The organism is Mycobacterium kansasii ATCC 12478 (assembly GCF_000157895.3).
GTDB lineage: Bacteria > Actinomycetota > Actinomycetes > Mycobacteriales > Mycobacteriaceae > Mycobacterium > Mycobacterium kansasii.
Genome location: NC_022663.1, coordinates 514,581 through 572,251, shown reverse-complemented (window position 1 = coordinate 572,251; position 57,671 = coordinate 514,581). Strand labels below are relative to the sequence as shown.

Sequence of the window (57,671 nt, the reverse complement as noted above, 5' to 3'; positions counted from 1 at the left end):
CACCTCATGTGCAGGCGACAAGCGCCTCCGTTTGTGCCGCGACCACCACGGGACTGGCGGCTATCGCCGCTGTCAGCATGGAAAACCACTGTGGTGCAGCACAAGCCACGGAGAAGGTGACATTCCTGTGGGACAGCCGATCTGCGCGGACTGCTATGACTACATCGGGCACGTGCTGTTCACCTGGAACATGCCAGAACTGTGGCGACGCTTCACCATCACCCTGCGACGCACGCTGCGCCGCGAGCTACGCGCCTTGGGCGCCGACCCGGATGCGGTGCAGGTCAGCTTCATCAAAGTCGTCGAGCTGCAAGCCCGGCTCGTTCCACATATTCATGCCCTGATCCGTCTCGACCCGAGCGACAGCGATAACTGCGGTGGTCCAGAGTGGCAAGCGCCCCTCTCGGCCACTGAACTGGCCACCATCATCCAACAGGCGGCTCGAACCGTAGCCATGACAGTCAGGGACCCATCCTCAGATAGCGCGACACGGGTGATCAGGTTCGGCAAACAAGTCGACACCCAACCCATCGAGAACCGGCACGTTGGCACGGACAGCCCTGCTGTGCAGGAGGATTCATCACACGGCCGAGTGGTGCCAGGCCGCGGCGTAGCTCGTTACCTCGCGAAATACGTCACCAAATCGTTAGCTGACGTCGGGATCAGCGCACGACGCATCTGCACCGAGGCCATCGCCGACCTGGATGTGTCCGATCACGTCCGGGCGATCCTGACCACCATCAGCCAACTCGCCGATAGGGGACTGGCCGGTGTCGGCCGGTGGCTGCACACCCTGGGCTACCGGGGCCACATAACCAGCAAATCCCGCAGCTATTCCACCACGATGACCGCGCTGCGCGAACGTCGCGCCACGTGGACACGTGAACAACGTCTGAAAAGCATTGCGCACCAGGATTTCGTCAACCTCACCGATGGCGATGGTCCGATCGTGTTTGAGTTTGACCGTGGCGGCCTCACCAGTCTCGGCGACCGTACCCTCGTGAACTCCGCGGCCCTCCGACGCATGGAAATCCGCCGGATCGGACGAGATGGAAGTCCGTGGCCTAACACGCAACCAACGATGGGATTCGCCAGGGGGAAGCGATGGCTGACGGATCCCGAACAGCACACGCCCGGTCTGAGCGTGACGCTCGAATCGATGCGCCGACGATGTCAGAGGGGGGTGTTGAAATTGTCGTGCCCAACCACTATCAACTTCCGCACGAGGCCAACAGCGCGCTGATACACGTGATAATAGCTGTGCGGGACCGGATGCTCGAATCAGGGAGGGGAGTGGAGTGAGCCTGAGGTTCGCCTTCTATGGCCGAGTGAGCACGGAGGACGCTCAAGACCCGGAGGCGAGCCGCAGCTGGCAGAAGCGGCGTGCCATAGACCTGATCGCTCCGCACGGCGGAGTCCTTGCCGCTGACTACTTCGATGTGGGACAGAGCCGTTCGTTGCCATGGAAGCGCAGGCCGGAGGCATCACGTCTCCTTGCTGATGTCGCTTGTCCGGACCATAACTTTGATGCCGTGGTGATCGGGGAACCCGCCCGTGCGTTCTACGGGCCGCAGTTCGCGCTCACATTCCCTATCCTGACGCACTACGGCGTTGGCCTATGGGTACCCGAGGTCGGCGGTGCAGTCGATCCCGGCTCTGAGGCACACGACCTGGTGATGACTTTGTTCGGCGGCATGAGCAAGGGAGAGCGCGCGCGAATCCAGGTGCGCGTCCGTACGGCGATGTCAGCACTCGCGCAGGACACGTCGAGATACCTCGGTGGTCGACCACCCTACGGTTACCGGCTCGTCGATGCCGGCCCGCACCCAAACCCTGCCAAGGCAAATCTTGGGCAGCGGCTTCACCGCCTCGAACCTGACCCCGCGACGTCGCCGGTCATCGAGCGGATCTACCGCATGTACGCCGACGGAGCGGGCCTGCGCTACATTGCGCAACAGCTCACCGACGATGGCGTGCCGTCACCGAGCCAGTACGACCCGGCGCGGAATCGTCATCGTGACCCGCGAGGCTGGTCCCATTCGGCGATCCGCGCGATACTCGACAACCCGGCGTACCGCGGTATCCGTGTTTGGGGCAAGCAGGAGAAATACGAGGTCCTGGTCAGCCCCGACGATGTCGCGGCGGGGTACGAGACTCGTATGCGGTGGCGTGATCAGGCCGACTGGATCGCACCAGACCGCCGCACGCATGAAGCGCTGATTCCCGATGAACTGGTGGAGGCTGTTCGTCGTCGGACGCAGGCACGGCGTGGTCCCGGTCTCGTGTGCAGCAGAGAATCGACCGTGCCGTATGCGCTGCGCGGGCTCCTGTTCTGTGCCGCGTGTGGACGGCGGATGCAGGGCGCCGCTCGCGTCGGGAAACGAACGACCCGCATCCTCTACCGTTGTGAGCTGGGTAAGTCGCGTTCTATACCTGTGGACCTGAGTGATCATCCGCGCACCGTCTATCTCCGTGAAGACGAGGTGACTGCGCGACTTGACGAATGGATCGCCACCCTGGCCGATCCGGAAGACCTGGCACGCGGGCAGGACGTGGACCCGGTAGCCGGTACTGGCTACGCCGCCCTGCAGCGCCAGCTTCGCGAAGTGAATGCCAAGATCGCCGCCTTGGTTACCGCTGTCGAGTCTGGCGTGGCTGTGGAGGACTTGACCGCCGCATTACGTCGCCGCACCGCCGAGCGCGACGAGCTGAAGGCCCGTCTTGAGCAAGCGGAGCGGCCCCGCGTCATGTCTGCCGCACAGATGAGCGAATTGGTCGAGGAACTGGGTGGGCTGTCAGCCGTGCTCGGTGCGGCGACCGGGGCGGAACGCGCCGAGGTGTACGCGAGTCTGGGGCTCCGCCTTGATTACGATCCGCAGCTGCGGGAGGTGAAGGCGACGGCCGACCTGAGTCGTGTCGCCGGACGTGTCCGAGGGGGGACTTGAACCCCCACGCCCATTAGTAGGGCACTAGCACCTCAAGCTAGCGCGTCTGCCATTCCGCCACTCGGACAAAACCACTCGCATGAGTTGGCAGCTAAGGCTATCCGATCGGCTCGCCTCAGCCCAACCGGGCTCGCGCCTCCAGCCGGAGGATCCGGATGGGCGGGGCACCTCAGAGGCGGCCGGGAGTGCCCGAGAGTGGTAGGAAAGGTGACTGTGACAGGTGTGGGCGACGACGTTGCCGAGGTGGTCAGCAGGTTGATCCGGTTCGACACCACCAACACCGGCGAACCGGAAACCACCAAAGGCGAGGCCGAGTGCGCGCACTGGGTGGCCGAACAGCTCGCCGAGGCCGGCTACCAGCCGGAATATGTGGAATCCGGTGCGCCCGGCCGCGGCAACGTGTTCGCCCGGCTGGCCGGCGCCAAAGGCCAAGCCGGTTCCCGGGGTGCGTTGCTCATCCACGGGCATCTGGACGTGGTGCCGGCCGAACCGGCCGATTGGAGCGTGCACCCGTTTTCCGGCGCGATCGAAGACGGTTATGTGTGGGGTCGCGGCGCGGTCGACATGAAGGACATGATCGGCATGATGATCGTGGTCGCCCGGCATTTCCGGCGCGCCGGCATCGTGCCGCCGCGGGACCTGGTCTTCGCGTTCGTCGCCGACGAGGAGCACGGCGGCAAGTATGGTGCGCAGTGGCTGGTGGACAACCGCCCCGATCTGTTCGACGGTGTCAGCGAGGCGATCGGTGAAGTCGGCGGGTTTTCGCTGACCGTGCCGAGCCGCGACGGCGGCGACCGCCGCCTGTATCTGATCGAGACGGCCGAGAAGGGCATCCAGTGGATGCGCCTGACGGCACGGGGCCGCGCCGGGCACGGCTCGATGGTGCACGACCACAATGCGGTCACTGCCGTCGCCGAAGCCGTCGCCCGGCTGGGCCGGCACCAATTCCCGCTGGTGTGCACCGACACCGTCGCCGAGTTCCTGGCCGCCGTCAGCGAGGAGACCGGCCTCACCTTCGACACCAACTCGCCGGACCTGGACGGGGCGATCGACAAACTCGGCCCGATGGCCCGCATGCTCAAGGCGGTCCTGCACGACACCGCCAACCCGACCATGCTCAAGGCCGGATACAAGGCCAACGTCGTCCCCGCGACCGCGGAGGCGGTGGTGGACTGCCGCGTGCTGCCCGGCCGGCAGGCGGCGTTCGAAGCCGAGGTGGACGAGCTGATCGGGCCGGACGTCACCCGGGAATGGATCCGGGACCTGCCGTCGTATGAGACCAGCTTCGACGGCGACCTGGTCGACGCCATGAACGCTGCGGTGCTGGCGGTCGATCCCGACGCCCGCATTGTGCCGTACATGCTTTCCGGCGGTACCGACGCAAAGGCCTTCGCGCGGTTAGGCATTCGCTGTTTCGGCTTCAGCCCACTGCGGCTGCCGCCGGACCTGGATTTCACCTCGCTGTTCCACGGTGTCGACGAACGGGTACCCGTGGATGCGCTGAAGTTCGGCACTGAGGTGCTGACACATTTCTTGACCCACTGCTGATGTTGAGTGAGCCGACAACCCGAAAGGACCGAGCATGACAACACCGCCCGACCCGTACGCCGCACTACCCGAGCTGCCGTCCTTCAGCCTGACCTCGGACTCGGTGACCAACGGCCAGCCACTGCGCACCGCACAGGTCAGCGGGATCATGGGCGCGGGCGGACAGGACGCCAGCCCACAACTGAGCTGGTCGGGTTTTCCGAAGGAGACCCGCAGCTTCGCGGTCACCGTCTATGACCCCGACGCCCCGACGCTGTCCGGGTTCTGGCACTGGGCAGTGGCCAACCTGCCGGCCGAGGTGACCGAGCTGCCCGAAGACGCCGGCGCCGGCAAAGAGCTGCCCGGCGGCGCACTGACACTGGTCAACGACGCCGGTATGCGCCGCTATGTCGGCGCCGCGCCGCCGCCCGGGCACGGTGTGCACCGCTACTACGTGGCGGTGCATGCGGTGGACGTCGAGAAACTGGACTTGAGCGAAGACGCCAGCCCGGCGTTTCTCGGCTTCAACCTGTTCCAGCACGCGATCGCACGGGCGGTCATCTACGGCACCTACCAACAGACCTGAGAATTAAGGCAGGGACGTCGCGGTCCGTCCCCGCCCTCGGCTCCGAATGACACATGTGCCCCCACATCGTCGCGCCGCGCGTGCCTGTGTTCTCGTCCTGCCGGGCGGCAAGGTCCGCAGCGACGGCGCATCCAGGTGGTGGCAGCTGGCCAACCTGAGGATGATGTTCCTCACCCGGGCGTTGCGGCGTCGGCTGGGGCGCGACGTGCACGTGCGACGCGTTCAATACCGCGTGCGCGGCTGGAACAGTCCGCGCTTGGATGCCGTTCGCGACGGCTTGGCGGCGCTCGACGATGTGCGACAGCGGCTTGCACCCCAACACGTGGTGTTGGTAGGCCACTCGATGGGCGGCCGCGTTGCCGCGCAGCTGTCCGGTCGAGGCGACGTCGGGGCAGTGGTGGCCCTGGCGCCGTGGTGGATAGGCGGTGACGGCGACGTGATCCCTGCGCGGACCCGGCTCCTGGTCCTGCACGGCACCGCCGACACGTGGACCGACCCGGGCAGTTCGTGTACTCAGGCCACTCGAGCACGCCGCCGCGGGGTGGATGCCCAGTGGGTGGGAATCCACGGGGCAGGTCATTACATGGTGCGCTATTGGAGTGAGTGGCATTGGCGCACAACGGATTTCGTTGCCGACTATCTGTCGGACGGGCGGCGCTACAGCCCGGGCAAGCAGAACGGGAAATAGCAGGGGCTACCCGGAGGCTGAGCCTTCATGACCAGATCGACCAGCTTGACAACGGCCATGCTCAGCATCGCTTGCACCTCCGGCTGCTGATCCGCAGGCAGATTACGGGTACCCCGGTCCACGACGGTGACCTGCTGCTGTAACTGGGCTACGCGCTGCTGCGGCGTGAGGCTGTCCCAACTATCGTCCAGGTCGGAGATTTGCTGCAGCAGCTCTTGCACCTCCGACCTGGGGTCGGGTTCCATACGGGGGGCCGGCTGCAGCGGACGGACGCCGCTCGCCTGTGGTTTCGCCGTTAGCTCGGCGTGCGCCGGGCTTGCTGTCAGCAGCATGCCGGCCATCAGGCCGGCTGCCGCTATCGCTGTGATTTTCATGAATGTTCGTTTCTGTCGGCTAGGCATCGCTGTTGCCGGAAATAACACCTCGGTGGCGTTGCTACCGATCCCAACTTTCGACGATGCCGCCGGGCCAGGAGGTTGGACCACGAAGTGAGTCCTGTTGTGCTCACTTGCGCCCGTCGAGCTGAATGGCGAGACGGGCTTCGCGGACGTACCGCGGAGGCGCATCTGCGTGACCCGTGCCGGTAAATCGTCGCGTCTGCTTGTCACGGGAGCAACAATGTTGAGGTGCCCGTCCGGCACTCGGCCGGGCCCGAATAGCGTCGCCGAGAGCGCTTGGAGCATCGCATGGCAGATTCCGCTGACCGAGTCACCGTCGTGGTAGCCGACGATCACCCGGTAATGCGCCAAGGGGTCGTGCGCGCCCTCAAGTCCAGCGGGCGGGTGGAAGTCGTCGCCCAGGTGGCCGACGGCCGCGCGGCGCTGGATGCCATCCGGCAACTGCGGCCTGCGGTCGCACTTCTCGACTACAAGATGCCCGAGCTGGATGGTCTCGAGGTCACCCACGCGATAGCCCGCGACAGACTGCCCACCCGCGTGGTGCTGCTGAGCGCGTTTGATGACAGTCCCGTCGTATACAAGGCTCTGGCCGAGGGCGCCTCGGGATTCTTGACCAAGGAATCCGACAGCGACGAGATCGTGAACGCCGTGGTCAGATGCGCCGAAGGAGCCTCGTACCTGCCGGCCGGGATAGCCGGCGGGCTGGCTGGTGAGGTGACACGGCGGGGCCGGGGAGCGACGACCTTGCTGACCGAGCGTGAGGCCCAGGTGATCACGATGATGGCCGACGGGCTCTCGGTTCCGCAGATCGCGTCGCGACTTCACTTGGCGCGCAGCACGATCAAGACGCACGTGCACAGCCTTTACGAAAAACTTGGCGTTTCTGATCGGGGAGCGGCCGTCGCCGAGGCGATGCGGCGTCGACTGCTCGAATAGCCATCGGCGTCGGGGCCCGCGGCATGGGCGGGGTCTTGGCCTTCGGGTCGCTGGCGAAGGCGAGACGGCTGAGCGTCACCGCTCGGGCTGGCGTTCAGCACCGTTGAGACTGCCGATCGGTTCCGTGCGGTACCGTCGCCGGGCCGCTGGTCGCCGCCGGGCGTCGAAGCGGCACTTCCACGCGCAGGCGCGCGCCGACGGGTTCCTCGAGGATGGTCAACGTGCCGCCGGCGGCTTGGACCCGCGCCCGGTGTGAGGCAAGACCGATGTGTCCCTGAGCGAGACGACGCGCTGCGACGTCACCGGTTATCCCGATTCCGTCATCGGCCACGTCGATGCGGGCGACCTCGCCGTCGACTGTCAGTTTCACAGTCGCCGAGCTGGCCTGCGAATGACGGGCCACGTTGGACACCAATTCGCGGATCACCCCGAACAGGATCGGGTCGATCGCATTCGGCTCGGGGTAATCGATCTCCGTCGTGATCGCCATGCCCGAGCGGGCTGCCGTGACGGCGACCAGTTTCTCCACCGCGGCCGCCAGGCCGACCTGGTCGAGTAGCGCCGGGTGTAGCTCGAAGGTCGCCTCGCGCAGCAGCCGGGAAGCGTCCTGCAGGCTGGCCAGTGCCTGTTCGAGGGGTGCATCCGGGGACCTCTTGAGGAATCCGGCGATGTCGCGGCGGGCCGCGAGCACGTCCTGCAAGGGTCCGTCATGGATGAACTCCGAAATCTGCCGGCGCTCGGCCTGCGAGGCGTTCATGGTCTCGGCAAGTAGCGCTTCGCGCGAGGTCGTGAGTTCGGCCAGTTCGTCGATGTTGCGCAACCGGAAAATCACCACCAACAAGGCTGTGCCGCAAATGAATCCGTACACCAGCACTATCACCGCGGTCTCCCACGGGCCAATCCGGCGCATGATCATGGGATCTTGAAGAACCGATGCGGTAAAGACCGCGAAGGCGCAGGCCAGTACGACGCCGGCGCGCCGCAGCGACAACTCGACAGCCACCATGCGCGGCAGCAGCGCCATCACCAACAGCGGAATAAATCCGCCGGGTGAGAGCAGTTTGAAACCGAACACCGCGGCGACGTCCGTCAGCGCGAGGGTCAACAGGGCCCGGTCGTCGTTGAGCAGCTGACTCGTGCCGGCATAGGTCAGCAGCAGCGCGCCGATCGTCACGACGGCATAGACGCCCAGCAGCACGGCCTGCTCGGGCAATCGAGCCGGATCGGTGACGCTCGGCATTGCGCTGAACATGATGACGGCGACGCCGACGCGGAGTATCGACCCGCCCTGCAATGAGCGCAACCGTTGTTTGCGCAGAACCTTCTCGATATCTGTGTTGTTCATCGGCGACCTGGGCTTAATCGTTCGGATCGTTGGGGCCGTTAGCGCTTTACCTTATTGCCGGATGCTGCGGATCGGATAGCGTCCATGCCGCGAATGCATTGGGTGACCGGATGCGTGCCGACTACGCCCGCTGAGGCGGCACCCGTCGCCCTTGGCTCCGCGGGTCCAGCCCCCGCCGTTACGGCACAAAGATGTCGTTGAAAACTCCCGAGAGGTTGATGCCAACATTTCCGATGCCCGAGTCGAATGCGGCCTGTGTCAGATCCACGGTGCTCGTGTTGAAAAAGCCGGACATGGTGTTGCCCAGGTTCGCAAAACCCGATACCAGCCCGCCGTAGTTGAGGTAGCCCGAGTTTCCGGTTCCCCCGGCGTTGCCCAGGCCTGACGAGTCCGCGACAGCGTTTGCCAGCCCCGACACCGCCCCGGGTGCGGAATTGAAAAGTCCCGAGGCGCCGCCCCCGCCGGAGTTGAAGAAGCCCGACGACGGGTCGGTGGTCGAATTGAAGAACCCCGGACTCTGCTGGTAAGCGAAGCCGAAGGTGTAGGGACCCAGCGTTCCGCTGCCGGGCAGATCAAATGTTTGGGTGATGGTGTCGTCTATGGCGGTTGGCGTGAGCAACGTGTACGGACCGAGTGCCCAACCGCCCACGCTGCCGTCGTACACGGTTGTGGTGATGGTGGTGCAGTACCCCAGGAAGCAGATGGTCTGCTGCAGTTGGACCTTTATGGGGATGCTGGAAATGTGGAACTCCTCTTGGGTAATTTCGTTGACGTTGCCGCTAATCGGTATCTCGATGGGCGCAGTCACGTCGTAGTGCCACGGGATTTCGGGAATGGTCGACGAGTAGGAAATGGTAATCAAGCCCTGGTAATCGCCCCGCCACAAGAAGCCGTTGCTGTAGTTGCCCGAAATGAAGGCGCCGGTGTCGACGTTGCCCGAGTTCGCAATGCCCGTGTTGGAGTTGCCGATGTTGGCCAGGCCGGTGTTGTAGCTGCCCGGGTTGAACAGGCCGGTGTTGGCGTTGCCCGGGTTGAAGCTGCCGGTGTTGTTGGCGCCGGTGTTGTAGCTGCCGGTGTTGATGCTGCCCGCGTTGGCGATGCCGGTGTTGGCTAGGCCGGCGTTGAACCAGCCGGTGTTGGTGCTGCCCGTGTTGCCGATGCCGGTGTTGTAGCTGCCGGAGTTGCCGATGCCCCAGTTGCCGGTGCCGGAGTTGGCGATGCCGACGTTGTCGGCGCCGGAGTTGAACAGGCCGATGTTGCCGCTGCCGGAGTTCAGCGCGCCGAACCCGACCTGGCCGTCGCCACTGAGCCCGATGCCGATGTTGCCGTTGCCGGTGTTGCCGAAGCCGATGTTGCCGTCGCCGGTGTTGCCCGCGCCGACGTTGTGGTTGCCGGTGTTGGCGAGACCGACGTTGTGGACGGCGGGCGTTAGCGAGGGGCCGGTGTTGGCGAACCCGATATTGGCGCTGCCGATATTGCCGCTGCCGAGGTTGGTACCGCCGAGGTTGCCGCTGCCGACGTTGAGGTCGCCGACATTTCCGCTGCCCAGGTTGTAGCCGCCGATGTTGGCGCTGCCCAGATTGACGTCGCCGATGTTGGCGAAGCCCACGTTCCCGGCGCCAATGTTTGCCAGGCCCGCGTTGAAGGCCGTCGCGGTGGGGCCGTCACGAAGCACCCCGGCGAGGTCGGTGCCGATGCTGGCAATACCGGAGACATTGGCCGGCGATTCGAGGCCCACGGTGCCGGTGTTGTACAGGCCGGAGATGGTGTTGCCGAAGTTAGCCACGCCCGACTGCAGTGACCCGTAGTTGAGGTAGCCCGAGTTTCCCGCGATTGCGTTCGAGACGTTCCATAGGCCGGAATTGTTGGCGCCGAAGTTGGCGAAGCCCGATGCGCTGCCGGCTCCGGCGTTGAAGAAGCCCGACGACGGGCTGGTGGTCGAGTTTCCGAACCCGGGCGCCGCGGGCACGTCGACGATCGGGATGCTGATGGGGCCCAGACCGCCGGTGCCAGTGATGTTGATCACCGTCGTGCCGTCGGGGTTACCCACGTTGAGCGCCACCGCCGGTTGGTCGCCGAAGCTAATCACGATGGGGTCTCCGGTCTGCGCACCGTAGACACTGACGGGGCCGATGGAGCCGACGACTTTGCCGCCGATGCCGTCGTCCAAGCCGCTGAACGAGACCTTGGGAATGGTGACCGCATTGATCTCGATGTCGGTGATGCTGATGGTGATCGGTACGTCGACGGGGATCGCAACATTGAAGAATGCGGGGATTTCGGGAACGGTGATCGCGTAGTAAGCGCCGATCAGGCCCTGGCTGTCGCCGCGCCACCACCAGCCGTTGTCCATGTTGCCGGTGTTGAAGGCGCCGGTGTTGATGTTGCCGGTGTTGGCGAGGCCGGTGTTGTAGCTGCCGGGGTTGAACAGGCCGGTGTTGGTGTTGCCGGGGTTGAAGCTGCCGGTGTTGGTGGCGCCGGTGTTGTAGCTGCCGGTGTTGTAGTTGCCGGTGTTGGCGATGCCGGTGTTGGCCAGGCCGGTGTTGAACCAGCCGGTGTTGGTGTTGCCGGCGTTGGCCAGGCCGGTGTTGTGGTTGCCGGAGTTGGCGATGCCCCAGTTGCCGGTGCCGGAGTTGGCGATGCCCCAGTTGCCGGTGCCGGAGTTGGCGATGCCGACGTTGTCGGTGCCGGAGTTGAACAGGCCGGTGTTGCCGCTGCCGGAGTTCAGCGCGCCGAACCCGGTCTGGCCGTCGCCGCTGAGCCCGATGCCGATGTTGCCGTTGCCGGTGTTGCCGAAGCCGATGTTGCCGTCGCCGGTGTTGCCCGCGCCAATGTTATGGCTGCCGGTGTTGCCGAGGCCGAGATTGCCGTCACCGTTGTGGGCGAAGCCGATATTGCCGTTGCCGATATTGCCGCTACCGAGGTTGGTGCTGCCGAGGTTGCCGCTGCCGACGTTGAGGTCACCGACGTTGCCGCCACCCAGGTTGATGTTGCCGGTGTTGCCGAAGCCCATGTTGAGTTGGCCCGCATTTGCCATGCCCAGATTGAGGACGCGCCCGGCCGGGATCGTGCTGTTGTGGAACACGCCGGCCAGGTTGGTGCCGGTGTTGGCGTAGCCGGAGAGGTTGCCCGGCGCCGTGAGCCCCTGGGTGCTGGTGTTGTAGACACCTGAGACGGTGTTGCCCCAATTGGCCAGGCCCGATTCAAGGGAGCCGACGTTGCGGTAACCCGAGACGCCCGCGCCGCCGAGGTTTCGCAAGCCCGACGTGTCGGCGCCGGCGTTGCCGAAGCCCGATGCGCTGCCGGTGCCGGAGTTGAAGAACCCCGACGACGGGCTGGCTGTCGAGTTTCCGAAACCCGGGGCCGCCGGGATGTCGATGAACGTGATATCGATGGGGCCCAGGGCGCTGGTGATGGTGATGGGTATCGACGTGTCGGGCCCGCCGATGAGGGCGTCGACCGCGAGCCCATTACCGCTGAGGGCCGGAATGGATATGGTGCCGAAGGTGATGCTGAGATAGGACGAGCCCAGGACGCTGACGGTAATCGGTTGAATGGCGAACGGGTTGACGAGAATATTCGCCGCATCCAAGTTTATCGGAATATTGATCGGAATATCTATACCCATATTCAGGACCGGGAATTCGGGGATATAGATCCCGGCGTGGAAGCCATATAGACCCTGGTAATCGCCACGCCAGAAAAAGCCGTTGCTGTAATTGCCGGCGATGAAGGCGCCGGTGTCGACATTGCCGGTGTTGGCCAGGCCGGTGTTGTAGTCGCCGGTGTTCGCCACACCGGTGTTGTAGTCGCCGGTATTCGCCAGGCCGGTGTTGGTGCTGCCGGTGTTGTAGCTGCCGGTGTTGTAGCTGCCGGGGTTCGCGATACCCGTGTTGGTGCTGCCGGTGTTGTAGGCGCCCGAGTTGTCGGCGCCGGCGTTGGCAATGCCGGTGTTGCCGGTGCCCGGATTCCAAAGACCGGTGTCGTGGCGGCCGGCGTTGGCGACGCCGGTGTTGGCGGTGCCGGAATTCCCGATGCCGATGTTGCCGGTGCCCGAGTTTGCGATGCCGATGTTTCCGTTTCCGGAGTTCAACAGGCCGACATTTCCGGTGCCGGAGTTGAACAAGCCGATGTTGTCGCTGCCCGAGTTCAGCGCGCCGATCCCGACCTTGCCATTGCCGGTGAGCCCGATGCCGATGTTGTTGCTGCCGGTGTTCGCAAAGCCGATATTGAGGTCGCCGGTGTTCGCGAAGCCGGCATTTCCGTCGCCCGCGTTCGCAACGCCCAGGTTGTGATCGCCCACGTTGGCCGGGCCCACGTTGTCGTTGCCCAGATTTCCGGAGCCGAAATTGTCCAGCCCATGGCTGCCGAAGCCGACATTGAAGCTGCCGATGTTTGCGCCACCGACGTTGTGGGTGCCGACGTTTCCGCTGCCCACGTTGAGGTTGCCGACGTTTCCGCTGCCCACGTTGAGGCTGCCGTCGTTGGCGAACCCAAGGTTGGAGACGGCGGAATTGCCGAAGAAACCCGCGACGTCGGAGCCGACATTGGCGACGCCGGAGACATTGGCCGGTGTCCCGAGGTCCAGGGTGCTGGTATTGAGCAAACCCGACACGGTGTTGCCAAAGTTCGCCATGCCCGAGACCAGGTCGCCCACATTCTTGTAGCCCGAGATCCCCGAGTTTCCGGAGGCGTTGAAGAAGCCGGAGTTGTTGGGGCCGACGTTGGCCAATCCCGACGAGCTGCCGGCACCGGAGTTGAAGAACCCCGACGACGGGAGCACGGTCGAGTTCCCGAAGCCCGGCGCTGGCGGAATGTCGATGACCGGAATCGCGATGGGGCCGATGCCGCCGGTACCGGTGATGTCGATCGCGGTGGTCGGACCGCCGATGGTGGTCGCTAATGGCGGCAGGGAGACGACGATATCCGAGACCGTGAGGGGGCCAACGCTGATGGCCTGGGTGGTTCCGGCATCCAGCACGGTGATGTCGGCGGTGTACTTGGGAATGGTGAAACCCTCAATGGTCAGGATGCCGAATGTCGCGCTGATCGGAATATCGATGGGGATTTCCACGTCAAGGTTCACCGGAATGGCGGTGTCGGGAATATAGATCGTGTAGTTGTAGCCGAGCAGGCCCTGGTAATCGCCCCGCCAGAGGATGCCGTTGTCGTAACTTCCGGAATTGAACAAGCCGGTGTCGACATTGCCCGAGTTGGCCAATCCCGTGTTGTAGCTACCGGTGTTCGAGTAACCCGTGTTGTAGGAGCCCGGGTTGAAGCCGGCGGTGTTGAAGCTGCCGGCGTTGAAGCTGCCCGAATTGTAGTCGCCCGTGTTGCCGATACCCGAGTTGACGTTGCCCGCATTCCAGAGCCCCGTATTGACCATTCCGGAATTGCCGAAGCCTGTGTTGGTGCTGCCGCTGTTACCGATGCCCCAGTTCCCGGTGCCCGAGTTGGCGATGCCGACGTTTCCGGTGCCGGAGTTGAACAGGCCGGCATTGTCGGTGCCGGAGTTGAACAAGCCGGTGTTGCCGCTGCCCGAGTTCAGCGCGCCGATCCCGACTTTGCCGTTGCCGGTGAGCCCGATGCCGATGTTGTTGCTGCCGGTGTTGGCAAGACCGATATTGCCGTCGCCGGTGTTGGCAAGGCCGATATTGGCGTTGCCGGCGTTCGCGAAACCGCGGTTGTCGTCGCCGAAGTTTGCCGGGCCGAAGTTGTCGTTGCCGAGGTTTGCGGAGCCGATGTTATGCAGGCCGTGGCTGCCGAAACCGACGTTGACGTTGCCGATATTTGCGCCTCCGACGTTGTGGTTGCCGACGTTGGCGCTGCCGACGTTGAGGTCCCCGACGTTTCCGCTGCCGAGGTTGTAGTCGCCGATGTTTCCGAAGCCCACGTTCAACGTACCGACGTTGCCGAACCCCACGTTGAAGGTCGACATCGCGGCCGCGCTGTCGCGGTAGAGCCCGGAGAGGTTGGCGCCGATATTGGCCACGCCCGAGACATTTGCCGGCGTCGCGAGGTCCAGGGTGCTCGTGTTCAGCAAGCCCGACACCGTGTTGCCCAGGTTCGCCATGCCCGATACCAGGTCGCCGACGTTCTTGTAACCCGAGCTGCCCGAGGAGGCGTTGAGCAAACCCGAGTTGTCGGCGCCGAAGTTGGCGAAGCCCGATGCGGTGCCCGTGCCGGCATTGAAGAACCCCGACGACGGGCTGGTGGTCGAGTTGCCGAATCCCGGGGCGCCGCCGATGTCGATGATCGTCCAGTCGGCGGGGCCGAGGCTGGCGGACACGGGGATGACGATCGCCGTCGAACCGTCGGGACTCCCGATCTGGATTGCCGGCGCGGGGCCGGTGGCCGAAATCGGCGGAATGGTCAGCGAATTGACCGTGCCCTGCAAGACCGGGATGGGACCGAGTGTGACGGTGGTGCCGAACGGGATGTCGTCGATCGTTATCCCGTGGTAGACGGTGGTGGTGAAACTCGCCTTGATGGGGATGTCGATCGGAATGGTTGCGACCACGTTCAGCGGGATTTCGGGAACGGTGATCGCGTAGTAAGCGCCGATCAGGCCCTGGCTGTCGCCGCGCCACCACCAGCCGTTGTCCATGTTGCCGGTGTTGAAGGCGCCGGTGTTGATGTTGCCGGTGTTGGCGAGGCCGGTGTTGTAGCTGCCGGGGTTGAACAGGCCGGTGTTGGTGTTGCCGGGGTTGAAGCTGCCGGTGTTGGTGGCGCCGGTGTTGTAGCTGCCGGTGTTGTAGTTGCCGGTGTTGGCGATGCCGGTGTTGGCCAGGCCGGTGTTGAACCAGCCGGTGTTGGTGTTGCCGGCGTTGGCCAGGCCGGTGTTGTGGTTGCCGGAGTTGGCGATGCCCCAGTTGCCGGTGCCGGAGTTGGCGATGCCGACGTTGTCGGTGCCGGAGTTGAACAGGCCGGTGTTGCCGCTGCCGGAGTTCAGCGCGCCGAACCCGGTCTGGCCGTCGCCGCTGAGCCCGATGCCGATGTTGCCGTTGCCGGTGTTGCCGAAGCCGATGTTGCCGTCGCCGGTGTTGCCCGCGCCGATGTTGTGGCTGCCGGTGTTGCCGAGGCCGAGATTGCCGTCACCGTTGTGGGCGAAGCCGATATTGCCGTTGCCGATATTGCCGCTACCGAGGTTGGTGCTGCCGAGGTTGCCGCTGCCCAGGTTCAGGTTGCCGACGTTGCCGCTGCCCAGGTTGTAGTCCCCGGTATTGCCGAAGCCGACGTTCAACGCTCCGATGTTTGCCAGGCCTGCGTTGAACACCGTCCCGGTCGCGCTGTCGCGCAGCACACCGGCCAGATTGGTGCCGGTGTTGGCGTAGCCGGAAAGGTTGCCCGGTGCTGTGAGCCCTTGGGTGCCGGTGTTATAGACGCCCGAGATGGTGTTGCCCCAATTGGCCAGGCCCGATTCCAGGGAGCCGACATTGCGGTAACCCGAGACGCCCCCGCTGCCGACCGACAGGTTGCGGAACCCCGACGTGTCGGCGCCGGCGTTGCCGAAGCCCGATGCGCTGCCGGTGCCGGAGTTGAAGAACCCCGACGACGGGCTGGCTGTCGAGTTTCCGAAACCCGGGGCCGCCGGGATGTCGATGATCTGGATCGTCCCGCCCTGTAAGGCGCCGATGACCGTGGCATCGATGGACGTAGCCGGCCCGCCGATGTCGATGGTCACCGTGGGACCGGTCACCGTGGATGACGAGATGCTGACAGGTCCCAGATAGAAGTCGCCGTCGAGGAAGTATGTCTTGGGATAGGTGTAGCCCGGGATGGTGTATTCCTGGCCGCCGACGACCATTGTTTGATTGATGGGATTAACGGACTCGACGTCGATGGGGACGGTGGGAATATCGATGGCCAGATGGGCGCTGATCTGGCCCTGGTTGTCGCCGGTAACGAATAAGCCGTTACTGTAGTTTCCGGTGTTGAAAGCGCCGGTGTCGACATTTCCCGAGTTGAAGTAGCCGGTGTCGTAATTGCCGGGATTGAATCCGCCCGTATTGTGCTGACCCGTGTTGTAGCTGCCGGTATTGGTGCTGCCCGCGTTGACGAAACCGGTGTTATAGCTGCCCGCGTTGCTCACACCCGTGTTGGTGCTGCCCGCGTTGACGACACCCGTGTTCAAGCTGCCGCTGTTGTCGATGCCGGTATTTCCGGTGCCGGTGTTCCCGATGCCCCAATTTCCGGTGCCCGAGTTTCCGATGCCGATATTGCCGGTGCCCGAGTTGAACAGGCCGATATTGCCGGTGCCCGAGTTGAACAAACCGATGTTGGCGCTGCCCGAGTTGAGCGCACCGAACCCGACTTCGCCGTTTCCGGACAGCCCGACTCCGATGTTGTTGCTTCCGGTATTGGCAAAACCGACATTGAAGTCGCCGGCGTTGGCGAAGCCAATATTGGAGCTACCGGCGTTCCAGAAGCCCCGATTGTGGGCGCCGATGTTTCCCGGGCCGATGTTGTAGTCGCCCAGATTTCCGGAGCCGAAGTTGTCGATACCGATGCTTGCGAAGCCGAGATTGCCGTCGCCGATGTTGCCGTTGCCGATGTTGGTGCTACCAATGTTGCCGCTGCCGAGGTTGGTGTCGCCGACATTTCCCCTGCCGATGTTGCTGTTGCCGACGTTGCCGCTGCCGAAGTTGGAGTCGCCGATGTTGGCGTTGCCGATGTTCGCGCCCCCGTGGTTGGCGAAGCCGAGGTTCAGCGACGACGGGCCGCCGCGCAAGCCCGACAGGTCGCTGCCGGTGTTGAGGACACCGGAGACAACGGCCGGCACGGCGACATCCAGCAGGCTTTCGTTGAACACGCCTGAGACAGTGTTGCCCGAGTTCACCACGCCCGATTCCAGCGCGCCGGTGTTGTAATAGCCCGAGATCCCGACGTCCGATGCGTTGAAGAAGCCCGAATTGTTGGCGCCGGAATTGGCGATACCCGATGCGCTACCGGAACCGGTGTTGAAAAAGCCCGACGACGGCATGTCGGTGGAGTTGCCGAAACCCGGAGCCATCAGGCCCTGATAATTTCCTCGCCACAACAGGCCGTTGCTGTAATCGCCCGAGATCAATGCGCCGGTGTCGGCGTTGCCAGTATTCGCCACACCGGTGTTGTAGTTGCCCCTGTTCAACAAGCCGGTGTTGTAGCTGCCGCCGTTGTACCCGCCTGTATTGGTGCTACCCGGGTTGTAGCTACCCGTGTTGTAGTTGCCTGCGTTCGCGACACCGGTATTGGCTACACCCGAGTTGAACACGCCGGTGTTTGCTTCACCCGAGTTGCCGATGCCGGTGTTGTAGCTGTTGCCCGAGTTGCCAATGCCCCAGTTTCCGGTGCCCGAGTTTCCGATGCCGACGTTTCCGGTGCCCGAGTTGAACAGGCCGACGTTGCCGGTGCCCGAGTTCAGCCCGCCGAGACCGGCCCGGCCGTCCCCGGTCAGCCCGATACCGATATTTCCGTCGCCGGTGTTGCCGAAGCCGATGTTTGCGTTACCCGTGTTGCCGAAGCCGATGTTGGTGCTGCCCGTATTGCCCCACCCGATATTGCGGCTGGCCGCGGTCAGCGATGGACCGGTGTTGCCGAACCCGAGGTTGGTGCTGCCGACATTTCCGCTGCCGATATTGGCGCTGCCGATGTTTGCCGAACCGATATTGAAGCTGCCGATGTTCCCATTGCCGACGTTTCCGCTGCCCGCATTGGCGAATCCCAGGTTCAAGCCCGCCCTACCGAGCGGGTCGACGACGGCCTGGGCCGGGCCGGCGAAGCTCGTACCGGCCAACCCCGCTCCGGCCCCTGGTCCGGGCAGGCCCGCCAGCGCCTGCAGCGTCGAGGGAAATGGGGTCAGCACCGCGGCGACCGCCGACGCCTCGGCGTGGTAGCCGAACATTGCGGCTACATCCTGGGCCCACATCTGCTCATACTCGGCCTCGGCGGCTGCGATCGCCGGGGCGCTTTGGCCCAACACGTTCCAGGCCACGAGCCGTAGCAGCCGGGCCCTGTTGACCGAGATGATGGCCGGATGCACCGTCGCCGCTCGCGCAGCCTCGAACGCGGCCGCCGCTAACCGGGCTTGAGAGGCTGCCTGCTCGGCCTGCACTGCCGCCGCGTTCAACCAGCCCACATAGGTCGCGGCCGCGTCGGCCATCGCCGCCGACGCCGGGCCCTGCCACGCCGAACCGGCCAGCGCGGAGGTCTGCGATGCGAATGCGAATGCCGATGAGCCCAGCTCGGCGGCTAACCCTTGCCAGGCCGCCGCTGTCGCCAGCATCGGCGCCGATCCCGCGCCGGCAAACATCCGCGCGGAATTGTGCTCCGGCGGTAGCCCCGCGAAATCCATCACATCTCCTTAAGCCGAAGCAGATGGCGGCGCCGCACCGGCGGGTGGTCTGGTGGTATCTCTGCGGGCCGGTGGTGTCTTGGCCGAGATTGGTCAGCGGCGTCGGGCGGTATCACCGCAATTCATAGTGAATATCGGGCAATCTGCAACTGGCCCCTCGTTCGACCGCCGCCTGGTGCGGTGCTGATTACGGCGTCGCGTCCGGACTGGTACGTGTCTTGAACAATGCAGCGCCACAATATGTTTCGATGATCGGCGCCGTCTCGTCGAATCCCTTGCCGGGAGTCGCGGCTGCGCTGTCCTCCCCCAATAGGGGGAGAAAATTTCAACCCCCGAATCCGCCTTTCGGCCGAGGGCACTGCGGCCCGAATCGGGCGATGGTGATCGGTGGAGTACTGGCTCGGTGGCCAAAGGCGCTCGGACAAAGGGGATCGAAGTGATGTCGTTCGTGTTGGCTAGCCCGGAGGTATTGGCCGCGGCAGCGGCTGACGTGGTACGGATCGGTTCGGTGCTGCGTTCAGCAAATGCGGCGGCGGCGACCCCGACGATCGCGGTGTCGGCCCCGGGTGCCGATGAAGTCTCGGCGGCGGTGGCGTCGCTGTTTGCCGGGCATGGCCAGGCCTACCAGCGCCTGAGCGCTCACCTGACGGCGTATCACGACCAGTTCGTGCGGACCCTCCAGTCGAGTGCGGACGCCTATGCCGGTGCCGAAGCCGCCAACGCGGCGCCTTTGCAAAGCGCGGGGCAGGGTCTGCTCAACCTGATCAATGCGCCCACCGAGGCGTTGCTGGGACGTCCGTTGGTCGGTAACGGCGCCGACGGGGCCAGCGGGCCGGTGGGGCAGCCGGGCCAGTCGGGCGGGATCTTGTACGGCGATGGCGGAAACGGTGGTAACAGCGGCGCTCCCGGAGCGGCGGGGGGCGCCGGCGGGTCGGCCGGGCTGATCGGCAACGGCGGCGCGGGCGGCACTGGCGGGGCCGGGGCCTTGGGTGGAAATGGCGGCAACGGCGGTCTGATTTATGGCAATGGCGGGCCCGGTGGAGGCGGCGGAACCGGTGCTGTTGGTGGTGCCGGTGGTGCCGCACTGCTGCTGGGTAACGGCGGAGCGGGAGGGGCCGGCGGAGCTGGTGGCGCAGGAGGCGCCGGCGGTAACGCTCTGCTACTGGGTAGTGGTGGTGATGGCGGTGCGGGCGGCGCGGCTGCTGCTGGCATCAACGGCGGCAATGCCGGGCGCGGAGGCGATGGCGGCTACGCCGGTCTATGGGGTAACGGCGGCAATGGCGGGCATGGCGGAGCGGGTGCAACCGGGATGAACGGAGCCAATCCCAGCGCCAATGGCGCTGCGGCGTCCGGTGGAACTGCCGGCACGTCTGTGAGCGTCACCAACCCTACAGATGCCTGGGCCACCGGTACGGACGGCGGAACGGGGGGCATCGGTGGTACCGGCTGGGCGGGTGGCACTGGTGGCCAAGGTGGCAACGCTCATGCCAGCAGCACCGACACCCACGGCGGCCAAAACAGCGTCAGCGCCCAAGGCGGCAACGGTGGTCAAGGAGGCATCGCAGGGGCCGGCGGAGCCGGCGGAGCCGGCGGGGCCGGCGGAGCCGCGACCGCCACGAGCAGCAACACCAACAACCTGCCTAACACCGTCGAAGCCACCGGCGGCAAAGGCGGTAATGGAGCCGCCGGCGGAGCGCCAGGCGGCGCGGGAGGCAGCGGCGGACCCGGCGGCAACGCAACTTCCAGCACCCAATCGGTCGATATCAACAGGGCCATCGGCGGCAGAGGCGGCAACGGCGGTGACGGCGCGATCGGCGCTACCGGTGGCACGGGCGGAGCTGGCGGCACCGGCGGCAACGGAGGTCACGGCGGGCTGTTGGTCGGCAACGGCGGCAGCGGCGGCGCCGGCGGGACAGGCGGCACCGGCGGGGTCGGCGACTTCGGCGGCGTCGGCGGTAACGGTGGCAGCGGGGGCACGAGCAATACCGCGACTGCCGGTAATGGCGGCGACGCCGGCGACGGCGGAACCGGCGGAATCGGCGGGACCGGCGGGATCGGGGGCAGCGGCGGTAACGGCGGCGCCGGCGGGCTACTCGCCGGCAGTGGAGGCGTTGGCGGTGCCGGAGGGGTCGGCGGCGACGGAGGCGGCGGCGGCACGGGCGGCAACGGAGGCGACGGCGGCGCAAGCGGTGGCACTGGTGGTCAGGTCGGCCTCAGGGGTGATGGAGGCGCTGGCGGCACGGGCGGTGCCTCGGGCATGGGCGGAAGCGGCGGCAGCGGCGGAACAGGTGGTGTCCTGAGCGGTGCCGCGGGCAGCGGCGGCGCAGTCGGTGAAAGCGGCACCGCGGGCGGTGAAGGAATGCGCGGCATGCCGGGCGCTGGCCGGGTGGCATAGCGCGGAGGTCTGCGATGCGAATGCGAATGCCGATGAGCCCAGCTCGGCGGCTAACCCTTGCCAGGCCGCCGCTGTCGCCAGCATCGGCGCCGATCCCGCGCCGGCAAACATCCGCGCGGAATTGTGCTCCGGCGGTAGCCCCGCGAAATCCATCACATCTCCTTAAGCCGAAGCAGATGGCGGCGCCGCACCGGCGGGTGGTCTGGTGGTATCTCTGCGGGCCGGTGGTGTCTTGGCCGAGATTGGTCAGCGGCGCCGGGCGGTATCACCGCAATTCATAGTGAATATCGGGCAATCTGCAACTGGCCCCTCGTTCGACCGCCGCCTGGTGCGGTGCTGATTACGGCGTCGCGTCCGGACTGGTACGTGTCTTGAACAATGCAGCGCCACAATATGTTTCGATGATCGGCGCCGTCTCGTCGAATCCCTTGCCGGGAGTCGCGGCTGCGCTGTCCTCCCCCAATAGGGGGAGAAAATTTCAACCCCCGAATCCGCCTTTCGGCCGAGGGCACTGCGGCCCGAATCGGGCGATGGTGATCGGTGGAGTACTGGCTCGGTGGCCAAAGGCGCTCGGACAAAGGGGATCGAAGTGATGTCGTTCGTGTTGGCTAGCCCGGAGGTATTGGCCGCGGCAGCGGCTGACGTGGTACGGATCGGTTCGGTGCTGCGTTCAGCAAATGCGGCGGCGGCGACCCCGACGATCGCGGTGTCGGCCCCGGGTGCCGATGAAGTCTCGGCGGCGGTGGCGTCGCTGTTTGCCGGGCATGGCCAGGCCTACCAGCGCCTGAGCGCTCACCTGACGGCGTATCACGACCAGTTCGTGCGGACCCTCCAGTCGAGTGCGGACGCCTATGCCGGTGCCGAAGCCGCCAACGCGGCGCCTTTGCAAAGCGCGGGGCAGGGTCTGCTCAACCTGATCAATGCGCCCACCGAGGCGTTGCTGGGACGTCCGTTGGTCGGTAACGGCGCCGACGGGGCCAGCGGGCCGGTGGGGCAGCCGGGCCAGTCGGGCGGGATCTTGTACGGCGATGGCGGAAACGGTGGTAACAGCGGCGCTCCCGGAGCGGCGGGGGGCGCCGGCGGGTCGGCCGGGCTGATCGGCAACGGCGGCGCGGGCGGCACTGGCGGGGCCGGGGCGGCCGGTGGGACGGGTGGTCGTGGCGGGTGGTGGGCCGGTTCGGGGGGTGCCGGCGGACTCGGCGGTGTGGGCGGCGGTGACGGCGGCCACGGCGGCTATGCCCCGCTATTCGGAAACGGCGGCCAGGGCGGCGCCGGCGGCAGCGACGCCGGCGGGAACGGCGGCCACGGCGGTACCGGCGGTCGCGGCGGCGTGGTGTTCGGTTCCGGCGGGTCGGGCGGCGCCGGTGGGGCGGGCGGCGTGGCCGGTGGCGCCGGCGGCGACGGGGGGAACGCGGCGTTGATCGGCCTCGGTGGTGCCGGTGGTGCCGGCGGCGACGGCACCAGCGGTATGGCCGGGGTGGCCGGTGGCGCGGGGGGTGCCGGCGGTACCGGCGGAAACGGTGGCGTCTTCGGGTTCGGCGGTCACGGCGGTGCCGGCGGCGACGGCGGCGCCGGTGGCGCGGGCGAGGCGGCTCTCGCCGGTCAGCAGGGCGGCATGGGCGCCAGCGGTGGTGCCGCCGGTGCGGGCGGGGCCGGAGGTCGCGCGATCATCGGACTCGCCGGCGACGGTGGCCACGGTGGCTCCGGCGGTGCCGGCGGTATCGGCGGGGCGGGCGGCAACGCCGTTACCTTGGGCGCTCAAGGCGGACAAGGCGGCACCGGGGGCACCGGCGGAGCAGCCGGCGCGGGTGGTGCGGCCGGAGGATTCGGCGGCAGCGCGGGCAGCACCGGCAAAGGCGGTGTCGGCGGCCACGGCGGCACCGGCGGCACCGGAGGCGCCGGCCAAGCCGGCGCCAGCGACCCGAGCGCGCCCACCGCCGGCCTGCAGGGTGGTCAAGGCGGCGACGGCGGTCTAGGCGGCGCCGGCGGTGCGGGTGTTGGCGGGGTCGGCGGCGGCGCCGGCGGGCAGGGCGGTGTTGGCGGAGCGGGCGGCCACGGCGGTGCCGGCGGCGCCAATACCGGAAGCAGCGCCGGCAGCGGCGCCGCAGGTGGCCAAGGCGGTACCGGCGGTGCTGCCGGGGCCGGTGGCTCCGGGACCGACGGCGGGGCGGCCGGGGCGACCGGCACCGGTGGACAAGGCGGCACCGGCGGCACCGGTGGCCGCGGGGCCAGCGGTCTGGCCGGCACCTCCGGCGTCTCGCCCACCGGCGGTGGCCAGGGCGGCCAAGGCGGCGACGGTGGCCAAGGCGGCGCCGGCGGTGCGGGCATTGGCGGGATCGGGGGAGGTGCCGGCGGCCAGGGTGGCGTCGGGGGGCACGGCGGCGCCGGCGGCACCGGCGGCGCCAATACCGGCAACAGCGGCGGCAGCGGGGCTGATGGCGGCCAGGGCGGCATCGGTGGCGCGGCGGGGGCAGCCGGTTCCGGGACCGACGGCGGGGCGGCCGGCGCGGCCGGCACCGGCGGGCAGGGCGGCGCCGGTGGTACCGGTGGTGCCGGCGGCACCGGCGCACCCGCCGCGACCCGCTCCGACACCGGCGCCGCAGGCGGTCACGGCGGCAACGGTGGTGCCGGTGGCCAGGGCGGCGCGGGTAACGGAGGTATCAACGGCTCCGGGGGAGCCGGTGGCGACGGCGGCCACGGGGGCCAGGGCGGCACCGGTTACGCCGACGACGGAACCAACGGCGCCACCGCCGGCGGTACGGGTGGTACCGGTGGCACGGGCGGGACCGGCGGTGCGGCCGGCACGGGTGGCGCCGGCGGCAGCGCCGGTGCGGCCGGCGACGGCGGCGACGGCGGCCGGGGTGGTCAGGGCGGCGTCAGCACCACCCTCGGCGACACCGCCGGTCAAGGGGGCCAGGGCGGTCAAGGCGGCCAGGGTGGCCAGGGCGCGCTCGGTCCGGCGTCGGGCGTCGGCCACACCGGCGGCCAGGGTGGCCAGGGCGGCCAAGGCGGCCAGGGCGGTAACGCCGCCAACGGCGCCAACAACGGCGCCGGCGGCCGGGGCGGTGACGGCGGCGCCGGTGGCACCGGCGGGTCGGGCTACCACGACGACGGCGCCGACAACGCCGGCACCGGCGGCACCGGCGGGGCAGGGGGACAAGGGGGTGCCGGCGGCACGACGGGCACCGGCGGCCTCCCGGGACAGAATGTCGGCCAGGGCGGCCACGGCGGCGCCGGCGGCCAAGGAGGTCAGGGAGGGGCCACCACCATCGGTGGTCACACCGCCGGCGACGGCGGGCAGGGCGGACAGGGTGGCCAAGGCGGCGACGGGGCCAATGGCGTGCGGCCCAACGTCGCCAACACCGGCGGCCTGGGCGGTCAAGGCGGTGCCGGCGGCCAGGGCGGCGACGGCGGCAGCGCCGTCGCCGGAGCGACCAATGGCAGCGGCGGCCACGGCGGTCAGGGCGGTCGCGGCGGCACCGGAGGCGCCGGCTACAACGACGACGGTGGCTACGACGCCACCGACGGCGGTGCCGGAGGTACCGGCGGCCAGGGCGGCGCCGGGGGTGCAGCGGGTATGGGCGGCACCGGTGGCGCGGCGGGCGCCGCGGGCACCGGTGGCACCGGCGGCAGCGGCGGTGACGGCGGCGCCGGCAAGGCGGCCAGAGCCAGCGGGTCGCCCTTCGACGGTGGCTGGGGCGCGGCGGGCGGCGCCGGCGGACAAGGCGGCGCCGGGGGCGCGGGAGTGGGCGGAGTCGGTGGCGGCCAAGGCGGGCAGGGCGGCGTCGGTGGACACGGTGGCGCCGGTGGCGCCGGCGGCAACAACACCGGAACCAGCAGCGGTACCGGCGGCGCGGGCGGTCAAGGAGGTACCGGTGGCGCCGCGGGTGCCGGCGGTGCCGGTGCCGACGGCGGCGCGGCCGGCGCGAACGGCACTGCCGGGGACGGCGGGGACGGGGGTGCCGGTGGCAAGGGTGGCGCCGGTCAATCCGGCGCGTCGGGTACCTCGCCTACCGACGGCAGTCCGGGTGGCCAGGGCGGCGCGGGCGGTCAGGGCGGCGCCGGCGGTGCAGGTATCGCCGGGGTCGGCGGCGGCCAAGGTGGCCAGGGCGGCGCCGGCGGCCAAGGGGGCGTCGGCGGTGCCGGCGGCACCAACACCGGAACCAGCGGCGGCGACGGCGCCAACGGCGGCCAGGGCGGCGTCGGCGGGGCGGCCGGCGCGGGCGGCTCTGCCACCGACGGCGGCGCCATCGGCGCGAACGGTGCCGGCGGCAAGGGCGGAGCCGGCGGCGCCGGCGGCAACGGCGGAGGCGGCCAAGCCGGCACCTCCGGCGCCTCGCCTACCGCCGGTGGCCAGGGCGGCACCGGCGGCACCGGTGGTCGGGGCGGTGACGGCGGTGCGGGCATCGGCGGGGTCGGCGGCGGCCAAGGTGGCCAGGGCGGCGCCGGCGGCCAAGGGGGCGTCGGCGGCACCGGCGGCACCGACACCGGGACCAGTGGCGGTGACGGCGCCGACGGCGGTAAAGGCGGAACCGGAGGCCTCTCCGGCAGCGGCGGCTCCGGGACCGATGGCGGTCTGAACGGTGCGGACGGCATCGGCGGCAAGGGCGGCACCGGGGGTGCCGGCGGCAACGGCGGCACCGGTCAGGCCGGCACATCGGGCAGCGTTCCGACCGTCGGCGAGACGGGCGGTAGGGGTGGCGCCGGCGGGCAGGGCGGTGACGGCGGCGCGGCTCCCGGCAACATCTTCGGCGGCCAAGGTGGTCAGGGCGGCGTCGGCGGCCAAGGCGGCGCCGGTGGCGCCGGCGGCACGAACACCGGAGCCAGCGGTGGCTCTGGGGCCGACGGTGGTCAAGGCGGCGCGGGCGGCGCCGCGGGCGCCGGCGGCGTTGGGAGCGGTAACGGCGCGCACGGGGCGATCGGCACCGGCGGCAGGGGCGGCACCGGCGGCGCCGGTGGCAACGGCGGCACCGGTCAGGCCGGCACGTCCGGCAGCGTTCCTACCGCCGGTGGCCAGGGCGGTGGCGGCGGCGCCGGCGGCCAGGGCGGTGCCGGCGGTGCGGGCATCGGCGGGGTCGGCGGTGGTCAAGGAGGCCAAGGCGGGCTCGGTGGCAACGGCGGCACCGGTGGCGCCGGTGGCACGAACACCGGTACCGGGATCGACGCAGCGGGCGCCAATGGTGGCAAAGGCGGCACCGGCGGAGCCGCCGGAGCTGCCGGCTCCGGAACCGATGGCGGGGCGGCCGGGGCGATCGGCGCCGGCGGCAAAGGCGGCGCCGGCGGCACCGGCGGTAACGGGGGCAGCGGCCAAGCCGGCAGCTCCGGCACCACCCCGACCGCCGGCGGTCAGGGCGGCCGTGGCGGCGCCGGCGGCCAGGGCGGTGACGGCGGTGCGGGCATCGGGGGAGTCGGCGGCGGTCAAGGTGGCCAGGGCGGCATCGGCGGCCAAGGCGGTACCGGCGGGGCGGGCGGCAACAACACCGGGACGGGGCTCAACGCCGCCGGCGCCGACGGCGGCAAGGGCGGCACGGGTGGCGTCGCCGGAGCTGCGGGCTCCGGAACCGATGGCGGCGCCGCCGGTGCGGTCGGCACGGGCGGCAAAGGCGGAACCGGCGGGGCGGGCGGCGCGGGCGGCGCCGGCCAGGCCGGCACGTCCAGCCCCTCGCCGACCGCCGGTGGCCAGGGCGGCGCCGGCGGCCGAGGCGGTCAGGGCGGTGACGGCGGCGCGGGCATCATCGGCGGCATCGGCGGCGGCCAAGGCGGCACCGGGGGCGCCGGTGGCCAAGGCGGCACCGGTGGCGCCGGCGGCAACAACACCAGCAGCAGTACCGCCAACGGAGCAGCCGGTGGCCGGGGCGGTAGTGGCGGAACCGCCGGAACCGGAGGGGTCGGCGGAGACGGCGGCGGCACCGGCGGCATCGGCGGGCAAGGCGGGGCCGGCGGCACCGGCGGCACCGGCGGCTCCGGCAGCGTCAGCGGAACCGGCGGTGGCGGCGGTGCCGGCGGCACCGCGGGCACCGGCGGGGTCGGCGGGGCCGGCGCCTCCAACGGCATCGGCAACGCCGGCAACGGCGGCACCGGTGGGACGGGCGGCACTGGCGGCACCGGCGGCCACGGTGGGTTCGGAAACGGCACCAAGAACAGCGCGGGCGCAGGCGGCAAGGGCGGCGACGCCGCTGTCGGCGGCGTCGGCGGAGTCGGCGGCAATGCAGTGATCGGCGTCGGCGGTACCGGCGGCACTGGTGGCACCGGCGGCAATGGTGGCACCGGCGGTGACGGCGGTGGCGGATTCGGAAGCGTCGGCACCAGTGGCGGCGGCGGAAGCGCGGGCGCGGCGCCGCTGGGTTCCACGGGCGGGGCGGGTGGCGGTGGCGGCTCCGCCGGCACCGGCGGGGCCGGTGCTCCCGCCCGATCACCCTTCTAGTCGCCACTGGCAGCGGCTGAAACGGCGCCGGGCCATCGCTGTTAGCCGCGCCAGGGGCGGCCGGGCCTAACCGGGCGGTTTCCCGGCCTTCCGAGCAGCCGAGCCCACGGCGTCAGCCAGCGAGGCGAACCCGCCGTCATGCAGCCGGCGGGCGATGCCGTCGTGAATGTGCTTGGCCCACAAGCCACCGCCGTAGATGAACCCGGTATAGCCCTGCAGCAGTGTCGCGCCGGCAGTGATGCGTTCCCATGCATCGTCGACGGTCTCGATACCGCCCACGCTGATCAACACCAGGCGATCACCGACCCGGTGTTGAAGCCGCCGCAACACCTGGACAGCGCGCGCTGCCACCGGCGGTCCGGAAATGCCGCCGGCGCCCAGCTCGTCGACCCCGGGGGTCGCCAGGCCGTCTCGTGACACCGTGGTGTTGGTCGCGACGATCCCGGCAAGACCCAACTCGACCGCCAGGTCCGCAATGTCGTCGATGTCGGAGTCGGAGAGATCCGGCGCGATCTTGACCAGCACTGGGGTCGAGGTTTCGGCCAGCACGGCGGTCAGGATGGGCCGAAGTGACTCCACCGCCTGCAAATCCCGCAGCCCGGGTGTGTTCGGCGAACTGACGTTGACCACAAGGTAGGCGGCCAGCGGACCGACCAGCCGGGCACTGGCCCGGTAGTCGTCAACCGCTTCGCCGGCCGGCGTCGCCTTGCTCTTGCCGATGTTGACCCCGATCGGCACCCGGGGTCGGTGCCGGGTGAGCCGAATCGCGAGCGCCCCGGCGCCGTGGTTGTTGAATCCCATTCGGTTGAGCAGGGCGCGGTCGGCGGGCAGCCGGAACATGCGCGGCGGCGGGTTTCCGGGTTGTGGACGCGCGGTGACGGTGCCCACCTCGGCATAGCCGAATCCCAACGCGCCCCAGGTGTCCAGCCCGGTGCCGTCCTTGTCGAACCCCGCGGCCAGCCCCAGCGGTCCGGGAAAGCGCACCCCGAACACGGTGCTGGCCAGCACCGGATCGGTCGGGCCCAGCCATCGGCTCAGCATCCGGCGTGCCGGCGCGACGGCGGTGACGGCACGCAGCAGGGCGAACACGAATGTGTGGGCACGCTCGGGCGGGAGGAGGAATAGCAGCCGCCGCACCAGGCTGTATATCCAGCCCTGGCGCCAGTCGCCGGCCGTCACGGTTCCGGCTGGTCGGACGACGCGTTGTCCAGGCGAGACTTCTTGCGGCGCAACAACACCCGTCTGCTGCCGTCTGTGTAGAGCCGCACCCGTGTCAGCTCCCAGCCACGGTACTCGGCCTCGATGGACAACCGGGTGGACGCGCTGAGCCTGGTCACTTCCGGTGGCAGGCGCAATGGCGCCCACTCATATTCGTCCGACATATCGGTATCCCAACCCACGGGCAGCCGGCTCCGTCTCGACGCGGGCCGGCCCGTCACGCGATACCCGCCGCATGCTCGATGACCTGGACCCCGGCACCCGACCCCGACACCACGTACAAGGTGCCCGACGCATCGTCGAAGGCCAGCGAGTTGGGTTGCTGCACGGTTGGGTAACGCACCTTTTCCACGGGTATTCCGGTGCTGAGATCGTAACCAATGACGACGTTGGATGCGGTTTGGGATACCCAGGCCAGTTCGCGGGAGCCGGCCAGCCCATACGGGGCCTGCGGCACGGGGTAGGCCTGGCGCAGGATCAGCGGGTCGACGCCGTATACCAGCAGTTGGCCGCCGCGAGTGTCGGCCACCAGCACCCGGCCCAGCGGATCGGCGGCCAGGGTAGTGGCGCCCTCTCCGGCGCGCAGTGCCTGCCGGGCGCGACCGTCGGCGCCGATCGTCGTCACCGACGTCTGCCCGCGGTCCAGGACGACGGTGGTATTTCCCTGTGTCACAAGGGAATCGACGCGTGCGAAGATCTTGATGCGGTTGGCTGTCCGGGCAGTGCCGGAGCTCTCGGAATCCAGGATGTACACGGCGCCGTCGGCGCTGCCCAGCACCAGCTTGCCGTCGGCGCGCCGGGCGATCGCGGTGAAGTCGGTGCCCGCGGCGTCGGCGACGCTGACCTGTGCGATGCGGCCGGCGGACAGGTCGACCACGAGGTAACCACCCCGGGCGGCCAGGTAGGCGGTGCCGTGGTCGTCGCAGGTCAACGCGGTCGCGGGTCCGGGCAGGGTGATCACGCGCGATGGAGTCTGCGCATCATCGAACACGGTGATGCCCGATGGCGCCGACGGATCGGCGTCCGGGGTAAGAACCACCAGCCGGCGTGCGCCGTTGTCGTACAGCGCCGCCTGCGGATGGCCGCTCAACGGCCGGATCACCCCCGCCGGCGCCTGGGAAACCGGCGGAGACACGGCGGGCTGCGCGGGCTGGATCGTGGGCGGCGCGGTGTGCAGCGGGTTCGACGAACAAGCCGTCACCAATGTCAGCAAAGCGGCAGCGGCACAAAGGCAGCGTTGAACTGCTTGCTTAGTAGCTGTCAGCAACTGCCCGGTCCTCCGAACGTCGAGCATGGGTCCCACAACTCAAGGAATTTCGCCTATCCAAGTCGCGTCCGATCTCGTCATGTTGCCCACGAAAAGTGGTACTGGAGAGGTATTGTCGCGGCATGACCGTCACCGCTGACCGGCATGTTGCAAACAAACAGTTTGCTATCGAAGACATGTCGACGGGCATCTTCGCCAGCGGCTATGGACAGGTCGGCGACGGACGTAGTTTTTCCTTCCACATCGAACACCGGTCACTTGTCGTCGAAATCTACCGGCCGCGCCTGACCGCGCCGGTCCCGCAGGCCGAAGACGTCGTCGCGCGGTCGGTGCGCAGTCTGGTCGACATCGATGTCACCGACGAGCGCAGCCTGGCCGCCGCGGTGCGCGATTCGGTCGCCCAAGCGGTACCTGTTTCGCGCTAGTCGCACCCGATACCCGTGTGCCGTACCAGGTACGGTCGTCGTCGTGTCTGCGGTTGCGGCGATGTCCTGGTGGCAAGTCATTTCATTGGCGGTGGTGCAGGGTTTGACCGAGTTCCTGCCGGTGTCATCCTCGGGGCATCTGGCAATCATGTCGCGAATCTTCTTCAGCGACGACGCCGGCGCCTCGTTCACCGCGGTCACCCAGCTGGGCACCGAAGCCGCAGTCCTGGTGTACTTCGCCCGCGATATCGTGCGGATCCTGCGCGCTTGGGTGGACGGGCTGGTGGTCAAGTCGCATCGCAACGCCGACTATCGGCTGGGCTGGTACGTCATCATCGGGACCATCCCGATCTGCATTCTGGGCTTGTTCTTCAAAGACGAAATTCGTTCCGGGGTCCGCAACCTGTGGGTGGTGGCGACGGCCATGGTGGTCTTTTCGGGGGTGATCGCGCTCGCCGAATACCTGGGTCGGCAGGGCCGTCAGGTCGAGCAGCTGAACTGGCGCGACGCTGTGGTGGTCGGCATCGCCCAGACGCTGGCGCTGGTCCCCGGCGTCTCGCGGTCCGGGTCGACCATCAGTGCGGGCCTGTTTCTGGGGCTCGACCGCGAGTTAGCCGCCCGATTCGGCTTCCTGCTGGCCATCCCTGCGGTGTTCGCCTCCGGGCTGTTCTCCTTGCCTGATGCCTTCCACCCGGTGACCGAGGGCATGAGCGCCACCGGGCCGCAGCTGCTGGTGGCCACCCTGATCGCGTTCGTGGTGGGCCTGTCGGCGGTGGCCTGGTTCCTGCATTTCCTGTTGCGGCACAACATGTATTGGTTCGTGGGTTATCGGATCGTGGTCGGCGTGGGAGTGCTCGTGTTATTGGCAACCGGGACGGTGTCCGCGACATGACCGTCATCCTGTTGCGCCACGGCCGTTCCACCTCGAACACCGCCGGCATCCTGGCCGGTCGCTCCGAGGGCGTCGGCCTTGACGACAAGGGGCGGGAGCAGGCGACCGGGCTGATCGACCGGTTCGGTGACTTACCGGTCCGGGCGGTGGTGGCGTCGCCGCTGCTGCGGTGCCGCGCCACCGTCGAACCGCTGGCTGACGCGCTGTGTCTGGAACCGCTCGTCGATGACCGGCTCGCCGAGGTCGACTACGGCGACTGGACCGGCCGCAAGATCGCCGAGCTGACCAACGAGCCGTTGTGGCGGGTGGTTCAGGCGCATCCCAGCGCGGCGGTGTTTCCCGGCGGCGAAGGTTTGGCGCAGGTGCAGGCCCGCGCGGTGACCGCGGTGCGCGAGCACGACCGGCGGCTGGCCTTGGAATATGGGGGCGACGTGTTATGGCTGGCCTGCACCCACGGCGACGTCATCAAGGCGGTGATCGCCGATGCCTACGGGATGCATCTGGACAGCTTTCAACGGATCACCGCCGACCCCGCCTCGGCAAGTGTGATCCGCTACACCGAGTTGCGGCCCTTCGTGCTGCACGTCAACCACACCGGGGCGCGGTTGTCGGCGGGGCTGCGTGCGGCACCTCCGCCCAAGGCGGAGCCTGGCGGCGAGCAGCCGGCGGCGCCGGACGCTGAGGTGCCTTCCGGCGATGCGGTGGTCGGCGGGTCTACCGATTAGCCCGGCCGGCCTGCGCCGGCCCGGTCGATCGGGCGGCGTCTGCACGGTATTTTGGAGGTGCCATGGCGCGCGCAATTCACGTATTCCGCACACCCGACCGCTTCGTCGCCGGGACCGTTGGCCAGCCCGGAAACCGCACGTTTTACATTCAGGCGGCTCATGACGACCGCGTGGTGTCGGTGGTCCTGGAGAAGCAGCAAGTCGCGGTGCTTGCCGAACGCATCGGCGCGCTGTTGCTGGAGGTGAACCGCCGGTTCGGCACGCCGGTGCCCCCGGAGCCCGCCGAGGTTGAGGACCTCAACCCGTTGATCATGCCCGTGGACGCCGAATTTCGGGTCGGGACGATGGGACTCGGCTGGGATTCGGAGGCGCAGACGGTGGTCGTCGAGCTGTTGGCCGTCACCGACGCGGAGTTCGACGCGTCCGTGGTACTCGACGACACCGACGAGGGCCCCGACGCGGTACGGGTGTTCCTGACACCGGAGTCGGCGCGGCAGTTTGCTACCAGGTCCAACCGGGTCATCTCGGCGGGCCGACCGCCATGCCCGCTGTGTCAGGAACCGCTGGATCCGCAGGGACATATCTGTGCGCGGACCAACGGCTACCGGCGCGACCTGTTGTTCGGGTCTGACGATGAACCCGAGCAATGACGAATGTGAGGTATTGCGCCACGGCGAGCTGACCGTTCTGGGACGCATCCGCTCGGCGAGCAACGCGACATTTCTGTGCGAGTCGACGCTGGGCGGCAAGACCGTCCACTGCGTCTACAAGCCGGTGGCAGGCGAGCAACCGCTGTGGGATTTTCCCGACGGGACGTTGGCCGGTCGGGAACTCAGCGCCTATCTGGTGTCGGCATCGTTGGGCTGGAACATCGTGCCCTACACCGTAATTCGTGACGGACCGGCGGGGCCGGGCATGTTGCAGCTGTGGGTGCGGCAACCTGGTGATTCCCTGGACGCCGAGGCGCGTCCCGGACCGGATTTGGTGGACCTGTTTCCGACGGGCAAGGCGCGGCCGGGTTATCTGCCCGTGCTGCGCGCCTATGACTACGCCGGCGACGAGGTCGTTTTGATGCACGCCGACGACGACCAGTTGCGGCGGATGGCGGTGTTCGATGTCCTGGTCAACAACGCCGACCGTAAGGGCGGCCACATCCTGTGTGGCATCGACGGCCGGGTGTATGGCGTCGACCATGGCGTGTGCATGCATGTCCAGGACAAGCTGCGCACCGTGCTGTGGGGGTGGGCGGGCAAGCCAATCGACGAACCAACGCTCGAGCCCATTGCCAGGCTTGCCGATGACCTGCGCGGGTCGCTCGCCGATGAGCTGCGCGACCACGTCACCAGCGCCGAAATCGCCGCGCTGCGGCGGCGGGTGCGCGCCCTGCTGGACAATCCGGTGATGCCCGGACCTAACCGGCATCGTCCGATTCCGTGGCCGGCGTTCTAGCGGGTCTCTTGCCCAGGGTTTTCGGGCGCTCGTCCGCGATGCGCACCGGATAGCCGCCGAACAGCATCTGTTTGCGGGGTCGGCGCCGGCCGGGGCGGCCGTCGGGGTGAAAGCGTGCTCGCCCCATCGGGATGCGTGAAATTATCGCGTACCGAATCGCCGGATTTTCGGCTGGTCGCCGAGCTGGGCCTCCCGCACGCCGCGGTCGCCGAGTCCTCCGGGCGGCCGTGTGACGACGCGAGTGTGGGCTGACCACCGTCATCGGGGATTGGCCCATATGCCGCTGAACCGCGGGGGTGAAGGGGTGTATTCGGCAGGGCGCTCAGGGTTTCGGTGTCAGCGCCCAGTCTGTGCGGGGACCTCGGTGCGCCGGGGATCGGTGATCCGGCAGCGCGCGCGGTGGGCTCGCCGATGAGCTCGTGGTCGACGACGTGTTCGGCTGACTGATTCGGTGCGTCCGGTCCCGTTTGCCGGGCATACGCCTAGCTCCGCGATACTGAATCGGTGAGTCCTGCTGCGGATGACCTGACTGACGCGCAGCTAGCTGCCGATCTTGCGGCTGAAGCCGGGGAGTTGTTGCTGGCGCTGCGCGACGAGGTCGGCTTCGACCACCCGTGGGCCCTCGGCGATGCCGGCGACGCCCGGGCCAACTCACTGTTGGTGCGGCGGCTACGAGCTGCACGGCCCGGTGATGCGGTGCTCAGCGAGGAAGCCCACGACGATTTGGTCCGGCTGAAGTGCGACCGGGTGTGGATCATCGACCCGTTGGACGGTACTCGCGAGTTCTCGACCCGAGGCCGCGACGACTGGGCGGTTCATGTCGCCTTGTGGCAGCGCACTACCAATGGCAGACCGCAGATCACCGACGCGGCGGTTTCACTGCCGGCCCGCGGGAACATCGTGTACCGCAGCGACACCGTCACTGCCGACGCCGCGCCCACCGGCATTCCAGACGTCATCAGAGTCGCCGTCAGCGCTAACCGACCGCCGGCGATCCTGCACTACATCCAGCAGACGGTGGATATCGAATTGGTGCGGATCGGCTCGGCGGGAGCCAAGGCGATGGCCGTGATCGACGGCTACGCCGACGCCTACCTGCACGCCGGAGGCCAATGGGAATGGGATTCTGCGGCGCCGGCCGGAGTGGTGCTCGCTGCGGGAATGCACGCGTCACGCTTGGACGGCTCGCCGTTGCAGTACAACCAACTCGACCCCTACTTGCCCGACTTCTTGATGTGCCGAAAGGAGCTGGCACCCGTCCTGCTTGGTGCTATGCGGCGAACGTGGCGGTAGGCCGTCGAACAGTTGTCGTTTCTCGTGGCGTCGAGTGTGAGCTCGTGGCGTCGAGTGTGAGCTGGTGGCGTCGAATGTGCGTGCAGGGCGGTCGACACGCAAGATCGGTCGCCATAGCTGCACAATCAAAGCCCGACGTTCACACTCGTTGCAGCCAAGGCCGCTGTGCTGACCGCGACATCGTCGGGCCCAAACTGGTCGCCCCCCAAGCCCCCCAAGCCCACCCGGCCCAACATCCAAGCCGCGGCTCGTGACAACGCCGCTACGCGCCCGCATCGTCGGCTGGCCACTCCGAGCGCCCCGCTGCGCGGGCCGCTCGTAACGTTTGAGTCGCCGGGCTGGGTCTGATTGCCCGGCTCCTCAACGGCCCGCTGCGCGGGCCGCTCGTAACGTTTGAGTCGCCGGGCTTAAAGTCGAGGGCATGCGATCGTGGTCTTCTGCCCCGGTTCCGAACCTGCCGGGGCGCGGGCCGGAGCTGCGACTATACGACACCGCCGATCGTCAGGTGCGCCCAGTGACACCCGGACCCAAGGCGACCATGTACGTCTGCGGGATCACCCCCTACGACGCCACGCATCTGGGCCACGCCGCAACATATCTTGCGTTCGACCTGATCCATCGGCTGTGGCTGGACCTGGGCCATGACGTGCAGTACGTGCAGAATGTCACCGACGTCGACGATCCGTTATTCGAGCGCGCCGACCGCGACGGCGTTGACTGGCGCGAGCTCGCTGACCGCGAGGTCAAGCTGTTCCGCGCCGACATGGAGGCGTTGCGGGTGCTGCCGCCCCACGATTACGTCGCCGCCACCGAGGCTGTAGCCGAAATGGTCGAGCTCATCGAAAAAATGTTGGCGTCCGGAGCCGCGTACACGGTCGACCCGGAAATAGGGGACTACCCCGACATCTACTACCGGGCCGACGCCACCGTGCAGTTCGGCTACGAATCCGGTTGTGACCGCGACACGATGCTGACCCTGTTCGAGCAGCGCGGCGGCGACCCGAGCCGGCCCGGCAAGACGGATCAACTCGACGCCTTACTGTGGCGCGCCGCCCGCGCCGGCGAACCCAGTTGGCCGTCGCCATTCGGGCCCGGCCGACCCGGCTGGCACGTCGAATGCGCCGCTATCGCCCTCAGCCGCATCAACAGCGGGCTGGATATCCAGGGCGGCGGCAGCGACCTGATCTTTCCGCACCACGAGTTCACCGCCGCCCACGCCGAATGCGTCACCGGTGAGCGTCGATTCGCCAGACACTATGTGCACGCCGGGATGATCGGCTGGGACGGCCACAAGATGTCCAAGAGTCGCGGAAACCTGGTGCTGGTGTCGACGCTGCGCGCGCAGGGCGTCGAACCGTCGGCGGTGCGGCTGGGTCTGCTGGCCGGGCATTACCGCGAAGACCGCTTCTGGACGCACCAGGTGCTCGACGAGGCCGCAGGCCGGCTACAACGCTGGCGCACCGCCACCGCACTGCCCGCCGGTCCGGACGCCGCCGACGTCATCGCACGGGTGCGCCGCTACCTGGCCGACGACCTCGACACGCCCAAAGCGATTGCGGCACTTGATGGTTGGGCTACCGACGCCCTCGAATACGGTGGCCACGACGAGAGCGCGCCGACATCGGTGGCGACCGCCATCGACGCCCTGTTAGGAGTGGACCTCTAGGCCCGCAATGGTACGTTTTCGGCCATGACATCGGTGCAGGACAAGGTCGTCTTCATCACTGGCGGTGCTCGCGGAATCGGGGCCGAGGTCGCCCGCCGGCTGCACAACAAGGGCGCCAAACTGGTGCTCACGGATATCGGCACAGCGGAGCTGACCACCATTGCCGCCGAACTGGGCGGCGACGGTCGGGTGCTGACCGTCGTGGCCGACGTCCGCGATCTGTCCGCGATGCAGGCCGCGGCCGATCTGGCGATCGAAAAGTTCGGCGGCATCGACGTCGTCATCGCCAACGCCGGAATAGCCAGCTACGGGTCTGTGCTCCAGGTCGATCCGGAGGCATTCAAGCGAGTACTGGACGTCAATGTGCTCGGCGTTTTTCACACCGTGCGGGCCACCTTGCCGGCGGTGATCGAGCGCCGTGGCTACGTGCTGATCGTGTCGTCGCTGGCCGCGTTCGCGGCCTCTCCGGGTCTGGCGCCCTACAACGCAACCAAGGCCGGAGTCGAGATATTCGCCAATGCGCTTCGACTGGAAGTTGCCCACCACGGCGTCAGTGTCGGCTCGGCCCACATGTCCTGGATCGACACCGCGCTGGTCCGCGACACCAAGGCCGACTTGCCCGCGTTCGACGAGCTTCTGAGGAGGCTGCCCTGGCCGCTGAACCTCACCACGTCGGTCAACAAGTGCGCGGCAGCGTTCGTCAAGGGCATCGAGGGCCGCAAGACGCGCATCTTCTGCCCGCGATGGGTGGGCCTGTTCCGCTGGCTCAAGCCGGTGCTGTCGACGTCGGTCGGGGAACGTCCCATCCGCAAGATCACCGCCGAGCTGTTGCCCCGGATGGACGCCGAGGCGGCCGCGCTCGGTCGGTCCACCAGCGCGTATACCCACGCTCTGGACAACGCTTCGGAGAAGCAGTAGTCGAATCCGCCCGGGTGACCCCGTGAAAGTGGCCATCTGCGGCGCCGGAACCGCCGGGCTGAGCTTGGCGGAGCGGTTGTCGGCGCTCGGAGCCGAGGTCGTCGTTCTCGAACGCTCCTCCGGTCCCCGCACCCACGGCCACATGATCGACTTCTATGGCGCCGGTTACGACGCCGCGGAGGCCATCGGAGTCTTGCCCGCGATCCAACGGGTCGGCTATCCCCTCGGCGATTCCAGCCTGATCGACCGGCACGGTCGGCGAAGGGCGGCGCTGCCCTACCGGCAGATCGCTAGGGCGCTCGACGGCCGGCTGTGCCGGGTAATGCGCCCGGATCTGGAAAAGGTGTTGCTGGACAACCTTCCGCCACAGGTGGAGCTGCGCTTCGGCGCAACGGTGTCCGACGTGGCGCAACGAGACGATCGGGTGACTGTCACACTGCAACGCGGTGCACAACTGGATGCCGACCTCCTGGTCGGCGCCGACGGCATCCACTCGACCGTTCGGACCCTGGTATTCGGTGTGGAGCCGCAATATCTGCGATACCCGGGATTCCGCTCCGCCTCCTTCGTGCTGGACGCTCCCGGCGTTCGGGGGTCAGCCGCCGAGCATGTCGTTTTCACCGATACGGCCGATCGCCAACTCGGCCTCCACCTGCTGCGAGACGGCCGGACCGCGGTGACGGCGGTGTACCGCACGGTCGACGCAAGCCCACCGCACGACGTTCGGGCCGCCCTGCGCGAGGAGTATGCCGGGATGGGCGGGCTGGTAGCCGAAGTGCTCGATCGATGCCCGGAAGACGGCGCGGTCGAATACGACCAGGTCGCGCAGATCCAGATGCCGCGCTGGAGCAGCAAGCGGGTGGTGCTGATCGGTGACGCCAGCTTCGCGGTCTCGGCGCTGAGCCGGCAGGGCGCTTCGCTGGCCGTGGCCAGCGCCTATGTGCTGTCCGAACAGCTGCGCAAGACGTCATCGGTGGAGCGCGCGCTGGCCTTCTACGAACGGCTTTGGCGTCCGGTGGTGGAAGACAAGCAACAGAGCGGCCAGGCTGCCTCCGGCTGGCTGTGGCCGGGGCCGTCGCAGTCGGCGATCCGCCGTGCCATGCTGCGGCTCAGCTGGCGCCCGCTGGTCAACCGATTCATCGAGGCCACCCTGGCAGGCGAGCCGACGGCGCTGATCACGATGCTTCGGCTCGGATCTGGCGACTAACGCCCAAACCCCGGGCGGCGCCGGCGCAGATAGCGCTCGAACTCGGCGGCCAGCGCGTCGCCGTCGATCGTGCCCAAAACGTCGTTGACGTCGACGGCGGCGTCGCCGTGCTGTTCGAGCGACTGCACATACTCGGCCAGCTCGTCGTCTTCGGCGGCCATCTCGCTGATCTCCTGCGCCCAGGCTTCGGCTTGGGTCGGCAAGTCGCCCAGCGGGACCTCGACGTCGAGCACGTCTTCAACCCGGCGCAGCAGGGCCACCGTGGCTTTCGGGTTCGGTGGGTGCGACACGTAGTGCGGCACCGCCGCCCAGAACGTCACCGCCGGGATGCCGGCTGCCACGCACGCATACTGAAACACCCCGGCGATGCCGGTCGGTCCCTCGTAGCGGGTTTCCTGCAGCCCGAAGATCTGCGCCGATTCGGGGGAGTAGGCCGCGCCCGAGACCGGCACGGGGCGAGTGTGCGGGGTATCGGCCAGCAGCGCTCCGAGGATGACGACGGTGTCGACATTGAGTTTGTCGACGATGGCCAGCAGCTCGGCGCAGAAGGTGCGCCAGCGCATGTTCGGCTCCACCCCGTGCATCAAGACGACGTCGCGGTCACTACCTGGCGGGCGGCAGTGCGAGATGCGCATGGCCGGCCACTCCAGTTCCCGGGTGACCCCGTCGACCTGACGGATGACCGGGCGGTTCACCTGGTAGTCGTAGTAGGCCTCGTCGTCGATCTCCACGATGGGACGCGCATCCCAGATGTCGGCCAGGTGCGAGACGGCGTCGCTGGCCGCGTCACCGGCGTCGTTCCAGCCCTCGAACGCCGCCACGACGACGGTGTTGTGCAGTTCGGGCAGCATTTGGCCGCCGTCGGGCTCAGCATCCGGCAGGGTCACACGATCAGCGTACGGCCTGGGCCTGACCTGTCAGAGCGCTGTCAACGACTGAGGCAAATCCATAGGCCGACTATTCTTGCCATGTGACTGCCGCTAACAAGCCCCGCTACGACACTGATCTCCTTGACGTTTTGGCGCAGCGCGTGGTGGTGGGCGATGGCGCGATGGGCACCCAGCTGCAGGCCGCCGATCTGACGCTGGATGACTTCCGCGGCCTGGAGGGCTGCAACGAGATCCTCAACGAAACCCGCCCTGACGTGCTGGAAACCATCCATCGCAACTATTTCGAGGCCGGCGCGGACGCGGTGGAAACCAACACCTTCGGCTGCAACCTGTCCAACCTGGGCGACTACGACATCGCCGACAAGATCCGCGACCTGTCGGAAAAGGGCACCACCATCGCGCGCCGGGTCGCCGACGAGCTATCTACCCCCGAGCGCAAGCGCTACGTGCTGGGGTCGATGGGGCCGGGCACCAAGCTGCCGACCTTGGGGCACACCGACTACGCGGTGATCCGAGACGCCTACACCGAGGCTGCACTCGGCATGCTGGACGGCGGGGCCGACTCCATTCTGGTGGAGACCTGCCAGGACCTGCTGCAGCTCAAGGCCGCGGTGCTGGGGTCGCGGCGGGCGATGAAGCAGGCCGGCCGCCACATTCCGGTGTTCGCCCACGTCACCGTGGAAACCACCGGCACCATGCTGCTGGGCAGTGAGATCGGCGCGGCGCTGACCGCGGTCGAGCCGCTGGGTGTGGACATGATCGGCTTGAACTGTGCGACGGGCCCCGCCGAGATGAGCGAGCACCTGCGCTACCTGTCCCGGCACGCCCGCATCCCGGTGTCGGTGATGCCCAACGCCGGCCTGCCGGTGCTGGGCGCCAAGGGCGCAGAGTATCCGTTGCGGCCCGACGAGCTGGCCGAGGCGCTGTCCGGATTCATCGCCGAGTTCGGCCTGTCGCTGGTCGGTGGCTGCTGTGGCACCACGCCGGCCCACATCCGCGAAGTCGCCGCCGCGGTCGTCGGCGCCCCACGCCCAGAACGCCAGGTGAGTTTCGAGCCCTCGGTGTCGTCGCTGTACAGCGCCGTTCCGTTCGCCCAGGACGCCTCGGTCCTGGTGATCGGCGAGCGCACCAACGCCAACGGCTCCAAGGGTTTTCGCGAGGCGATGATCGCCGAGGACTACCAGAAATGCCTGGACATCGCCAAGGACCAGACCCGCGACGGCGCGCATCTGCTGGACCTGTGCGTCGACTACGTCGGCCGTGACGGCGTCGCCGACATGAAGGCCCTGGCCAGCCGGCTGGCCACGTCGTCGACCTTGCCGATCATGCTGGACTCCACCGAAACCCCGGTGCTGCAAGCCGGTTTGGAGCACCTCGGCGGTCGCTGCGCCATCAACTCGGTGAACTACGAGGACGGCGACGGCCCGGAATCGCGCTTTGCCAAGACCATGGAGCTGGTCGCCGAACACGGCGCGGCGGTGGTCGCGCTGACCATCGACGAAGAGGGCCAGGCGCGCACCGCCGAGAAGAAGGTCGAAATCGCCGAGCGGCTGATCAACGACATCACCACCAACTGGGGTGTGGACGAATCGTCGATTCTCATCGACACGTTGACCTTCACCATCGCCACCGGTCAGGAGGAGTCTCGCAAAGACGGCATCGAAACCATCGAGGCCATCCGGGAACTCAAGAAACGCCACCCGGACGTGCAGACCACGCTCGGGCTGTCCAACATCTCTTTCGGCCTCAATCCTGCTGCGCGCCAAGTGCTCAACTCGGTGTTCCTGCACGAATGTCAGGAGGCCGGCTTGGATTCGGCGATCGTGCACGCCTCGAAGATCCTGCCGATGAACCGGATCCCCGAGGAACAACGCACGGTGGCGCTCGATCTGGTCTATGACCGCCGCCGCGACGGCTACGACCCGCTGCAGGAGCTGATGCGCCTCTTCGAAGGTGTGTCGGCGGCGTCGTCGAAGGAATCGCGCGCGGCCGAACTAGCCAAGCTGCCGCTGTTCGAGCGGCTGGCCCAACGCATCGTCGACGGCGAACGTAACGGCCTGGAAGCCGATCTCGACGAGGCGATGACTCAGAAGCCGCCGCTGGAGATCATCAACGAGAACCTGCTGGCCGGCATGAAGACGGTCGGTGAGCTGTTCGGCTCGGGCCAGATGCAACTGCCGTTCGTGCTGCAGTCGGCCGAGGTGATGAAGACCGCCGTCGCGTATCTCGAACCGCATATGGAGAAATCCGATGACGATTCGGGTAAGGGTCGCATCGTCCTGGCCACCGTCAAGGGCGACGTGCACGACATCGGCAAGAACCTGGTCGACATCATCTTGAGCAACAACGGCTACGAGGTGGTCAACATCGGCATCAAGCAGCCCATCGCCACCATTCTCGAAGTGGCCGAGGACAAGAGCGCCGACGTGGTGGGAATGTCGGGGCTGCTGGTGAAATCCACGGTGGTGATGAAGGAGAACCTCGAGGAGATGAACTCGAGGGGCGTCGCCGAAAAATTCCCGGTGCTGCTCGGGGGTGCCGCGCTGACCCGCAGCTATGTCGAAAACGACCTCGCCGACATCTACGAAGGCGAAGTGCACTATGCGCGTGACGCTTTCGAGGGCCTCAAGCTGATGGACACCATCATGAGCTCCAAGCGAGGCGAAGCACCGGACGTCGACAGTCCGGAAGCCATCCAAGCCCGCAAGAAGGAAGCCGAGCGCAAGGCTCGTCACGAACGCTCCAAACGCATTGCGGCACAGCGCAAAGCCGCCGAGGAGCCGGTCGAAATCCCGGAACGCTCCGATGTCGCCGCCGATATCGAGGTGCCCGCCCCGCCGTTCTGGGGTTCGCGGATCGTCAAGGGCCTGGCTGTCGCCGACTACACCGGCATGCTCGACGAGCGCGCATTATTCCTGGGCCAGTGGGGATTACGTGGTCAGCGTGGGGCTGACGGACCGTCATACGAAGACCTGGTCGAGACCGAAGGGCGGCCGCGGCTGCGCTACTGGCTGGACCGGTTGTCCACCGACGGCATCCTGGCGCACGCCGCGGTGGTGTACGGCTACTTCCCGGCTGTGTCCGAAGGTGACGAGGTCGTGGTCCTCACCGAACCCGCAGCCGACGCCGAGGAACGCTACCGCTTCAGGTTCCCGCGCCAGCAGCGCGGCCGGTTCTTGTGCATCGCCGATTTCGTCCGGTCACGCGAGCACGCCCGCGAGCGGGGTCAGGTGGATGTGCTGCCGTTCCAGCTGGTGACCATGGGCCAGCCGATCGCCGACTTCGCCAACGAGTTGTTCGCCGCCGACTCCTACCGCGACTATCTCGAAGTCCACGGTATCGGCGTGCAGCTCACCGAAGCGCTGGCCGAGTACTGGCACCGGCGTATCCGGGAGGAGCTCAGGTACTCGGCCGACCGCACGATGGCCGCCGAGGACCCCGACGCCGTCGAGGACTATTTCAAGTTGGGTTACCGGGGTGCCCGGTTCGCCTTCGGGTACGGGGCATGTCCGGACCTCGAGGACCGCGCCAAGATGATGCAGCTGCTGGAGCCCGACCGTATCGGCGTGACGCTGTCCGAGGAGTTGCAGCTGCATCCCGAGCAGTCGACCGACGCGTTCGTCCTGCACCATCCCGAGGCCAAGTACTTCAACGTCTGACTCGGCCACCGGTAACGGCGGCTGGTCGCGATCGACCTGATATCAGTTCGACGACGCGCTGTCTGTCCGCCGATCGGGGGACAGTCGAATTCCGTATACCGGTGGATACCGCCTGTCATTGTTAATCGAAACAATTCCTTTAATTCACCAGGATTTTTACGGCGCGAAATCGAAGCGGCCGGTTTGGCGATGGCTGTAGCGGCGGTGCAGGTGTCTGAGGGGCTTGAAGTGGCGTTGTGTTCGGCGCGGTGGATTGGCGGCGGCGACGGCGGCCGGGATCGCCCAGCAGCGAGCGCGGGCACAAAAAAGTTGTGCCGGTGAGCGCGCCGGTATGGATGGCGTTCCCGCCGGAAGTGCATTCGGCGCTGCTGAGCGCCGGACCCGGACCCGCGTCCTTGATTGCCGCGGCCCAGGCGTGGTCATCGTTGAGCGCCGAGTACGGCGCGGTGGCAGACGAACTGGCTCCGGTGGTAGCGGCGTTGCGGACCGAGGCGTGGCGGGGTACTGCCGCGGAATGTTGTGTCGCAGCCTACGTGCCCTATCTGGCATGGGTGATGCAGGAAAGTGCCGATTGCGCTCAGGTCGCTGCTGTCCATGAGATCACGGCGGCGGCGTACCAGGCAGCGTTGGCTGCAATGCCGACGCTGGGGGAGTTGGCTGCCAACCACGCCACGCATGCGGTGTTGCTGGCGACAAACTTCTTTGGTGTCAACGCGATACCGATCGCGTTCAATGAGGCCGACTATGCGCGCATGTGGATGCAGGCCGCCACCATCATGAATGTCTACGAGACGACTTCTTCGCCGGCGGTTGCTTCGACACCGCACACCCCACCGGCGCCAGCCATCATCAAACCTGGCGCCGGCCTCGTGAACGCCATTGAAACAACCATCACACCATTTCCCATTTGGCAGATTCTCCAAATATTGCTCGATGCCGTCGTGGGGGTGTTGCATTGCATCAGAGAATCGTTAGTGGCTACTGTTCTTGCATTGCTGTTCATTCCGTTATGTGTTCTGCTCGCGGTGATTGCGCTATTAACCGGACATGTCGCCATGGCCGAACAATTTCTTGGCTTCATAGTGAATTTGGCGATTATTCCTTTCCAATTCTTCCTTGAGGCCGGATGGATTTTCATCGTGGGTCTGGCCGATATTTGCGAATTAGTGATTGCGTGGTTTTTGGGGAATCTGGGATTTGTCGGCGGTCCGGGCTTGGTGACTCAGTTGGCGACGACGACGGCGCTGTCCGGCGGTGCCGCTCTGGGCGTCGGCGCGTTGAAGGGCACGACGGTGGCGCTGGAGCTGGCGCCGGCGTCGTTTGCCGCTATGGCTGTTGGTGCCGACGGGTCGCTTGCCACTGCTGGCAGCGCGGTTTCGCCCGCTGAGTTGGGCGGGCCCGTGGGCTTTGCCGGAACCATCACCAACGGGACCGTCCCGCAGGCCGGGGGGCTGACCACGCTGAGTGGCCACACGTGTTGTGACGGTGTGCAAGTGCCCATGTTGCCAAGCGGTTGGGCGCAGCATGTGTGCGGTGATGACTCCACCAGTTGGGTGCTCGGCTGAAAGTTGCGCTTGCCCAGGCCAACGTGCGGGCTTTCCGCCTCTGACGGTTATGTCGCCAAGGAACCCGAACCCTTGGTGGACGACGGCTGTCCACGCAGCTACTGCTTGGTGAGCGCGATCTTCATCTGCGCCTGATAGTCCTCGACATGCTCGCCGCTGACGTCGACGATCACGCGGTGGATTCGGCCGTCGAAGGCAAACGGCGGGTCGTAGTCGGGGGTTACCGAGGAGCCGGTGTTGGCGCCGACCAACATGGCTCCGCCCTGGGCCAGCCGCAGCGGCGTGGTCACCGGAAATTCGCCGCGGCCGACCGCAGCGCCGTCGACGAACAGTGTCACGTCGCCCGGAGTGCCTCTGCCGTTCTTGAGGTCCACCGGACCTGTCGGGGTGAATTCCACGCTGAGGAAGTGCCGCCCCGGCGGGACCCGTTGCTCCGAGCGAATCGTGAAGATCTCCTTGGCGACGTAGTTGTGCGCATAGCAGAGCTGACCGTCCTTGACGTACAAGGTGATTCCCCCGTCATTGCCGCCCATGGACAGTAGGACGCCCGACGATTCCTCGGTGAGCTCAACCTCGGCGTTGATCGAGTATGGCCGGTTGAGGATCTTCGGTGCGGCGGCCGCGGGAATGGCCTGGGTGCCCGGATAGAGCACGTATCGAGTGCGGTTCGCGCCGGCAATCTGCGGACGCTCGACGAAAGCGCGGGCCAGGCCGCGGCTGTCGATGGGTAACACGTTGTACCTTCCCGCTTCGCTGTACCAGAGTGTGATCATCGCGATCAGCCGCGCACGCTCCTGCCCGGCCAGGTTGGTGGTCTCGGCGGGATCCTGGGCGACGTGGTAGAGCTCCCACCCGGATTCATCGAGCTGGCTGAGCATCTCCGCGGTGATCACGTCGCCGAACTTGTGAGTGGATTCGGCGAACGACGTTCCCGGCCAAGGACATACGGCGCGCCACCCGTCGTGGTAGATCGAGCGGTGGCCCAGCATCTCGAAGTACTGGGTGAGGTGCCGGGTGGGGGCGGCGGCGTCGTCGAAGGTGTGCGCGAAGCTGACCCCTTCGATCGGCGACTGGGTGACCCCGCCGATCGATGTCGGTGGGTCAATGCGCAGCGCCTCGAGCACGGTCGGGACCATGTCGATCAGATGGGCGTATTGGGATCGCACCTCGCCCCGCGCGGCAATACCGCGCGGCCAGGTGACGATCAACGGGTCGCTCGAGCCGCCGCGGTAGGTCTCGCGCTTCCACCGCCGAAACGGGGTGTTGCCGGCGTGCGTCCAGCCCCACGGGAAGTGGTTGAACACCGTGGGGCCGCCGATCTCGTCGATGCGGGCCAGTCCCTCCTCGACGGTATCGGCGACGTTGTTGAAGAAACGGACCTCGGTGACCGAGCCGGTGGGGCCTCCCTCGGCGCTGGCCCCGTTGTCAGAGACCAGCATGATCACCGTGTTGTCGTATTCGTGCAGGTCTTTGAGGAACTGCACGAGTTCGCCGATGTAGTGGTCGGTGTGCTCGAGGAAGCCGGCGAACACCTCCATCATGCGGGCGTAGAGCCGGCGTTCGTCGGCCGGCAGCGTCTCCCAGTCCGCGACATCGGGATCGGGTGCCGACAGCTCGGCCGTTGCCGGCAAGAGCCCGAGTTCTCGCTGTCGCGTGAACACCCGCTGGCGGTAGGCTTCCCAGCCGGCGTCGAACTTGCCGGCGTAGCGGTCGGCCCACTGTTTGGGCACATGGTGGGGTGAGTGTGTCGCGCCGGGGGCGAAGTAGAGGAAGAAGGGCTTGTCCGGGGCGACCTGCTTGGCGTCGGCAATCATTGCCTTGGCTTTGTTCACCAGATCGGGCGTGAGGTGATAGCCCTGCTCCGGGGTGGCTTCGGGTTCGGTTTGGGAGTTGTCTCGTACCAGATCCGGGTAGTACTGGTGGGTGTCGCCGCCCAGGAAGCCGTAGTAGCGCTCGAACCCGCGTCCCAGCGGCCACCGGTCGTAGGGCCCGGCCGCGGTCATCGTTTCCTCCGGCGCCAGATGCCATTTGCCGACGCAGTAGGTGTTGTAGCCCTGTGCCCGCAGAATTTCAGACAGGAAACCGTTCTCGAACGGTATGTAACCGTCGGAGCCGGGGAATCCGGTCGACCCGTTGGTCAGACACGCCAGGTGGTTGGAGTGATGGTTACGGCCGTTGAGGATGCAGGACCGCGACGGCGAGCACAGGGCGGTGGTGTGCATGTTGGAATACCGCAGGCCGTCGGCGGCCAACGCGTCGATGTTCGGTGTCGAGATCGGGCTGCCGAAGCAGCCCAGGTGCCCGTATCCGGTGTCGTCGAGCACGATGAACACCACATTCGGTGCGCCCTCGGCAGGCCGCTTCAGGGCGGGCCAGGCCGGCGTCGACTCGTCGGCGGTGCGGCCGATCACACCGGGAAACGTTGTACCGGGCCGATATTCGGTGATTGCCATGACTTTGTCCTCGCTTCGGCTATCGGTGTCGAGCCGGGTTGAGTTGGTTCAACAACTCGTCGACGTCGATGCCGAAACTGCGCATCCGCGGCGGGAATTCGTGCAACGTCGCCAGGAACCGCATCACTTGCAGGGCGGCGGGGCCGTAGAGCCAAGCGTGATTCTCCTGCCATTCGTCGAATCCCCGCGCTTTGTGGAAACGTTCGAACGGGTCGAGCTTGAGGTTGGTGATCAGTGGGGTGGTCAGCTTCTGCTGGATGCCGTTAAACCACCGGTCCTGGGTCTTCAACAGCACTTTCCAGTCGCCGTAACGCAATCCGTGCAGCGATGTCTCGGTGAAGTAGTAGAACTCCATGCGCTTGGATTTGCCGCGGCCGGTGAGCAGGTCGGTCTGGTCGACCCCGTCAAGGTGTACGCGGTACTCCCGCCCACCGATGGTGGCGCCCTTCTTGAGCGAGTCCGCGAGATCCGGCTGGCCCAGCATCGACATGATGGTGGGAATCCAGTCCTCCATCGCCATGAACTCCCCGCTGGCGACGCCGGCCGGGATCACGCCGGGCCAGCGCACCAGCGCCGGCACCCGGAACGCGCCCTCGTAGCCGCCGACGCCCTTCTCCCGCGCGAAGGGATGGTTGCCGCCGTCGGGCCAGCTGTTGCAGGCGGCTCCGTTGTCGGTCGACCACATCACCAGGGTGTTGTCGGCGATGCCGAGTTCGTCGAGCAGATCGAGCAGTTCGCCCACGTGATCGTCGAGTTCCATCATCCCGTCGGCATAGACGCCGTAGCCGCTCTTGCCGTCGTACTCCGGTGCCAGGTTGGTGCGATAGTGCATCCGAGTCGAGTTGTGCCACACAAAGAACGGCGTTTCTGCAGCCGCCGCATCGCGGATGAACCGCTTTGTCTCGGTGAGGAATTCACGGTCGAGGGTGCGTTGTCGCTCACGGCCGTACGGTCCGGTGTCCTCGATACGCTGGGTCCCGTCGGGATTGGCCCAGCAGTGCAACGCACCGCGCTGACCGAAGCCGAACTTCTCCACGATCTCCGGATTGGTCGGGAAGTCGTACTGTTCGGCGTACTCGCCGGCGTTGAGGTGGTACAGGATCCCGAAGAACTCGTCGAAACCGTGCAGGGTCGGCAAGTGCTCGTCGCGATCGCCGAGGTGGTTCTTGCCGAACTGTCCGGTCGTGTAGCCCAATGGTTTGACCATCTCGGCCAGTGTCGGATCTTCCTTCTGCAGACCGATATCCGACCCCGGGAGACCGACCGTGGATAAACCCACCCGGATCGGGTACTGCCCGGTGATGAAGGCGGCGCGGCCCGCCGTGCAGGATGCCTGCGCGTAGTGGTCCATGAAGATCATGCCCTCGTTGGCGATCCGGTCGATGTTGGGCGTCGAGCCGCCCATCATCCCGCGGTGGTAGGCGGAGATGTTCCACATCCCGACGTCGTCGCCCCAGATCACCAGAATGTTGGGACGTGCGGCTGCGTCTGCCGTTTCGGCTGCCATGTTGAACCTCTCCAGCGATGCCAAGTCCGTGGGTGTTCCGGATTTGGTTGATTTCGCAGGTCAGTGGATGTCGGTGGGTCTGGATGGGCAGCGTACTGGTCCGGGGTGCGGCGGCCCAGGGGCACGCCGGGTTATCTAGCCCGGGCCGCCGTGTCCGCCTCAAACTGCTGCAGCGCTTGCGAAATCCAATCGCGGCCACGACCGCCGGATCCAACCGATCATCGACGCGATAGTGATCGCGTTGCACCATTGCGCCGGCATCAGCGTTCACCTGTGACACAGTCGGGGTGCCATTCAGTCGGTGGTACGGCGGTTGTCGATCTGCCCGACGAGCGCTGCGAAGGCGTCGTGCACGGCGGCTGGTTGTTCGATCCAGGGAAAATGGCCGGCGCCGGCGATGACGCGCCAGGTTGTGTTTGGCGTGTGGAATCGCTTGTCGTGCCACAATGTTTGGGTCACGATGCGGTCTGCCGAGCCGCTCACGATGAGTGTGGGCAGCGTGCTTGGCCACCAGGCTGATCGGTAACCGCGATCGAAATTGGCCTCCGACCATTGCGCAGCCCGAGCGTTATAGGGCAATCGCGCAAGGATCTCCGTCCCGCGGGCAACGGTGTGGGCGGCGAAGTTCCACGGCGCAGATTCCACAGCAACGCGGCGAAGGTGGTCGTCGGTGGGATCGGACAGGTAACGGGTGGTGGCGTATTCGACGCCGGGTAACCGATTGTTCCGTGTCATGTGCTCGAACACCGGTATCCACGATGCGTCAGGGGCGGTGCTGACGAGCGCCAGCCCTGCCAAACATCCATCCAATGCCGGAACGGACAGCAGGTATTCGCCCCCGGTGGAGTGCCCCACGAAAACAGGATGTGCAACGGCGTGGGCGGCTTCAAGCAGAACTTGCGGCCATAGGTCGTAGGGATCGGCGGGTGCTCCCGGAGCGTTGACGTTGGAGCCATCGCCAGGCAGGTCGACCATCCACGAGCAGCCGGGTACATCGACGGTGTCGACCAGTTCATGCAGGCTCTCCGAACCGATTCCCGGTCCACCGGGAAGAAACAGCCAGTTCAAATCCCCCGCGCGACTGGCCCGTCGGCGCAACCGCAGCCCGGACGTTGTCCACTGAATATCTCGGCGCACTATCGGACCCTGCTCCGCGGTAACGACAGTCGTCAAACGAAATCCTGCGGTCAGGCCAGAACGTGAAGATAGTGCCAAGACCATTGCTGCTAGGACAACGCCGGCGCGGCAGGCCCTCGACCACCGCAGAACAAGAGCCAACGAAACCGCCGTGACGTCGCTCGCCGGCGCATGAAACAATCGCTGGCCGTGAAGACCTTCGAGGATCTGTTCGCCGAACTCGGCGATCGTGCCCGCACCCGGCCCGCCGGCAGCGCTACCGTAGCTGCGCTGGACGCCGGGGTGCATTGGCTGGGCAAGAAGATCCTGGAGGAGGCCGGCGAGGTGTGGCTGGCCGCCGAGCACGAAGCCAACGACGCCCTGGCCGAGGAGATCAGCCAATTGCTGTACTGGACGCAGGTGCTGATGATCTCCCGCGGACTGTCGCTCGACGACGTCTACCGGAAGCTGTGAGCATGTTGCGCGTGGCCGTTCCCAACAAGGGTGCGTTGAGCGAACCGGCCACCGAAATCCTGGCCGAGGCCGGCTACCGGCGCCGCACCGACCCCAAAGACCTGACCGTCATCGACCCGGCCAACAACGTCGAGTTCTTCTTCCTGCGGCCCAAAGACATAGCCATCTACGTGGGTTCGGGGCAACTCGACTTCGGGATCACCGGGCGCGACCTGGTCTGCGATTCCGACGCCCCGGTACGGGAACGTTTGGCTCTGGGCTTCGGGTCGTCGAGCTTCCGGTACGCCGGTCCCGCCGGGCGGGATTGGACGACGGCCGACCTGGCCGGAAAGCGGATCGCCACCGCCTATCCGAACCTCGTCCGAAAAGACTTGGCCGCCAAGGGCATCGAGGCAACCGTGATCCGGCTCGACGGCGCTGTGGAGATTTCGGTGCAACTCGGCGTGGCCGACGCCATCGCCGACGTGGTGGGCTCCGGTCGCACCCTGAGCCTGCACAACCTGGTGGCATTCGGCGAGCCGCTGTGTGATTCGGAGGCGGTGCTCATCGAAGGCGCCGACCGCGACGGCGCGGAGCACAGCGAGGCGCGCGACCAGTTGGTCGCCCGGGTACAAGGTGTGGTGTTCGGCCAGCAGTATCTGATGTTGGACTACGACTGTCCGCGCGCAGTGCTGCACCAGGCCACCACAATCACGCCCGGATTGGAGTCGCCGACGATCGCCCCGCTGGCCGACCCGGAATGGGTCGCAGTCCGTGCGCTGGTCCCGCGCCGCGGCGTCAACGGCGTCATGGACCAGCTTGCCGCCATCGGGGCCAAAGCGATTCTGGCGTCGGATATCAGGTTCTGCCGATTCTGACCGCGGTAATGCCCGGGCGGGCGGCCGCTGTGTTAGCGTCCGCGGTGGGCTGATTGCCGGTGGTCATCCATGGGCCGTCTCCGTATCGTCGCCAGGCTGTTCTTCTGTCCCCGGAAGGGATCGCTGTGACGCACGTACTTGTCCTCGTCCTAGCTTTGTTGATCGGCGTGGTCGCCGGGTTGCGATCGGTGACCGCTCCCGCGGCAGTCTCCTGGGCCGGCTACCTCGGCTGGTTCCCAACGTTGCAGCACACCTGGGCATCCTGGGTGGGCAACATCGTGACGGTGGTGACCCTGAGCGCCCTTGCGGTCGCCGAACTGGTCAACGACAAGCTTCCCAAGACGCCGCCGCGCACCGCCGCGCCGGTGTTCGCGGTCCGGATCATCTTGGGCGGGTTCGCCGGCGCGGTGATCGGCACCGCCTGGGGCTACAAGTTCGGCGGGCTCGGTGCCGGGGTTGTCGGAGCGGTATTGGGCACCTTGGGCGGCTATCACGCGCGTCGCCGGCTGGTGGCCGCCAGCGGCGGCCGCGACCTGCCGATCGCACTGCTCGAGGATTCCGTCGCCGTGTTAGGCGGATTCGCCGTCGTCGCATCGGCGGCTGCACTATGACACAGCGGTTCGACTCGATCATCGTCGGCGCCGGCCAGGCCGGGCCTTCGCTGGCGAGCCGCCTGACCGGCGCTGGTCAGCGGGTCGCCGTTGTGGAGCGCAAGCTGATCGGCGGTACCTGCGTCAACAACGGCTGCATTCCGACCAAGACGCTGGTGGCCAGCGCCCACGCGGCCCATGTGGCCCGCCGCGCTGCCGAATACGGCGTCGGCACCGGATCGGTCAGCGTGGACATGGCGAAAGTGAAGGCCCGCAAAGACGGCGTCATGCTCAATGATCGCAAGGCCGTCGAGGACTGGCTGGAAGGCATGGATGGCTGCACCGTGGTGCGCGGCCACGCCCGATTCGAGGATCCACACACGCTGCGAGTCGGCGATCAGCTGCTGCAAGCCGACCAGATCTTCCTCAACGTCGGGGGCCGCGCCGTCGCGCCCAACATTCCCGGGCTTTCCGACGTCGATTACCTCACCAACGTCTCCATCCTCGAACTCGACACGCTGCCGCAGCATCTCGTGATCGTCGGCGGCAGCTACATCGCGCTGGAGTTCGCCCAGATGTATCGCCGCTTCGGAGCCCAGGTCACCGTCGTGGAGCGCGGCCCACGGCTGGCGTCCCGCGAGGACGAGGATGTCTCGGCGAGTATCAGGGAGATCCTCGAAGCCGAAGGGATCGATGTCGTCGTCAATGCCGACGATGTGCGACTTGCCAAGCGGGACAATGGTTTCGGGGGCTTCGAGCTGACTCCCAGCGTCGGTGCGCCCGCCATTGCGGGCAGCCATCTGCTGCTGGCGGTGGGACGCCGACCCAACACCGACGACTTGGGTCTGGAGGCGGCCGGTGTGCAGACCGACGCCCGCGGCTACGTCGTGGTCGATGACCAGCTCAAGACCACCGTCGACCACATCTGGGCGCTGGGCGACTGTAACGGCAAGGGCGCCTTCACCCATACGTCGTTCAACGACTACGAGATCGTCGCCGCCAACTTGCTCGACGGGGATCCGCGTCGGGTGAGCGACCGCATTCTCACCTACGCCCTCTATATCGACCCGCCGCTGGGGCGCGCCGGGATGACCGTCGCTCAGGTTCGTGCGTCAGGTCGCAAGGCGCTGGTCGGCAAGCGACCGATGACCAAAGTCGGCAGAGCCGTGGAAAAGGGTGAGACGCAAGGGTTTATGAAGATCGTGGTCGACGCGGACACTCACGAGATCCTCGGTGCGGCCATCCTCGGCGTCGGGGGAGACGAGGTCATCCACGCCATTTTGGATGTCATGTCGGCAAGAGCGCCCTACACCACGCTGTCGCGCACCATGCACATCCACCCCACGGTCAGCGAGCTCGTTCCCACGATGCTGCAGGAGATGGAGCCACTGGACTAGGACGGCGCTGATCTGGTAACCCGAATTGTAGGACGTAGCTGCGGCTTTCCATCAGCCACATCAGGGATGCTCGGGTGTGAGCTGTTGGTTGTGTCCGTCTTTCAGCGACTTTGACGCCAGCGCGGCAGGCCACGACGTGTTGTCGACACGTGGCGGGCAAATTGCGCATCGGGCAGCCAGCGGCCTATGTGACAGATGTGATTGCCGGGCCCAGGACTCGGCTGAGCGCGGTGACTGAATCAGCACCATCGGACTAGTGGCGATCGCAAGCCCGGCCTAGCCGGGCGCGGCGGGTCGCCACCATCGGACTAGTGGCGATCGCAAGCCCGGCGTAGCCGGGCGCGGCGGGTCGCCACGATCGAACTAGCTGCGCGCCCGGCGTTGGACGAGGAGTGTCTGGGCCGAGGTGCCGATGAAACCGGCCTTGTCGTAGACCTCCGCGGTGGTGACTCCCACGCCGTCCGGCCCGACCGATGCCCGAGCCCGCAGCGCGAAATCGTCGCCGGTCGGAAGCCGATGCAGGTGCACCACGGTGTCGGTGTTCATGAACACGAACTGATTCGGATCCAGGACCGCACCGACACCGTTGGCGCAGTCCACGACGACCGCAAGCCGTTGCAGCGCCGTGGTGGGGTCGGTGTCGACGATGTGTGCGATCGGGGTGAACCAGGACACGGCGCCCGAATGGCCGGCGGACTGTTGTGGGCGCCAGCTAATCGCATCGAAGTAGCCGCCGGCGTCGGCGAAGACGGCCGGAAGGGGCTCGGCGGGTCCTTCCACCACCGCCGGGTACCGCGCTGATTCGACGTCTGCGGTGTCACCGACCGCCAACAGCCATGCCGTCACCCGGGCCACCGCCCGCGCGGGTCCGCCCTCGCGATCGGCGTGCAGTTCGGCGACCATCAAGCAGACCCGCGACCCCGGGCGTTCCACCCAGGCCCTGGCTCGCACCGGGGCCACCGGGATCGCCCCGAGGATGTCGAGGTTGAGCCTGCCGATCCGCAGGCTCGAGCCCGCCGACAGCTCTTCGATAAGCTTGGTCAGCAGGGCTAACGGCGGTGAGCCATGCTGGATTTCGGGATTCCAGTTGCTTCGCGTGTAATCGGTGGAGTCAAAGACCTGATAGTCACCGTCGTCGCCGAGCCGACGGTAGAAGCAACCGTTCATGCCGCCGGTTCGGTCGGGCGCACAACGGTGTCGGCGCCGGCGTAATTGGGCCACCCGGGGTATGGCGGCGGCGTCCCGCCGAAGGCCGGGCAATGCGCCTGGTGCGGGCACCAATCGCACAGCCGCGACGGATTCGGACGGAAATCTCCTGACCTGCCCGCGGATTGGATCGCACGCCAGATCGCCATCAACGTCTTCTCGAAACGCAGCAGTTCGTCACGGTCCGGCGAGTAATCCAGCACCTGGCTGTCGGCCAGGTAGATGAGTCGCAACCGGGTGGGCAGCACGCCACGCGACCGAAACAGCGCCACCCCGTAGAACTTCATTTGGAACAAGGCTTTGAACTCGGCCAGCGCCCGCGCGGCCGGCGGCGCCTTACCCGTCTTGTAGTCGACCACCCGCAACTCGCCGGTCGCGGCGACGTCGATCCGGTCGATGTAGCCGCGCAACAGCGTGCCGTCGGCCAGCTCCACCTCCACACGGTGCTCGCAGCACTGCGGGTCGAACCGCGTCGGGTCTTCCAGCCGGTAATACCCCGACAGCAAGGCGCGCGCCTCGTCGAGCAGTGCTTGTGGCTGCAGTTCATCGGCCAGCGCGGGCTCACCGGCGATCACCTGCTCCCAGGCGGCCTCCACGAGCGACCGCGCGGTCTCCGGGCCGCGCTGCACCGCGGGCAGGGCATAGAGCTGCTCGAGTGCGGCGTGCACCACCGATCCGCGCAACTGCGGCGCCGACGGTGCCTCGGGCAACCGGTCGATCGCCCGGAACCGGTACAGCAGCGGGCACTGCTTGAAATCGGTCGCCCGCGACGGTGACAGCGCCGGCCGGATGCGCAGGTCCGCTTCGGGTATCAGCTGGTCGGCCATGCTCGCAGCCTAGGGCCGGACACCGACAACCCCGAAGACCTGCTCCGGTGAGCCGGCTGGCACGCTAGACGGCGTGTCAGCAACCGGTCCCTTCGCCGCTGGCGAACGCGTGCAGCTGACCGACGCGAAGGGCCGCCACTACACGATGGTGCTCACCCCGGGCAACGAGTTCCACACCCACCGAGGTTCGATCGCCCACGATGCGGTGATCGGGCTCCAGCAGGGCAGCGTGGTCAAATCCAGTAACGGTGCGCCGTTTCTGGTGCTGCGCCCGTTGCTGGTCGACTACGTGATGTCAATGCCGCGTGGGCCACAGGTGATCTACCCGAAAGATGCCGCTCAGATCGTGCATGAGGGCGACATCTTTCCGGGCGCCCGGGTGCTTGAAGCCGGAGCCGGGTCCGGCGCGCTGACCCTGTCGCTGTTGCGGGCGGTCGGGCCCGAGGGCCGGGTGATCTCCTACGAGCAGCGCGCCGACCATGCCGAGCATGCCTGTCGCAACGTGACGAACTTCTATGGTGCGGCTCCGCAGAACTGGCGGCTGATCGTGGGCGACGTCGCCGACTCCGACCTGCCCGACGGCTCGGTCGACCGGGCCGTGCTGGACATGCTGGCTCCCTGGGAAGTTCTGGACTCGGTGTCGCGGCTGGTGTCGGCGGGCGGGGTGCTGGTGATCTACGTCGCCACCGTCACCCAACTTTCGACGGTCGTGGAGGCGCTGCGGGCCCAACAACGTTGGACCGAGCCACGATCGTGGGAGACGTTGCAGCGCGGCTGGAATGTCGTCGGGCTGGCCGTGCGGCCGCAGCATGCGATGCGCGGCCACACCGCATTCCTGGTGACCGCACGCCGGCTGGCGCCCGGAGCCGTCGCTCCCGCGCCGCTTGGTCGCAAGCGCCCCGGGCGTGACGGTTAGTCTTGCTAATCGTCACTGCGGTGCAGGCCTCGGCGCACCGACAGCAACTCGAACTCGGGGTGTGCGGCGACCAGCCGTTCGGCCGCGTCGAGGACGTCGACGGCGTGACTGCGGTCGCCTGAAACCGTGGCCACTCCGATGCCGGCGCGACGGTAGCGATCTCGCGAGCCGGTCTCGGCGGCCGACACGCTGAACTTGCGCTGCAGTTCGGCGACAACGGGACGAACCACCGACCGCTTTTGTTTCAGCGACCGCACGTCGCCCAGCAGCACGTCGAATTCGAGCCAGCCGATCCACATCTGCGCGCTCAGCCGGACGGCGTCGGAGACGGCGGGTCGGGTTGGGGCGCCGGGACCGGGCTGGGTTCCGGCGCCGGCGCGGGGCCGGGAGTCGGCGACGAGACTCGAGAACTGCTGAGGGCCAACAGCATCTCCGCGGTTCGCCGCGATAGCTGCCAACCACCCTGGCCGGGTTTGAATTCCATCGGGAAGGTGAATTCGTGATCGTCGGGTTTGGCTGTGGTGACGACGATGGTGGCCGTCACGTCGGCCGGGTCCACCTCCGACCACGCGATGTTGCTCGCCGCGAAACTCAGTGGCAGGTAGCCGCCGTCTCGGGCAGCGGTGGTGAACCGGTCCAGGGCGGCGGCCGTCTCCGGGTTTGCGTCCTCGACGAGGCTTGTCTTGTCGGCTCCGGCGACCGCCGGGTCGGCCAGCCGGGACAACACCTCGACCAAGGCGTCGGGGGAAGGCAGGGACGCGGCCGGCCTCGGCGTCACCGGGGTTGACGTGGCGGGGGGTACCGACGGGATATTAGACGTCGCGGACTCGTGCCTCGAACATCCCGAGAGCTCCGCCGCCACGATGGCGACGACGCTCATGGCGATGCAGGCTCTGCAGAGGTGGCGATGCATCCAGCGGCACGCCCGGCTATCGGCGGTACACGGCGGGTCGCGGCGAGGAGACCGGCACTGCAACCGATGTCACAGTGTCGGCTCCGGCACCGATGCGGGCGCCGGCCGCACTGGCTGTGGCGAGGGATTTCACGGTCGCGGCGCTCCTTTCGATCGGGCCGAGTGGAAGCCGAGATTACCAGCGCGAAACAACTTGTTATTTCCGGCGGCATTTGGTTCCGCACATGAACTCGCGATGGCCGGTAGCGTTGAGGTATCCGCCGCACCGCTCCCGGTGCGGGAAAGGAGGGCAACATGGCTGAATCAGAGCGTTCTGAAGCATTCGGAACACCCCGCGATATGCCCCTGCCCAGCACCGATGCTGCCGAACTGGAACAGCTGCGGCGTGAAGCCGCGCTCCTGCGCGAGCAACTGGAGAACGCGCTCGCACACCAGAGCCCGTCGCGACCCGCCCGCGATGTGCATCAGCTCGAAGCTCGTATCGACTCCCTTGCCGCGCGCAATTCGAAATTAATGGAAACTCTTAAAGAAGCCCGTCAGCAATTGCTGGCGCTGCGTGAGGAGGTCGACCGGCTGGGGCAGCCGCCCAGCGGTTACGGCGTGCTGCTGGCCACCCACGACGACGACACCGTCGACGTCTTCACATCGGGCCGCAAGATGCGCC

The 57,671-nt window shown here is 67.3% G+C and carries 38 protein-coding genes, 1 tRNA gene and 2 pseudogenes (2 of these 41 cut by a window edge); 25 read left to right on the top strand and 16 right to left on the bottom strand.

Annotation, left to right across the window (positions count from 1 at the left end):
- A pseudogene (locus MKAN_RS02390) lies at positions 1 to 1,112 on the top strand (replication initiator) (it extends 389 nt beyond the left edge of the window).
- Between the two features lie 186 nt (positions 1,113 to 1,298).
- Positions 1,299 to 2,945, top strand: a complete 1,647-nt coding sequence (locus MKAN_RS29195) for a recombinase family protein (protein ID WP_023364729.1) — start codon at positions 1,299 to 1,301, stop codon at positions 2,943 to 2,945.
- On the opposite strand, the gene MKAN_RS02385 is transcribed toward MKAN_RS29195, so the two are convergent.
- A tRNA-Leu gene (locus MKAN_RS02385) sits at positions 2,927 to 3,012 on the bottom strand. The two genes, MKAN_RS29195 and MKAN_RS02385, sit on opposite strands and share 19 nt — an antisense overlap.
- 128 nt (positions 3,013 to 3,140) lie before the next feature.
- Between MKAN_RS02385 and MKAN_RS02380 the strand changes: the two genes are divergently transcribed.
- Genes MKAN_RS02380 through MKAN_RS02370 form a run of 3 tightly spaced genes read left to right on the top strand, consistent with a single transcriptional unit; the run spans position 3,141 to position 5,746 of the window.
- Entirely contained in the window at positions 3,141 to 4,493 is a 1,353-nt protein-coding gene (locus MKAN_RS02380) for a M20/M25/M40 family metallo-hydrolase (RefSeq protein WP_036393176.1), read from the top strand.
- Positions 4,494 to 4,527: 34 nt separating this feature from the next.
- A complete protein-coding gene (locus tag MKAN_RS02375; protein WP_023364727.1) occupies positions 4,528 to 5,058 on the top strand; it encodes a YbhB/YbcL family Raf kinase inhibitor-like protein in 531 nt (176 codons plus the stop codon).
- A 55-nt stretch (positions 5,059 to 5,113) separates the two neighbouring features.
- Positions 5,114 to 5,746, top strand: a complete 633-nt coding sequence (locus MKAN_RS02370; RefSeq protein ID WP_036393485.1) for an alpha/beta hydrolase — start codon at positions 5,114 to 5,116, stop codon at positions 5,744 to 5,746.
- Here MKAN_RS02370 and MKAN_RS02365 read toward each other — a convergent pair.
- Positions 5,716 to 6,120 carry a hypothetical protein gene (locus MKAN_RS02365; protein ID WP_023364725.1) on the bottom strand — a complete coding sequence of 135 codons (405 nt, stop codon included), beginning with the start codon at positions 6,118 to 6,120 and terminating at the stop codon, positions 5,716 to 5,718. The genes MKAN_RS02370 and MKAN_RS02365 overlap by 31 nt on opposite strands.
- A gap of 312 nt (positions 6,121 to 6,432) precedes the next feature.
- On the opposite strand from MKAN_RS02365, the gene MKAN_RS02360 reads away from it, so the two are divergent.
- Complete coding sequence (locus MKAN_RS02360; protein WP_023364724.1) at positions 6,433 to 7,080, top strand: response regulator transcription factor; 648 nt, start codon at positions 6,433 to 6,435, stop codon at positions 7,078 to 7,080.
- Between the two features lie 94 nt (positions 7,081 to 7,174).
- Here MKAN_RS02360 and MKAN_RS02355 read toward each other — a convergent pair whose 3' ends face one another.
- Together MKAN_RS02355 and MKAN_RS02350 are read right to left on the bottom strand one after the other, a co-directional pair.
- On the bottom strand, positions 7,175 to 8,425 hold the full coding sequence (locus tag MKAN_RS02355) for a sensor histidine kinase (RefSeq protein WP_023364723.1): 1,251 nt from the start codon (positions 8,423 to 8,425) through the stop codon (positions 7,175 to 7,177).
- Positions 8,426 to 8,603: 178 nt separating this feature from the next.
- Complete coding sequence (locus tag MKAN_RS02350; protein ID WP_023364722.1) at positions 8,604 to 18,758, bottom strand: PPE family protein; 10,155 nt, start codon at positions 18,756 to 18,758, stop codon at positions 8,604 to 8,606.
- A 439-nt stretch (positions 18,759 to 19,197) separates the two neighbouring features.
- Between MKAN_RS02350 and MKAN_RS32870 the strand changes: the two genes are divergently transcribed.
- Entirely contained in the window at positions 19,198 to 21,153 is a 1,956-nt protein-coding gene (locus tag MKAN_RS32870; protein WP_023364721.1) for a PE family protein, read from the top strand.
- On the opposite strand, the pseudogene MKAN_RS32865 reads toward MKAN_RS32870, so the two are convergent.
- Positions 21,058 to 21,264, bottom strand: a pseudogene (locus tag MKAN_RS32865) (PPE domain-containing protein); the annotation flags it as partial. The gene MKAN_RS32870 and the pseudogene MKAN_RS32865 sit on opposite strands and share 96 nt — an antisense overlap.
- A 481-nt stretch (positions 21,265 to 21,745) precedes the next feature.
- Here MKAN_RS32865 and MKAN_RS02340 point away from each other — a divergent pair.
- Positions 21,746 to 27,577: a PE family protein gene (locus MKAN_RS02340; RefSeq protein WP_023364720.1), complete on the top strand. Its 5,832-nt coding sequence runs from the start codon at positions 21,746 to 21,748 to the stop codon at positions 27,575 to 27,577.
- Between the two features lie 66 nt (positions 27,578 to 27,643).
- Here MKAN_RS02340 and MKAN_RS02335 read toward each other — a convergent pair whose 3' ends face one another.
- From MKAN_RS02335 to MKAN_RS02325, 3 genes are read right to left on the bottom strand one after another with little or no spacing between them, the layout of a single operon-like run.
- A complete protein-coding gene (locus tag MKAN_RS02335) occupies positions 27,644 to 28,726 on the bottom strand; it encodes a quinone-dependent dihydroorotate dehydrogenase (protein WP_051404563.1) in 1,083 nt (360 codons plus the stop codon).
- A gap of 26 nt (positions 28,727 to 28,752) precedes the next feature.
- Positions 28,753 to 29,016 carry a DUF5703 family protein gene (locus MKAN_RS02330; protein WP_036393181.1) on the bottom strand — a complete coding sequence of 88 codons (264 nt, stop codon included), beginning with the start codon at positions 29,014 to 29,016 and terminating at the stop codon, positions 28,753 to 28,755.
- Positions 29,013 to 30,062 carry an SMP-30/gluconolactonase/LRE family protein gene (locus MKAN_RS02325; RefSeq protein ID WP_036393495.1) on the bottom strand — a complete coding sequence of 350 codons (1,050 nt, stop codon included), beginning with the start codon at positions 30,060 to 30,062 and terminating at the stop codon, positions 29,013 to 29,015. Before MKAN_RS02325 ends, MKAN_RS02330 begins: the two co-directional genes overlap by 4 nt.
- A 122-nt stretch (positions 30,063 to 30,184) precedes the next feature.
- On the opposite strand from MKAN_RS02325, the gene MKAN_RS02320 reads away from it, so the two are divergent.
- From MKAN_RS02320 to MKAN_RS02280, 9 genes are all read left to right on the top strand, one after another.
- Positions 30,185 to 30,487, top strand: a complete 303-nt coding sequence (locus MKAN_RS02320; RefSeq protein WP_023364716.1) for a hypothetical protein — start codon at positions 30,185 to 30,187, stop codon at positions 30,485 to 30,487.
- Positions 30,488 to 30,548: 61 nt separating this feature from the next.
- Positions 30,549 to 31,379, top strand: coding sequence for an undecaprenyl-diphosphate phosphatase (locus MKAN_RS02315; protein WP_023364715.1), 831 nt, complete (start codon positions 30,549 to 30,551; stop codon positions 31,377 to 31,379).
- Positions 31,376 to 32,104 (top strand): histidine phosphatase family protein, encoded by a 729-nt coding sequence (locus MKAN_RS02310; protein WP_023364714.1) that lies wholly within the window; start codon positions 31,376 to 31,378, stop codon positions 32,102 to 32,104. Before MKAN_RS02315 ends, MKAN_RS02310 begins: the two co-directional genes overlap by 4 nt.
- Before the next feature lie 62 nt (positions 32,105 to 32,166).
- A complete protein-coding gene (locus MKAN_RS02305; RefSeq protein WP_023364713.1) occupies positions 32,167 to 32,754 on the top strand; it encodes a DUF3090 domain-containing protein in 588 nt (195 codons plus the stop codon).
- Positions 32,738 to 33,553, top strand: coding sequence for an SCO1664 family protein (locus tag MKAN_RS02300; RefSeq protein WP_023364712.1), 816 nt, complete (start codon positions 32,738 to 32,740; stop codon positions 33,551 to 33,553). Before MKAN_RS02305 ends, MKAN_RS02300 begins: the two co-directional genes overlap by 17 nt.
- Before the next feature lie 504 nt (positions 33,554 to 34,057).
- Complete coding sequence (locus MKAN_RS02295; RefSeq protein ID WP_023364711.1) at positions 34,058 to 34,846, top strand: 3'(2'),5'-bisphosphate nucleotidase CysQ; 789 nt, start codon at positions 34,058 to 34,060, stop codon at positions 34,844 to 34,846.
- A 421-nt stretch (positions 34,847 to 35,267) separates the two neighbouring features.
- Positions 35,268 to 36,512, top strand: a complete 1,245-nt coding sequence (gene mshC / locus MKAN_RS02290) for a cysteine--1-D-myo-inosityl 2-amino-2-deoxy-alpha-D-glucopyranoside ligase (protein ID WP_023364710.1) — start codon at positions 35,268 to 35,270, stop codon at positions 36,510 to 36,512.
- Between the two features lie 24 nt (positions 36,513 to 36,536).
- Positions 36,537 to 37,430, top strand: coding sequence for an SDR family oxidoreductase (locus MKAN_RS02285; protein WP_023364709.1), 894 nt, complete (start codon positions 36,537 to 36,539; stop codon positions 37,428 to 37,430).
- 22 nt (positions 37,431 to 37,452) lie between these two features.
- Positions 37,453 to 38,637 carry an FAD-dependent monooxygenase gene (locus MKAN_RS02280; protein ID WP_023364708.1) on the top strand — a complete coding sequence of 395 codons (1,185 nt, stop codon included), beginning with the start codon at positions 37,453 to 37,455 and terminating at the stop codon, positions 38,635 to 38,637.
- Here MKAN_RS02280 and MKAN_RS02275 read toward each other — a convergent pair.
- A complete protein-coding gene (locus MKAN_RS02275; RefSeq protein WP_042313224.1) occupies positions 38,634 to 39,488 on the bottom strand; it encodes a PAC2 family protein in 855 nt (284 codons plus the stop codon). The two genes, MKAN_RS02280 and MKAN_RS02275, sit on opposite strands and share 4 nt — an antisense overlap.
- A 119-nt stretch (positions 39,489 to 39,607) precedes the next feature.
- Here MKAN_RS02275 and metH point away from each other — a divergent pair, with 119 nt between their 5' ends.
- Together metH and MKAN_RS02265 are read left to right on the top strand one after the other, a co-directional pair.
- A complete protein-coding gene (metH, locus tag MKAN_RS02270) occupies positions 39,608 to 43,186 on the top strand; it encodes a methionine synthase (protein WP_023364706.1) in 3,579 nt (1,192 codons plus the stop codon).
- Between the two features lie 335 nt (positions 43,187 to 43,521).
- Positions 43,522 to 44,751, top strand: a complete 1,230-nt coding sequence (locus tag MKAN_RS02265; RefSeq protein ID WP_225722986.1) for a PPE family protein — start codon at positions 43,522 to 43,524, stop codon at positions 44,749 to 44,751.
- A 98-nt stretch (positions 44,752 to 44,849) separates the two neighbouring features.
- On the opposite strand, the gene MKAN_RS02260 is transcribed toward MKAN_RS02265, so the two are convergent.
- The 3 genes from MKAN_RS02260 to MKAN_RS02250 all read right to left on the bottom strand — a co-directional run bounded on the left by MKAN_RS02260 (position 44,850) and on the right by MKAN_RS02250 (position 49,884).
- A complete protein-coding gene (locus MKAN_RS02260; RefSeq protein WP_023364704.1) occupies positions 44,850 to 47,204 on the bottom strand; it encodes a sulfatase-like hydrolase/transferase in 2,355 nt (784 codons plus the stop codon).
- A 19-nt stretch (positions 47,205 to 47,223) separates the two neighbouring features.
- Positions 47,224 to 48,711, bottom strand: a complete 1,488-nt coding sequence (locus MKAN_RS02255) for an arylsulfatase (RefSeq protein ID WP_036393185.1) — start codon at positions 48,709 to 48,711, stop codon at positions 47,224 to 47,226.
- 294 nt (positions 48,712 to 49,005) lie between these two features.
- Positions 49,006 to 49,884, bottom strand: a complete 879-nt coding sequence (locus MKAN_RS02250; protein WP_225722834.1) for an alpha/beta fold hydrolase — start codon at positions 49,882 to 49,884, stop codon at positions 49,006 to 49,008.
- 135 nt (positions 49,885 to 50,019) lie between these two features.
- Between MKAN_RS02250 and MKAN_RS02245 the strand changes: the two genes are divergently transcribed.
- The 4 genes from MKAN_RS02245 (at position 50,020) to MKAN_RS02230 (ending at position 53,145) form a co-directional block, all read left to right on the top strand.
- A complete protein-coding gene (locus MKAN_RS02245; RefSeq protein ID WP_023364701.1) occupies positions 50,020 to 50,301 on the top strand; it encodes a phosphoribosyl-ATP diphosphatase in 282 nt (93 codons plus the stop codon).
- 2 nt (positions 50,302 to 50,303) lie between these two features.
- On the top strand, positions 50,304 to 51,158 hold the full coding sequence (gene hisG / locus MKAN_RS02240) for an ATP phosphoribosyltransferase (protein ID WP_036393190.1): 855 nt from the start codon (positions 50,304 to 50,306) through the stop codon (positions 51,156 to 51,158).
- A gap of 125 nt (positions 51,159 to 51,283) precedes the next feature.
- Positions 51,284 to 51,769, top strand: a complete 486-nt coding sequence (locus MKAN_RS02235) for a membrane protein (protein ID WP_036395983.1) — start codon at positions 51,284 to 51,286, stop codon at positions 51,767 to 51,769.
- The gene (locus MKAN_RS02230) at positions 51,766 to 53,145 is read left to right on the top strand and encodes an FAD-containing oxidoreductase (RefSeq protein WP_023364698.1); all 1,380 of its coding nucleotides are present in this window, start codon (positions 51,766 to 51,768) and stop codon (positions 53,143 to 53,145) included. Before MKAN_RS02235 ends, MKAN_RS02230 begins: the two co-directional genes overlap by 4 nt.
- Positions 53,146 to 53,508: 363 nt before the next feature.
- Here MKAN_RS02230 and MKAN_RS02225 read toward each other — a convergent pair whose 3' ends face one another.
- Positions 53,509 to 54,312, bottom strand: coding sequence for a thioesterase family protein (locus tag MKAN_RS02225; protein ID WP_023364697.1), 804 nt, complete (start codon positions 54,310 to 54,312; stop codon positions 53,509 to 53,511).
- A complete protein-coding gene (locus MKAN_RS02220) occupies positions 54,309 to 55,178 on the bottom strand; it encodes a RecB family exonuclease (RefSeq protein ID WP_023364696.1) in 870 nt (289 codons plus the stop codon). Before MKAN_RS02220 ends, MKAN_RS02225 begins: the two co-directional genes overlap by 4 nt.
- A gap of 73 nt (positions 55,179 to 55,251) precedes the next feature.
- Between MKAN_RS02220 and trmI the strand changes: the two genes are divergently transcribed.
- Positions 55,252 to 56,094, top strand: a complete 843-nt coding sequence (trmI, locus tag MKAN_RS02215) for a tRNA (adenine(58)-N(1))-methyltransferase TrmI (protein WP_023364695.1) — start codon at positions 55,252 to 55,254, stop codon at positions 56,092 to 56,094.
- Positions 56,095 to 56,099: 5 nt separating this feature from the next.
- Here trmI and MKAN_RS02210 read toward each other — a convergent pair whose 3' ends face one another.
- Positions 56,100 to 56,393, bottom strand: coding sequence for a DUF503 domain-containing protein (locus tag MKAN_RS02210; protein ID WP_023364694.1), 294 nt, complete (start codon positions 56,391 to 56,393; stop codon positions 56,100 to 56,102).
- Positions 56,394 to 56,401: 8 nt separating this feature from the next.
- Positions 56,402 to 57,007 carry a lipoprotein LppK gene (gene lppK, locus MKAN_RS02205; RefSeq protein WP_036395981.1) on the bottom strand — a complete coding sequence of 202 codons (606 nt, stop codon included), beginning with the start codon at positions 57,005 to 57,007 and terminating at the stop codon, positions 56,402 to 56,404.
- 294 nt (positions 57,008 to 57,301) lie between these two features.
- Here lppK and arc point away from each other — a divergent pair, with 294 nt between their 5' ends.
- Positions 57,302 to 57,671 carry the 5' end (the start) of a proteasome ATPase gene (gene arc, locus MKAN_RS02200; RefSeq protein ID WP_036395977.1) on the top strand. Its footprint extends 1,469 nt past the window's final position, so 370 of the gene's 1,839 nt are visible here — the first part of the coding sequence; the start codon lies at positions 57,302 to 57,304; its stop codon lies beyond the right edge, outside the window.

Coding starts and splice junctions, on each gene's coding strand:
- MKAN_RS02260 (WP_023364704.1), bottom strand. CDS start 47,204: ATGGCAATCACCGAATATCGGCCCGGTACAACGTTTCCCGGTGTGATC.
- MKAN_RS02315 (WP_023364715.1), top strand. CDS start 30,549: ATGTCCTGGTGGCAAGTCATTTCATTGGCGGTGGTGCAGGGTTTGACC.
- MKAN_RS02300 (WP_023364712.1), top strand. CDS start 32,738: ATGAACCCGAGCAATGACGAATGTGAGGTATTGCGCCACGGCGAGCTG.
- MKAN_RS02285 (WP_023364709.1), top strand. CDS start 36,537: ATGACATCGGTGCAGGACAAGGTCGTCTTCATCACTGGCGGTGCTCGC.
- MKAN_RS02265 (WP_225722986.1), top strand. CDS start 43,522: ATGGCGTTCCCGCCGGAAGTGCATTCGGCGCTGCTGAGCGCCGGACCC.
- MKAN_RS02310 (WP_023364714.1), top strand. CDS start 31,376: ATGACCGTCATCCTGTTGCGCCACGGCCGTTCCACCTCGAACACCGCC.
- MKAN_RS02360 (WP_023364724.1), top strand. CDS start 6,433: ATGGCAGATTCCGCTGACCGAGTCACCGTCGTGGTAGCCGACGATCAC.
- MKAN_RS02245 (WP_023364701.1), top strand. CDS start 50,020: ATGAAACAATCGCTGGCCGTGAAGACCTTCGAGGATCTGTTCGCCGAA.
- MKAN_RS32870 (WP_023364721.1), top strand. CDS start 19,198: ATGTCGTTCGTGTTGGCTAGCCCGGAGGTATTGGCCGCGGCAGCGGCT.
- MKAN_RS02305 (WP_023364713.1), top strand. CDS start 32,167: ATGGCGCGCGCAATTCACGTATTCCGCACACCCGACCGCTTCGTCGCC.
- MKAN_RS02365 (WP_023364725.1), bottom strand. CDS start 6,120: ATGAAAATCACAGCGATAGCGGCAGCCGGCCTGATGGCCGGCATGCTG.
- MKAN_RS02220 (WP_023364696.1), bottom strand. CDS start 55,178: ATGGCCGACCAGCTGATACCCGAAGCGGACCTGCGCATCCGGCCGGCG.
- MKAN_RS02210 (WP_023364694.1), bottom strand. CDS start 56,393: ATGTGGATCGGCTGGCTCGAATTCGACGTGCTGCTGGGCGACGTGCGG.
- MKAN_RS02355 (WP_023364723.1), bottom strand. CDS start 8,425: ATGAACAACACAGATATCGAGAAGGTTCTGCGCAAACAACGGTTGCGC.
- MKAN_RS02320 (WP_023364716.1), top strand. CDS start 30,185: ATGACCGTCACCGCTGACCGGCATGTTGCAAACAAACAGTTTGCTATC.
- MKAN_RS02375 (WP_023364727.1), top strand. CDS start 4,528: ATGACAACACCGCCCGACCCGTACGCCGCACTACCCGAGCTGCCGTCC.
- hisG (WP_036393190.1), top strand. CDS start 50,304: ATGTTGCGCGTGGCCGTTCCCAACAAGGGTGCGTTGAGCGAACCGGCC.
- MKAN_RS02340 (WP_023364720.1), top strand. CDS start 21,746: ATGTCGTTCGTGTTGGCTAGCCCGGAGGTATTGGCCGCGGCAGCGGCT.
- MKAN_RS02225 (WP_023364697.1), bottom strand. CDS start 54,312: ATGAACGGTTGCTTCTACCGTCGGCTCGGCGACGACGGTGACTATCAG.
- mshC (WP_023364710.1), top strand. CDS start 35,268: ATGCGATCGTGGTCTTCTGCCCCGGTTCCGAACCTGCCGGGGCGCGGG.
- lppK (WP_036395981.1), bottom strand. CDS start 57,007: ATGCATCGCCACCTCTGCAGAGCCTGCATCGCCATGAGCGTCGTCGCC.
- MKAN_RS02275 (WP_042313224.1), bottom strand. CDS start 39,488: ATGCTGCCCGAACTGCACAACACCGTCGTCGTGGCGGCGTTCGAGGGC.
- MKAN_RS02255 (WP_036393185.1), bottom strand. CDS start 48,711: ATGGCAGCCGAAACGGCAGACGCAGCCGCACGTCCCAACATTCTGGTG.
- MKAN_RS02230 (WP_023364698.1), top strand. CDS start 51,766: ATGACACAGCGGTTCGACTCGATCATCGTCGGCGCCGGCCAGGCCGGG.
- MKAN_RS02350 (WP_023364722.1), bottom strand. CDS start 18,758: ATGGATTTCGCGGGGCTACCGCCGGAGCACAATTCCGCGCGGATGTTT.